The sequence below is a fragment of the Acidobacteriota bacterium genome (assembly GCA_009691245.1).
GTDB lineage: Bacteria > Acidobacteriota > Terriglobia > 2-12-FULL-54-10 > 2-12-FULL-54-10 > SHUM01.
The window spans coordinates 1-51,000 of the sequence record SHUM01000022.1 but is presented as its reverse complement, the minus strand read 5'-3'; the positions used below and the strand labels follow the sequence as shown (position 1 = coordinate 51,000).

The 51,000-nt window shown below is 59.2% G+C and carries 51 protein-coding genes and 2 pseudogenes; 32 read left to right on the top strand and 21 right to left on the bottom strand.

The genetic code is table 11. The features are described 5' to 3' along the window. The 3 genes from EXQ56_07350 to EXQ56_07340 all read left to right on the top strand — a co-directional run. Window positions 1-1,611, top strand: a 1,611-nt coding sequence (locus EXQ56_07350; GenBank protein MSO20270.1) for a hypothetical protein, incomplete at its 5' end; no start/stop codon positions are given. 106 nt (window positions 1,612-1,717) lie between these two features. Next, the gene (locus EXQ56_07345) at window positions 1,718-1,999 is read left to right on the top strand and encodes a hypothetical protein (protein ID MSO20269.1); all 282 of its coding nucleotides are present in this window, start codon (window positions 1,718-1,720) and stop codon (window positions 1,997-1,999) included. Window positions 2,000-2,071: 72 nt separating this feature from the next. Continuing rightward, window positions 2,072-2,857 (top strand): redoxin domain-containing protein, encoded by a 786-nt coding sequence (locus EXQ56_07340; GenBank protein MSO20268.1) that lies wholly within the window; start codon window positions 2,072-2,074, stop codon window positions 2,855-2,857. A gap of 81 nt (window positions 2,858-2,938) precedes the next feature. Here the strand turns inward: EXQ56_07340 and EXQ56_07335 are convergent, their stop codons facing one another. The 3 genes from EXQ56_07335 to EXQ56_07325 all read right to left on the bottom strand — a co-directional run bounded on the left by EXQ56_07335 (window position 2,939) and on the right by EXQ56_07325 (window position 5,490). Next, entirely contained in the window at window positions 2,939-3,970 is a 1,032-nt protein-coding gene (locus EXQ56_07335) for an ABC transporter substrate-binding protein (protein ID MSO20267.1), read from the bottom strand. Window positions 3,971-4,726: 756 nt separating this feature from the next. Then, window positions 4,727-4,987 carry a ferredoxin family protein gene (locus EXQ56_07330; protein MSO20266.1) on the bottom strand — a complete coding sequence of 87 codons (261 nt, stop codon included), beginning with the start codon at window positions 4,985-4,987 and terminating at the stop codon, window positions 4,727-4,729. Window positions 4,988-5,181: 194 nt separating this feature from the next. Beyond that, a complete protein-coding gene (locus EXQ56_07325) occupies window positions 5,182-5,490 on the bottom strand; it encodes a hypothetical protein (protein ID MSO20265.1) in 309 nt (102 codons plus the stop codon). Between the two features lie 302 nt (window positions 5,491-5,792). On the opposite strand from EXQ56_07325, the gene EXQ56_07320 reads away from it, so the two are divergent. The 5 genes and pseudogenes from EXQ56_07320 (at window position 5,793) to EXQ56_07300 (ending at window position 10,202) form a co-directional block, all read left to right on the top strand. Next, window positions 5,793-7,076 carry a serine--tRNA ligase gene (locus EXQ56_07320; GenBank protein MSO20264.1) on the top strand — a complete coding sequence of 428 codons (1,284 nt, stop codon included), beginning with the start codon at window positions 5,793-5,795 and terminating at the stop codon, window positions 7,074-7,076. A 288-nt stretch (window positions 7,077-7,364) separates the two neighbouring features. Next, window positions 7,365-7,823 carry a hypothetical protein gene (locus tag EXQ56_07315; GenBank protein ID MSO20263.1) on the top strand — a complete coding sequence of 153 codons (459 nt, stop codon included), beginning with the start codon at window positions 7,365-7,367 and terminating at the stop codon, window positions 7,821-7,823. Between the two features lie 226 nt (window positions 7,824-8,049). Further along, a pseudogene (locus EXQ56_07310) lies at window positions 8,050-8,245 on the top strand (addiction module toxin, HicA family). 1 nt (window position 8,246) lies between these two features. Further along, window positions 8,247-8,750 carry a type II toxin-antitoxin system HicB family antitoxin gene (locus EXQ56_07305; GenBank protein ID MSO20262.1) on the top strand — a complete coding sequence of 168 codons (504 nt, stop codon included), beginning with the start codon at window positions 8,247-8,249 and terminating at the stop codon, window positions 8,748-8,750. 396 nt (window positions 8,751-9,146) lie between these two features. Next, window positions 9,147-10,202, top strand: a complete 1,056-nt coding sequence (locus EXQ56_07300) for a hypothetical protein (GenBank protein ID MSO20261.1) — start codon at window positions 9,147-9,149, stop codon at window positions 10,200-10,202. An 88-nt stretch (window positions 10,203-10,290) separates the two neighbouring features. Here EXQ56_07300 and EXQ56_07295 read toward each other — a convergent pair whose 3' ends face one another. Continuing rightward, complete coding sequence (locus EXQ56_07295; protein MSO20260.1) at window positions 10,291-10,563, bottom strand: Txe/YoeB family addiction module toxin; 273 nt, start codon at window positions 10,561-10,563, stop codon at window positions 10,291-10,293. Continuing rightward, window positions 10,547-10,834: a type II toxin-antitoxin system prevent-host-death family antitoxin gene (locus EXQ56_07290; GenBank protein MSO20259.1), complete on the bottom strand. Its 288-nt coding sequence runs from the start codon at window positions 10,832-10,834 to the stop codon at window positions 10,547-10,549. Before EXQ56_07290 ends, EXQ56_07295 begins: the two co-directional genes overlap by 17 nt. A 354-nt stretch (window positions 10,835-11,188) precedes the next feature. On the opposite strand from EXQ56_07290, the gene EXQ56_07285 reads away from it, so the two are divergent. The 3 genes from EXQ56_07285 (at window position 11,189) to EXQ56_07275 (ending at window position 12,753) form a co-directional block, all read left to right on the top strand. Next, window positions 11,189-11,479: a type II toxin-antitoxin system Phd/YefM family antitoxin gene (locus EXQ56_07285; GenBank protein MSO20258.1), complete on the top strand. Its 291-nt coding sequence runs from the start codon at window positions 11,189-11,191 to the stop codon at window positions 11,477-11,479. Next, window positions 11,403-11,777 (top strand): type II toxin-antitoxin system RelE/ParE family toxin, encoded by a 375-nt coding sequence (locus EXQ56_07280; GenBank protein MSO20257.1) that lies wholly within the window; start codon window positions 11,403-11,405, stop codon window positions 11,775-11,777. The genes EXQ56_07285 and EXQ56_07280 overlap by 77 nt, the downstream gene beginning before the upstream one ends. Window positions 11,778-11,880: 103 nt before the next feature. After that, window positions 11,881-12,753 carry an MBL fold metallo-hydrolase gene (locus EXQ56_07275; GenBank protein MSO20256.1) on the top strand — a complete coding sequence of 291 codons (873 nt, stop codon included), beginning with the start codon at window positions 11,881-11,883 and terminating at the stop codon, window positions 12,751-12,753. 55 nt (window positions 12,754-12,808) lie between these two features. Here EXQ56_07275 and EXQ56_07270 read toward each other — a convergent pair whose 3' ends face one another. Next, on the bottom strand, window positions 12,809-13,858 hold the full coding sequence (locus EXQ56_07270; GenBank protein ID MSO20255.1) for a YncE family protein: 1,050 nt from the start codon (window positions 13,856-13,858) through the stop codon (window positions 12,809-12,811). A gap of 75 nt (window positions 13,859-13,933) precedes the next feature. Further along, entirely contained in the window at window positions 13,934-14,407 is a 474-nt protein-coding gene (locus EXQ56_07265) for a CoA-binding protein (GenBank protein ID MSO20254.1), read from the bottom strand. A gap of 191 nt (window positions 14,408-14,598) precedes the next feature. Between EXQ56_07265 and EXQ56_07260 the strand changes: the two genes are divergently transcribed. Beyond that, complete coding sequence (locus tag EXQ56_07260; GenBank protein ID MSO20253.1) at window positions 14,599-15,042, top strand: hypothetical protein; 444 nt, start codon at window positions 14,599-14,601, stop codon at window positions 15,040-15,042. Window positions 15,043-15,322: 280 nt separating this feature from the next. Here EXQ56_07260 and EXQ56_07255 read toward each other — a convergent pair whose 3' ends face one another. Further along, window positions 15,323-15,787: a hypothetical protein gene (locus EXQ56_07255; protein MSO20252.1), complete on the bottom strand. Its 465-nt coding sequence runs from the start codon at window positions 15,785-15,787 to the stop codon at window positions 15,323-15,325. 11 nt (window positions 15,788-15,798) lie between these two features. Here EXQ56_07255 and EXQ56_07250 point away from each other — a divergent pair, with 11 nt between their 5' ends. Continuing rightward, window positions 15,799-16,470: a hypothetical protein gene (locus EXQ56_07250; protein ID MSO20251.1), complete on the top strand. Its 672-nt coding sequence runs from the start codon at window positions 15,799-15,801 to the stop codon at window positions 16,468-16,470. 87 nt (window positions 16,471-16,557) lie between these two features. Here the strand turns inward: EXQ56_07250 and EXQ56_07245 are convergent, their stop codons facing one another. From EXQ56_07245 to EXQ56_07235, 3 genes are all read right to left on the bottom strand, one after another. Next, entirely contained in the window at window positions 16,558-17,880 is a 1,323-nt protein-coding gene (locus EXQ56_07245) for a homoserine dehydrogenase (protein ID MSO20250.1), read from the bottom strand. Between the two features lie 117 nt (window positions 17,881-17,997). Continuing rightward, window positions 17,998-18,417 carry a sulfurase gene (locus EXQ56_07240; GenBank protein ID MSO20249.1) on the bottom strand — a complete coding sequence of 140 codons (420 nt, stop codon included), beginning with the start codon at window positions 18,415-18,417 and terminating at the stop codon, window positions 17,998-18,000. Between the two features lie 436 nt (window positions 18,418-18,853). Further along, complete coding sequence (locus EXQ56_07235) at window positions 18,854-20,377, bottom strand: fumarate hydratase (protein MSO20248.1); 1,524 nt, start codon at window positions 20,375-20,377, stop codon at window positions 18,854-18,856. Between the two features lie 177 nt (window positions 20,378-20,554). On the opposite strand from EXQ56_07235, the gene EXQ56_07230 reads away from it, so the two are divergent. The 3 genes from EXQ56_07230 to EXQ56_07220 all read left to right on the top strand — a co-directional run bounded on the left by EXQ56_07230 (window position 20,555) and on the right by EXQ56_07220 (window position 25,535). Beyond that, a complete protein-coding gene (locus tag EXQ56_07230) occupies window positions 20,555-21,529 on the top strand; it encodes a VWA domain-containing protein (protein MSO20247.1) in 975 nt (324 codons plus the stop codon). 125 nt (window positions 21,530-21,654) lie between these two features. Beyond that, complete coding sequence (aceE, locus tag EXQ56_07225; protein MSO20246.1) at window positions 21,655-24,384, top strand: pyruvate dehydrogenase (acetyl-transferring), homodimeric type; 2,730 nt, start codon at window positions 21,655-21,657, stop codon at window positions 24,382-24,384. A 455-nt stretch (window positions 24,385-24,839) separates the two neighbouring features. Continuing rightward, on the top strand, window positions 24,840-25,535 hold the full coding sequence (locus tag EXQ56_07220; GenBank protein MSO20245.1) for a hypothetical protein: 696 nt from the start codon (window positions 24,840-24,842) through the stop codon (window positions 25,533-25,535). Window positions 25,536-25,546: 11 nt separating this feature from the next. Here EXQ56_07220 and EXQ56_07215 read toward each other — a convergent pair. The 6 genes and pseudogenes from EXQ56_07215 to EXQ56_07190 all read right to left on the bottom strand — a co-directional run bounded on the left by EXQ56_07215 (window position 25,547) and on the right by EXQ56_07190 (window position 31,524). After that, a pseudogene (locus EXQ56_07215) lies at window positions 25,547-25,981 on the bottom strand (VOC family protein). Between the two features lie 324 nt (window positions 25,982-26,305). Then, on the bottom strand, window positions 26,306-27,844 hold the full coding sequence (locus tag EXQ56_07210; protein MSO20244.1) for a pseudouridine synthase: 1,539 nt from the start codon (window positions 27,842-27,844) through the stop codon (window positions 26,306-26,308). Then, the gene (scpB, locus tag EXQ56_07205; GenBank protein MSO20243.1) at window positions 27,834-28,655 is read right to left on the bottom strand and encodes an SMC-Scp complex subunit ScpB; all 822 of its coding nucleotides are present in this window, start codon (window positions 28,653-28,655) and stop codon (window positions 27,834-27,836) included. Before scpB ends, EXQ56_07210 begins: the two co-directional genes overlap by 11 nt. Window positions 28,656-28,751: 96 nt before the next feature. Beyond that, window positions 28,752-29,534, bottom strand: a complete 783-nt coding sequence (locus EXQ56_07200) for a chromosome segregation protein ScpA (GenBank protein MSO20242.1) — start codon at window positions 29,532-29,534, stop codon at window positions 28,752-28,754. Window positions 29,535-29,699: 165 nt separating this feature from the next. Further along, window positions 29,700-30,731 (bottom strand): tryptophan--tRNA ligase, encoded by a 1,032-nt coding sequence (gene trpS / locus EXQ56_07195; GenBank protein MSO20241.1) that lies wholly within the window; start codon window positions 30,729-30,731, stop codon window positions 29,700-29,702. A 127-nt stretch (window positions 30,732-30,858) separates the two neighbouring features. Further along, window positions 30,859-31,524 (bottom strand): site-2 protease family protein, encoded by a 666-nt coding sequence (locus EXQ56_07190; GenBank protein ID MSO20240.1) that lies wholly within the window; start codon window positions 31,522-31,524, stop codon window positions 30,859-30,861. Window positions 31,525-31,765: 241 nt separating this feature from the next. On the opposite strand from EXQ56_07190, the gene tsaB reads away from it, so the two are divergent. The 7 genes from tsaB to holA all read left to right on the top strand — a co-directional run bounded on the left by tsaB (window position 31,766) and on the right by holA (window position 36,959). After that, window positions 31,766-32,536: a tRNA (adenosine(37)-N6)-threonylcarbamoyltransferase complex dimerization subunit type 1 TsaB gene (gene tsaB / locus EXQ56_07185; GenBank protein MSO20239.1), complete on the top strand. Its 771-nt coding sequence runs from the start codon at window positions 31,766-31,768 to the stop codon at window positions 32,534-32,536. A gap of 43 nt (window positions 32,537-32,579) precedes the next feature. Continuing rightward, window positions 32,580-33,035: a ribosomal-protein-alanine N-acetyltransferase gene (gene rimI, locus EXQ56_07180; protein MSO20238.1), complete on the top strand. Its 456-nt coding sequence runs from the start codon at window positions 32,580-32,582 to the stop codon at window positions 33,033-33,035. Window positions 33,036-33,209: 174 nt separating this feature from the next. After that, the gene (locus tag EXQ56_07175; GenBank protein MSO20237.1) at window positions 33,210-33,437 is read left to right on the top strand and encodes a DUF465 domain-containing protein; all 228 of its coding nucleotides are present in this window, start codon (window positions 33,210-33,212) and stop codon (window positions 33,435-33,437) included. Between the two features lie 237 nt (window positions 33,438-33,674). Then, on the top strand, window positions 33,675-34,292 hold the full coding sequence (locus tag EXQ56_07170; GenBank protein MSO20236.1) for a phosphatidylserine decarboxylase: 618 nt from the start codon (window positions 33,675-33,677) through the stop codon (window positions 34,290-34,292). 103 nt (window positions 34,293-34,395) lie between these two features. Next, a complete protein-coding gene (locus tag EXQ56_07165; GenBank protein MSO20235.1) occupies window positions 34,396-35,328 on the top strand; it encodes a phosphatidylcholine/phosphatidylserine synthase in 933 nt (310 codons plus the stop codon). Further along, complete coding sequence (locus tag EXQ56_07160; protein ID MSO20234.1) at window positions 35,312-35,866, top strand: hypothetical protein; 555 nt, start codon at window positions 35,312-35,314, stop codon at window positions 35,864-35,866. Before EXQ56_07165 ends, EXQ56_07160 begins: the two co-directional genes overlap by 17 nt. 4 nt (window positions 35,867-35,870) lie before the next feature. Next, window positions 35,871-36,959, top strand: a complete 1,089-nt coding sequence (gene holA, locus EXQ56_07155) for a DNA polymerase III subunit delta (protein ID MSO20233.1) — start codon at window positions 35,871-35,873, stop codon at window positions 36,957-36,959. 721 nt (window positions 36,960-37,680) lie between these two features. Here holA and EXQ56_07150 read toward each other — a convergent pair. From EXQ56_07150 to typA, 3 genes are all read right to left on the bottom strand, one after another. Then, window positions 37,681-38,274 carry a hypothetical protein gene (locus EXQ56_07150; GenBank protein MSO20232.1) on the bottom strand — a complete coding sequence of 198 codons (594 nt, stop codon included), beginning with the start codon at window positions 38,272-38,274 and terminating at the stop codon, window positions 37,681-37,683. Between the two features lie 703 nt (window positions 38,275-38,977). Continuing rightward, window positions 38,978-39,352 (bottom strand): 3'-5' exonuclease, encoded by a 375-nt coding sequence (locus EXQ56_07145; protein ID MSO20231.1) that lies wholly within the window; start codon window positions 39,350-39,352, stop codon window positions 38,978-38,980. Between the two features lie 933 nt (window positions 39,353-40,285). Continuing rightward, window positions 40,286-42,124, bottom strand: coding sequence for a translational GTPase TypA (typA, locus tag EXQ56_07140; GenBank protein ID MSO20230.1), 1,839 nt, complete (start codon window positions 42,122-42,124; stop codon window positions 40,286-40,288). A 279-nt stretch (window positions 42,125-42,403) separates the two neighbouring features. On the opposite strand from typA, the gene EXQ56_07135 reads away from it, so the two are divergent. The 4 genes from EXQ56_07135 (at window position 42,404) to aroF (ending at window position 46,547) form a co-directional block, all read left to right on the top strand. Continuing rightward, complete coding sequence (locus tag EXQ56_07135; GenBank protein ID MSO20229.1) at window positions 42,404-42,631, top strand: redoxin domain-containing protein; 228 nt, start codon at window positions 42,404-42,406, stop codon at window positions 42,629-42,631. Window positions 42,632-42,649: 18 nt separating this feature from the next. After that, window positions 42,650-43,033: a redoxin domain-containing protein gene (locus tag EXQ56_07130; GenBank protein ID MSO20228.1), complete on the top strand. Its 384-nt coding sequence runs from the start codon at window positions 42,650-42,652 to the stop codon at window positions 43,031-43,033. A gap of 208 nt (window positions 43,034-43,241) precedes the next feature. Continuing rightward, window positions 43,242-45,170, top strand: a complete 1,929-nt coding sequence (locus EXQ56_07125) for a hypothetical protein (protein ID MSO20227.1) — start codon at window positions 43,242-43,244, stop codon at window positions 45,168-45,170. 351 nt (window positions 45,171-45,521) lie between these two features. Beyond that, on the top strand, window positions 45,522-46,547 hold the full coding sequence (gene aroF / locus EXQ56_07120; protein MSO20226.1) for a 3-deoxy-7-phosphoheptulonate synthase: 1,026 nt from the start codon (window positions 45,522-45,524) through the stop codon (window positions 46,545-46,547). Window positions 46,548-46,696: 149 nt separating this feature from the next. Here the strand turns inward: aroF and EXQ56_07115 are convergent, their stop codons facing one another. Beyond that, window positions 46,697-46,903 carry a hypothetical protein gene (locus EXQ56_07115; GenBank protein ID MSO20225.1) on the bottom strand — a complete coding sequence of 69 codons (207 nt, stop codon included), beginning with the start codon at window positions 46,901-46,903 and terminating at the stop codon, window positions 46,697-46,699. 265 nt (window positions 46,904-47,168) lie between these two features. Here EXQ56_07115 and EXQ56_07110 point away from each other — a divergent pair, with 265 nt between their 5' ends. The 5 genes from EXQ56_07110 (at window position 47,169) to EXQ56_07090 (ending at window position 50,921) form a co-directional block, all read left to right on the top strand. Next, window positions 47,169-48,146: a cysteine synthase family protein gene (locus tag EXQ56_07110; GenBank protein ID MSO20224.1), complete on the top strand. Its 978-nt coding sequence runs from the start codon at window positions 47,169-47,171 to the stop codon at window positions 48,144-48,146. 21 nt (window positions 48,147-48,167) lie between these two features. Next, on the top strand, window positions 48,168-48,638 hold the full coding sequence (locus EXQ56_07105) for a M67 family peptidase (GenBank protein ID MSO20223.1): 471 nt from the start codon (window positions 48,168-48,170) through the stop codon (window positions 48,636-48,638). 65 nt (window positions 48,639-48,703) lie between these two features. Then, window positions 48,704-48,997 carry a MoaD/ThiS family protein gene (locus tag EXQ56_07100; GenBank protein ID MSO20222.1) on the top strand — a complete coding sequence of 98 codons (294 nt, stop codon included), beginning with the start codon at window positions 48,704-48,706 and terminating at the stop codon, window positions 48,995-48,997. A gap of 55 nt (window positions 48,998-49,052) precedes the next feature. After that, the gene (gene moeB / locus EXQ56_07095) at window positions 49,053-50,198 is read left to right on the top strand and encodes a molybdopterin-synthase adenylyltransferase MoeB (GenBank protein ID MSO20221.1); all 1,146 of its coding nucleotides are present in this window, start codon (window positions 49,053-49,055) and stop codon (window positions 50,196-50,198) included. Between the two features lie 51 nt (window positions 50,199-50,249). Further along, on the top strand, window positions 50,250-50,921 hold the full coding sequence (locus tag EXQ56_07090) for an ACT domain-containing protein (GenBank protein ID MSO20220.1): 672 nt from the start codon (window positions 50,250-50,252) through the stop codon (window positions 50,919-50,921). Window positions 50,922-51,000: the final 79 nt, after the last annotated feature.

The following is a 51,000-nucleotide window of genomic DNA, read 5'->3' as shown; positions in this document are numbered from 1 at the left end:
CGCGATGGTTTTATCAGCCGCTATGATCCCAGCGGCACGCTGGTATGGACGCGCAGGATTGCCTCGACTGTGGGTACTCCGAATAATGATCGCGCCAACGCGCTGGCCGTGGACGATACGGGCATCTACGTTGGCGGCGCAACCGCAGGAATTCTTCCCGGTCAGATACCCGTGGCAGGCTGGGATGGCTATCTGCGCAAGTATGACGCCGCCGGCACGCTGCTTTGGACGCGCCAATTCGGCACAAGTGGATTCGACAATGTAGTCGCGGTCGCCGCCAACGCCACGGGAATCTTCGTGCTCGGTGAAACTGATTTCGGATTTCCGGATCAGACCTTCGCCGGCGGCATCTACGATGTCTTCGTGCGCAAGTACGATGCCGCCGGCAACCTGCTCTGGGCACGGCAGTTTGGCACGGATGGAAATGAGTTTCCCGCTGCCGCCGCTGCCGATGCGACGGGCTTATACATCAGCGGAGCCACCAGTGGCCGTCTGCCGGAGCAGAATAGCGCGCCCGGCTACGACGCGTTTGCGCGCCGCTACGATAATGGCGGCAACGTAGTTTGGACGCGCCAGTTCAGCGCGACACGCGATGTGTTGGCCACCGGGCTAGCGCTCGATGCCTCCTCGATTTACATCGTCGGTAATGTGTTCGGCACGCTGCCGGGACAAGCGGGCGGTGGTGGCGCGAATGAAGATGCCTTTGCGCGTAAGTACGATCTGAACAGCAATGCGATTTGGACGCGCCAGTTCGGCAGCGACGGGACTGATGTGGCCTCGGGAGCGGCGCTGGGACTGGGTGGCCTAGGGGGATTGTTCATCGTTGGTGGCACGCCGCGAGTATTGCTCAGTCCAGAGCCTGCTGGCGGGTTTCGCGACGCGCTGCTTACGCGGATGACGGCAGGCTCGCCCACAACGCCGGTGCTGTTCTCCGGCACGGTGGTCAACGGCGCAAGCTTTCGCGGCGGCGCGCCGGTGGCTCCGGGCGGCATCGCCACCGTCTTCGGATTAAATCTTGCGGGCGGCAGCTCCGGTTCGTTGCTAGTGCAGGCGAACGGCATCACCGCCCCGGTGTATGCCGCCACCGCCACGCAAATCAACTTCCAGGTTCCCTGGGTGCTGGCCGGATTGTCGCAGGCGGAGTTGAAAGTAACCATTGCCGGTGTGGCCAGCAATGTAATTCCGGTGGCGCTCACCGCCGCGCAGCCGGGCATCTTCACGGCAAATTCGACCGGGGCGGGGCAGGCGGTGGCGGTCATCGCCAACACCACCTCGCTGGCCGCACCCTTGGGAGCATTCTCCGGGTCGCGTCCCGTTGGACGCGGTGAGTTCATTACCATCTATGCGACTGGGCTTGGTCCGGTCGGCAACCAGCCGCCGACGGGCATCGCGTCGCCGTCCAGCCCACTCTCGCCCATCACCACGTTGATTGCCGTGACCATCGGGGGCATTTCCGCGCCGGTAAGCTTCGCTGGACTCGCGCCTGGATTCTTCGGGCTGTATCAGATCAACGGGCAGGTTCCCTCGAGTGTGGCTCCGGCCGATGTGGTTCCGGTGGAAGTCCGCATAGGCGGCGCGCAATCGAACACCGTGTCCATTGCGGTGCGCTAAAGACGGATGAGTCCAGCGGTCGAACATTCAATGGCATCGTTGCATCTCTGCCGGTTGGATTGGAATCTAACCTCGCAGTGATTCTTGGTTACTACGGAGGAACGCAATGCGACACGGCTCTAAACGGCTTGTTCGATGGATATCCTTGCTGGCGGCGTTGTTAGCGCCGATCTCGCCGGGCATGGCGTTCGCACAGTCTTCCGCCGGACAGGCGATCCAGCCAAGCGATGCCTGGCGTGAAGCTCCCCCCGTCTCCACCGGCATCGCAGTGGGCAAGAAGATTCCCGCCTTTAGTGTGCCGGATCAGACGGGCAAGCCGCGCGACTTCAAATCCGTTGTAGGGCCGAACGGGGCCATGATCGTCTTCCAGCGCTCGGTCGATTGGTGACCGTACTGCAAGACGCAGCTGGTCGAGCTGCAAAAGTATTCAGATGAAGTTAAGAAGCGCGGACTGGGAATCGTGGTCTTTACTTATGACACGTTGCCCATTGTGCAGGACTTCGCGCGCCGTCAGAAGATCACGCTGCCCGTGCTGGCCGACGAGAAGTCGAGTGCCATCCGCGCTTTCGGCGTACTGAACACCGCCGTGCCAGCAGGGCACTTGTGGGCGGGCGTGCCGTATCCCGGCACGTTCATCGTGGACGCGAGCGGCACGGTGAAGTCGAAGTACTTCGAGGACCGCTATCAGGACCGCTACACGACGCCGACCATACTGTTAAAGGAATTCGGGTCGGTGGAAGGAACCAGGGAGACCGTGGTGAAGACGGATTATCTGGAAGTCCGCTACTATCCGACCACGGATGTCGTTCGACCCAATCTGCGCCTGACTCTGGTCGCCGACTTCGTGCTGCCGCCGAAAATGCATGTCTACACGCCGGAGGTGAAGAACTACATCCCCATCAAGTGGGAACTCGAAGCGTCTGCAAACTACGTCGCGAAAGACGTGAACTATCCCAAGGGCAAGCTGCTGCTGCTGCCGGCCATCAATGAGATCGTCCCGGTGTACGAAGCGAAGTTCCGCCTGACGCAGGACATCACGCTGGCGGCGGAGTCGATCCTGAAGCCCATTCTGGATGGCGATAAGACGCTGAAGGTCCGCGGCAAGCTGCGCTACCAGGCCTGCGACGATAAGATATGCTACCTGCCGCAAACCGCGCCCGTCGAGTTCACCTTCAAGCTGGAGCCGCTCGACCGCGACCGCGTCCCCGAACCAATCCAGCACCAGCCGCCGACACTTGCCAAGTAATTGTTCTGGCGGATGCGCATTCCTGGCGCAAAAAAAAATGGGCGGGAGCCGATCGGCCCCGCCCATTCGCTTTTAGGAATCCTACTTGTACAGGCTGTCGATAAAGCCGCTTTGGTCCAGCTCCTTCATGAAGCTGTCGTCGTAGAAGTCCTCGGCCTTGAAGCGGCGCATGGCGGCGCCGTCGTAGAGCTTCATGGCGTTCTTGATTCCCTCGACGGACGGATACGGTTTGCGCGGCATTTCCTTGGCGCCGTTGTAGATGACCTGCTGCTGCTCGCGGTCTTTGAAGTCGTAATATTTGGCGATGGCGCGGAAGGCCACTTCCTTGTCCTTCTTCATCATCGAGATGGCTTCGGTAACCGCCTTCAAATAGGCGATGACGGTGGCCTTGTTGGCGTGAGCCCATGACTTCGATGTCCAGATACCGTTGCAGGGAATCTTCTCATTCCACTTGCGCATGTCGAGGTCGAGCGGCTTATAGCCCGCCTTCATAGCCATGGCCAGGGGGACTTCGTAGGCGATCAGCGCATCGGTCCAGCGCTTCTGCAGCGGGGTGATGCTGTAGTTGCCTTCCAGGATGGCCATGTCCTGCACCGGATCCCAGCCCATGTGCTTGGCCACGACCAGCGCGACGGTGCCGGTGCAGGCCGACAGGCCGGAGATAGCGAAGCGCTTGCCCTTCAAGTCCTCAAGTCGTTTGAACTCCGGCTGCGCGACGATGTCCCAGTGGACGATGTCATCCGTGGTGCCGATGATCACGCGGTCGTTGGGCTCCGATGAAATTGCTTTGTCCCACATGCCGGGCGCGCCGCCGCCGATCGAGATGTTGGGACCGACGACTGCGTCGCGCACGCTCTTGGGCACGTTGTCCGGCACGCCGTGGACTCGCGCGGCGCTGGCGCTGAACGGAGTCATCACCACTTCCAGTCCGTACTTGGCATACAGCCCTTCGTTCTCGGCGACGATAAAGGGAATCTTGTTGATGGAAACGTCGCTGAGGCTGGCGGTGATGCGCACTTTCGCTGGTGTCTGCGCCCGCAGCGGCATTTGATAAATTGAAAACATGATCAATGCGAGGCGAACCATCCCTCGGAGAGAATACCGAATCTTCATTTCCTTCTCCTGTCCTGAATCAATATTAAATGATAGCGGGGAAAGTGGCCTTTCGCCTGCCCGTCCTCAATATTACGCTTGCTGCTCATTAAGCGCAATATGGAACTCCGCCAGTTCGTGATTCTCCAGAGCAGGGGCGCAACAAGTTATAGACGGGAGTAAGGGGGCCGATAGCAATCGAGTTGAGGCTCGCAACGGTTGATCGCGGGATGGATTACGGCAAATTCCGCTCCAGCACCACTGGCAATCAGGCAGCAGTTCGGATTTGGCTAGCCACTACGGCCTTGAGCGCAGCGAGCCGGCGCGGCAGTGGTTTCATCATTTCCCAGCTATAGGGAATCTCTCTGCCGCAGTCGAGGCACGCAATGTACGTGCGGTGCGCGGACCCGTTGACCGTCGCAGGCACTTTGCGCGCGTGATCAGGCAGAGTGATTGGAAACGTGGTGTTCTTGTGCGAACAATCAAACCAGAGGCGCATAATCATTTCCCTCCCATCATGCTTGCTAATTCGATTCTGGTTCAACTGAATTGATACAGGAATGGATCAAAGGACCTTATTTGTGAATAGGACGTACTAGCCGAGTTCGGCGGCGGGATGGTATGGGGAGGCTTTGGCGCGGAGTTGGTGCGGGCTGGCTTTAGGAAGGAATGGGAATGAGGCGGGAGCTTCGGATACGAAACTCCCGCCAATTACTAGACCAATTACTAGAGAGGAAACGCACAACCTATACGAGCAGGGAAGTAAACTTCGCCAACTTACTTTGCGAAGTACTGGGCGTTCAGCTCGGTGAAGTGCTTCCACTTCTCGGGCAGTTCGTCCAGCGCGAAGATGGCCGTCACCGGGCATACCGGGACGCATGCGCCGCAGTCAATGCACTCGGCCGGATCAATGTAGAGCTGAGTGGCCTCGGCATGGCCGGGCGCGTCCTTCTTCGGATGAATGCAGTCCACCGGACAGGCGTCCACACAGGCCGTGTCTTTAGTTCCAATACAAGGTTCAGCGATTACGTATGCCATATTCTCCCCTCGATGCTGCGGGCTTCTCGGCCCGATTTGTTTGAAGTGGTCTTGCGACTGCTCCAGTGTCTTTGGATCGTGGCAGACCGCGCCCCGTTCGCAACCACAGCTAATCAGGATACAAGATTTTCAGGGGAGGAAACAATATGATTGGTGGTAAAAAGTTACAGTGGATAAAAAAAACTGGGGGATGTCTATCCCCCAGAGGCCTTCTTTAGCGCTAGCACCATGCGCAGAATGCGCAGTTGCTCGGCGGGCGGAAAATCGCGGATGCGTTTCTTGCCTTCAAATACCAGTACGCCAAGCGAGCGTCCGAGCGCCGGGTAGCGGCGGATCAAATCCTCGACGCGCTCATCCACAGACACGGCCACGCCTTGGCTATGCAGCGACGCGGCAGGGACTTTGCTCTTGCGGCCATGACTGCGCGGGATGGCGGTTACCTTGCGGCCTCGTGCATCAGGTTTTCCCCGTGCTTCAGTTTTACTGCGTGCGGCAGTTCGCATTTTTGTGCATCCTTCCTCGAACCCTCCGGCGTCTTGCTTACTCGCCAATTCTGCCGGCGGGGCGGAGCGAACATTCTACAGTTCTGCTACTATGTAGTAGATGAGCCACAGCTTAACTCGGTTGCATGCAATGTGGCACTTCCTCAGCAACAGCAAAGTAGAAGAGTATACCATAAGTGTGGGATATTGTGGTTTGTTCCTTTGTTATGAATTAGTTGAAATGCTATCAAGGGTGCTTCCGGCCGAGTCTGGGGCCCATGCCCGTAAGCCCAAAAAGTCACCGTGCGCGGAGTGCGTAGCCCATGCTGGACCTGTCGTTTGTAAGGGATAATATCGAACTGGTTGAGCGCAAGCTGGCCGAACGCGGCTCGGCGCTGCGCCTCGACCGTTTTCGCGAGGTGGATTCCAGCCGCCGCCGCCTGCTCACCGAAGTCGAGTTGCTCAAGAGCCAGCGCAACAAGGCTGGCGATCAGATTGGCGCGCTCAAGAAGAAGGGCGAGGACGCCAGCGCCATCATCGCGGAGATGGGCGGTATCTCAGACCGCATCAAGCTGCTCGATGATCAGGTCAAGCAGGTGGACGAAGAGTTGCGCGAGATACTCACCACCTATCCCAATGTTCCTCACGAGACTGTCCCCGTGGGCCGCTCCGCAGCGGACAACGTGGAAGTTCGCCGCTGGGGCACGCCGCGTGAGTTCGCCTTCAAGCCCAAGGCGCACTGGGAACTCGGCGAGCAGCTCGGCATCCTGGACATGGAGCGCGGCGCGAAGATCGCCGGCGCTCGCTTCGGCGTCTATTGGGACGGCGGCGCGCGCCTGGAACGAGCTCTGGCCAACTTCTTCCTGGACACGCTCACCCGCGAGCACGGCTATCGCGAAGTCCTGCCGCCCGCCATCGTCAACTCGGCGGCGCTGTTCGGCACGGGACAACTGCCGAAGTTCGCCGATGACCTCTTCAAGCTGGAGGGCTCCGACTACTGGCTCATCCCTACCGCGGAAGTGCCAGTAACCAATCTTTACAGTGGTGAAACGCTCGACGCCGCCGAGCTTCCCATCAACCTCGCGGCCTACACGCCGTGCTTCCGCAGCGAGGCGGGCACCTATGGCAAGGACATGAAGGGCGTCTTCCGCAACCACCAGTTCCAGAAGGTGGAGATGGTGAAGTTCGCGCACCCCGACCACTCCTATGACGAGCTGGAGCGGCTGACCAGCAACGCCGAGGCGCTGCTCCAGAAGCTCGGCCTGCCCTACCGCGTGATGGCCCTGTGTACTGGCGACATGGGCTTCGGCAGCGCCAAGACCTATGACATTGAAGTGTGGCTGCCGGGCCTGAACGAGTATCGCGAGATCTCCTCCTGCAGCAACTTCGAGAGCTTCCAGGCGCGCCGCGCCGGCATCCGCTTCCGCACCGGGACGAAAGGCAAGTCGGAGCTGGTCCATACCCTGAACGGCAGCGGCCTGGCGACCGGGCGGTCCTGGATCGCCGTCGTCGAGAACTACCAGCAGGCGGACGGCAGCATCGAAATCCCCGAGGCGCTGCGCCCCTACTTCGGGGGAATCGACCACATTCCCGCACTCAAAAAATAGCCTGACATATTGTCGGTTTTTGCGGTTCTGCCCAAAGTGCACACTTTCACGGTGCTGGCCACTCTGACCAGATTGACAAACTGGGGATTGGGGATTCGGGGTTGAGGGTTCGGGGGGGTGGGGGGACTTCAGATCAGCTTTCCCGCCACTTCGCACCTGTCGGGTATGATGAATGGAAGTAATTATTTGGTAAATTTTGAATCTTCGGACGATTCGGAAAATTTGGATTCAGAAAATTTTGGTTCAAAACTATTCGATGACTCCGCCGATTTCGCATACGAGGTAAATATGGTTCGTCTGGAACCGCATAACGCGGAACTGTTGATCAAGATTTACGACCTGCGCCGCGAAGAGAAGCTGCGCAAGGGACGCGCCTGGCTGCTGGCCAGTTTTTGGGCGGAAGACCTGAAGGGCTTTCTGGAAATCTGTCCGCTGGGCAGCGAGACCAACGCGCACTACCGCCAGGTGATTACTTACTGGGACATGGTGGCGGCCATCGTCAATCGCGGCATGATCGACGAAGACCTCTACTTCGAGACCAATCTGGAAGGCATGCTCACCTGGATACGCGTGAAGAAAGTCGTCGCGGCATTTCGCGAGACGCGCAAGAATCCCCTGTACGTCCGCAACCTGGAACTGATGGCCGAGCGCCAGCAAATATGGTTTGAGCAGCGCGCACCCGGCGCACTGGAAGCCACGCTGAAGGGCATGGAAGCCGCCCGCGCCCACGCCGCCGAGAAGAAGTAAGTGGGGCAGGCATTCCTGCCTGCCTCCGGAGCACAGAGCCGCGCGCGTGAGCAAGCGGACACGTTCGGCTTCACCAGGGCGCCCGATTTGCGCACTCTTCACGCCCTCCTTTATTCGGAGACGTGAGACGGAATATCTGCTTGCGTATCTGTCCCTAGTGAATGCGTGCGATACGGACTGAGATTACGGCGGCAACATCGGCGCCGCCGGCTCGATATAATGAGCCATGAAAATTCGGGATGTGATGCGGCTGATTGAAAACGATGGCTGGTACTCCATCGGGCAGGAAGGCAGCCACCGGCACTACAAGCATCCCGTGAAGAAGGGCTGCGTTGATGGTCACGGGACATCCCGGCCAGGATCTGCACCCGAAGACTTTGAAGAGTATTCTGCGGCAGGCGGGATTGGAAGGAGAGCAGTAGCATGAAGAAATATGCCGTGCTGATTGAACAAGGGGAAAACAATTGCAGCGCCTATGTGCCGGACCTGCCCGGCTGCGTTGCGGCTGGAGACACGGTCGAGGAAACGGAACGGCTGATCCGGGAAGCCATTGAGATTCACATTCGCGGTATGCGTGAGGACGGATTGGAAGTTCCGCCGCCCTCCTCGCTTGCCCGTGAGATCGAAGTTGCCGCATGGATGCCTTCCGGGATGATTTCGTCTCGCGCCCCTCTCGCCGACTTAATCGCCGCCGCCGTGCGGCGCTCGCTGAACACGCCGCGCCTGCGCGTGGACGTGCGCCGCATCGCCTCTGCATCCTTCAAAGGCTGGCGCGTGCGCCTGCTCGAACGCCGCCGCACCTCGGACCCCATAGACCTCTACACCACCGCCATCGCGGTCATCAAAAAGATCGGCCTCATCCCGCCCGAGCGCCATGGCGACCTGCGCATCGCCCTCGCCGGCATCCGCGAAGATTGGTCTGGGTAGCCACGGCACGATTTGTTATGCCGTGGGATTTTGTTCCACGCAAAAGCAAAAAACCACTATTGGGGGACTGTATATTCGCCTACATGGTGCGTGAAACTCCGGTTGTCTTTTTAGGAGGGTGTCCAAGTTCGTTGGGGAACTATGGAGTATAGTGCTGAATAGAGGTTCAAGATGGATGCAATAAGAGATCAATAGCAACAACTCCTTGCGGCTTGGGAGAAAACGTGCGCGGAATTAGCGCCTAATCCCACAGCTTATCAGGCACAGTTGTCTGGTGTGAGTCTTGAACAACTCGACGAAGCGGTTAGGTCAATAGGTCATTGGCTTGACCGTTCGCGTGCCCGGAGCGGATTTGCGCCCAGGTTTCATCTTTCGCGCTCCTTGGCGGCCACATCATTGGCAGGGGCAACCGCCGCTGCTCAAGCACTTTCGAGAGGTGAGCTCGGACATTTCCCATCCTTTATCGCGGGGATCAACCAATGTATTTCTGCACTTCACACCAACTTGATATTCTCCGAAGCACAGCCTGATAGAGCATTCGTCGCCGATTTGGCTTCCCAACTTTCTGAAGCGCTGGCACTCTTAGGCACTGCTCAACGGGAACTAGCCACAAAATCGCAGCTACTTGAAGTGGTTGAGCAAAGGATTGCAAGCTTGGGAGAGGTCGAATCACAGATTGATGGCTGGAGCAAGGAAGCAGAGGAAGGGGCAACAGCTACAACGGGACACAAAGTGAAAGCCGCGGAAGCACTTTCCCAGACACAGGAATCCGCATCCCAGCTCGAGACTCTCAAATCAAGTGCAGCGGGGCTTCTAACCGGAACTGAGGAAACAGCGGGAGTAATAGCGAAGCAGAAAATTGAACTCGATGCCATCATTATCAAAGCTACGAAACAGGAACAACTCATTGCCGATCTCCTTCCCAAGGGAGCAAGCGCGGGACTTGCGTCTGCGTTTGCGGGGCGAGTACATCAATTGGAGATAGCCAAACGCGCATGGGCGGCCGTTTTCATTATAAGCATCGGGTCCCTAACATTTCTTTCCTATGAGTTGATTGAATTGCAAAAACTAAACCCAGTCCCAATGGCAGCGCCTTTGTGGCAACAGATTCTGCAAAAAGTGGCGCTTGGCGCCCCTTTGATTTGGCTTGGTTGGGTCTCCGCCATACAATACGTGAATACCCTTATGGTTCAAGAGGATTATGCCTTCAAAGAAGCGACATCGAAGGCCTTCGCTGGCTACCGAGACCACATGGCGTATCTCGCGAATGTTGACCTTGAAGATGGAAACACTGCAATGACGCTAATGGCACAACGGACTATAGAAATTCTCGCACGGGATCCGCTCCGCATATTTCAGGATATCGGAAAGGATTCCGCGCCAAGTCAGAGCTTTATCGATTTGTTTCGAGGAGGCAGTTCCAAACCAGAAGCCAACCCCCCGGCAAAGTAATTTGTCGCGACCATTCCAAGTTGAACAAGACGGCAGAAGCGTTAGGCGAGTGGACTTTCGACTGAAACAGGCGGGATCTCCATGCGGGTCAGTAGTGATAGCGGGCCTGGAGAAAATCGATTCGCTTTTCGCTGACGCGATAAACGAGACGGTGTTCCTGGGTAATCCGCCGCGACCAGCACCCTGCCAGAACGAACTTCAGTGGCTCCGGCTTGCCGATGCCGGCGAAGGGATCGCGCAGTACCGCTTCGACGAGTTCCAGGATTCGCAAGGCCGTACGCCTGTCTGTTTTCACCCAGTACTGCAGGTCCTCGCGGAACTCTTCGACGAACACAGCCTTGCGCTCAAGCGGTTTCGCCAAGCCCCAACTCCCGCCGCAGCTTGCCAAGCGTCTCTGGTTTGCGCTTTCTCTTTTCAGCTCGCGCCAGGGCTGTCAGCAATCGTTTGGCATTTCTTGGCGAACGCAGCAAATGCGCCGTCTCTGCGAGACTGGACAATTCATCCGCCGGTATCATCGCGACATCCTTTGCGCCACGGCGGTGAATGATCACAACTTCCTGCTGATCAATTACGCGGTCCAGGAAACCAGCCAGCCCTTCTCGCAAGTTTGTATAGGTGGTCTCGATCGGCATGGTGTTCCTCCTTGCTATCAAGCGTACAGTATTCCTGTACGTATGTCCAGCCAGTCTGGCTCCGCGTTCACGGATGCCGATTGCTTGGCTGCCCCGCTGGATATATTCTGTCTCTTCAGGCCGTAATCAGTTTCCTGACCGCTTGCTCAGAGTTTCTCAGGAGGCCTTCATGATTCCTGGCGATTATCAGATTGACATGGTAATGGACGGTCACTTCTGGCTCGACGCGGGATCGATCTTCGGCGTTGTCCCGCAGGAAGATTCGATTGCAGACTGCGTATCAGCACGCCATCTTTGGTTGCATAACCTATCAAGCACCTAAAAAGGTGCTATCATGTTAGCGCGGAGGCGGGAATGCTGAATCTGACCCAGGACATTCAATCGCTCACGACTTTCCGGCGGCGGTCGGGCGACTTCATGAAGCAACTCAAGAAGAGCAAGCGGCCCGTGGTCCTGACCGTCAAGGGCAAGGCGGCTGCCGTCGTGCAGGATGCCGAGGCTTATCAGCGCTTGCTCGATATCGCCGCGCGCGTCTCCCCGGAGGAGGGCATCCGTCAGGGTCTTGAGGATGCACGCAAGGGGAGATCGGTTCCGGCGCGGGAATTCTTTGCCGCGTTCGAGGCCAGCCGTGGCTTACGCGGTTAAACTTTCCAGGCGCGCCATGCGCGATCTCGCTTACTTATTCGATGAGATCAACGCAGGGCATTCAGCGGCGGCGCAGCGCTGGTATCTCGGCCTCAAGAGGGCCATCCTCACGTTGGAGGAGCGACCGAATCGCTGCCCGCGTGCGCCTGAGTCGACCCGCCTCCGCCAGTTGCTCTATGGACGCAAGCCGCATGTCTATCGCATCATCTTTCGCATGATCGAAAAGCAGAAGTCGGTCGGGATACTACACATCCGTCACGGCGCGCGCAAGCCAATCTTCCCAGTTGAAATTCTTTGATGCGACTGCTAATCCAATTGAATCGAGCATCGCTTCAGTTTGATAATGGTTCGGGCGGACTTCTGTCTCCTGACTTCTAACTCCTGACTTCTGGACTTGTCTCATGATTCTTGGCGATTATCAGATTGACATGGTAATGGACGGGCACTTCTGGCTGGACGCCGGATCGATCTTCGGCGTGGTCCCGCGCACGATTTGGGAGAAGCGTGTCGCTGTGGACGACCGCCACCGCATGAGGCTGGCGGTGCGCTGTCTGCTGGTGCGCGACGGCAAGCGCACCATCCTGATTGACAGCGGGCAGGGCAACAAGCAGTCAGACAAATTCCGCGACCGCTACAGCGTGGAGCAGCCGCTCACGCTGCTCGATAATCTGCGCGCAAAGGGCGTGAAGCCGGAGGACATCACTGACGTGGTCAACTGCCATCTGCATTTTGATCACGCCGGCTGGAACACCATTCGCGAGGGCGACGTGAATGGGAGCAGGCCTGATGGCGCGATCATCCCTACTTTTCCCAATGCGCGCTACTGGTCGCAGCGCAAGGAGTGGGAGCGCGCGCAGGTTTTTACCACGCAGCGCGATCAGGGGAGTTTTCTCCCGGAGGATTTCATTCCGCTGGAAGAGCCGCGCTGGGAGCTGACCGACGGCGAGAGACTCATCATCCCGGGCATTGAGTTACTCGTGTTGCCCGGCCACTCACTTGACACACAAGGCGTACTCATTCAAGCCGGTGATCAGAAAGTAGCGTTCCTCGGCGATCTCACTCCCACTCGTCATCACTTTAATTACGCATGGATCGCCGCCTACGATCTGCACCCGACTGAGGCGCTCAAGACCAAGCGGCGTATCTTGCCGCGCGCGGTGCGCGAGAAGTGGCTCTGCGTGATGGGCCACGACAACGAAGTCCCCGCCGGCCATCTCGTCGAAGAGGCCAATGGCCAGATCGGCATCATCCCCGCCGAAGAATTGAGCGAGTGATTCCGTTCGCTCAACATGGTAGCCGCTCCATCACTGTTGCGGCTCGGATGGCCGCTTAATTCTTATCGTACATGAGCACGCGGAAGGTGCCGGGGGCGACCACGCGCGCGGCTGGCTGCTCGCCGGGGGCAGGCGCGGGAGGCGTGGAGCGATCGGCAGTGGCGACGTAGATGCGGTGCGTCTTCAGATCGAGTGCCATGGTCTTGGCGCCCTCTTCGGTCTTCAGCGTTTCCACGATGGTGTACTTGTCCGGCGTTTCCTGATGAATGATGGTAACCGTGCCTTCGCCGTTGGAGATAAAGATAAGGCGCGTGTCGGGATCATACGTCGCGGCATCGGTACCCTGTCCGATGGGCAGGGTCGTCAGCACCTTTCCGGTCTCCGTGTTCATGACGATGAACTGCTTGCCGCGGCAGCCGACGAACAGGCGCGAGTTCTTGCGATCAATGGCCATGCTGGTGGGCTGCGTGCAGGCGGGCGCCACGGGCCAAGAGTCGGTAATCTCTAGTTTCTTCGAGTCAAATTTCACGATGCGATCCTGATCCTGAATCGTGATCAGCACATTGCCCTTGCCATCCGCCGCCGCCGCTTCCGGCACTCCGCCGAGATCGAGTATTCTCGCGACGGTCCCTTCCGCGCCATTCACCGCGCTGGCATTTTTGGAGGAGCGGCTGAAGGAAAACACACGGCGCGTAGCCGGATCGAAGAGAAAACCGTCCGGGCCAGGCGCGATGGGAACTTCCTGAATAATCTTCAAGGTCTTCAGGTCAAATATGGTCATGGTGGCGGCGCGACCGTTGGTGGTGAAGCCGCGGCCCAGCTCGGGCACTACGGCGGCGCCATGCACATTTTGCGCCACCGGCTTGCCGGCGGGATCAACCGTCGGCGCGGGAATGTTGCCGACGATGGCGCCCGTGTCTGCGTCGAGCACTTCCACCTGCACGCCGTGCGAGACATAGAGGCGCCGATTCACGCTGTCCACGCTGACATAGTCCCAGCCACCGTCGCCGGGTAGGGCGACCTTTTTGGTGAGATGGTATCCGCTCTGTGAATAAGCCAGCGGCGCGAACACGGACAGGACGACGAGCAGCGCAAATGTTTTCATGGGACCCTCTGATTTTGGCGAACAGATTAGCCGACAGGCTCGGCCTCATACAGGGACAAGCGTACGCCGGATCGCTTAACGTGACAACGCAATCTTCTCGCGTTTCCAGCGCATGTGGTCCTTCAATATGCAGCGGTCCATGGCCACGGCCAGACCGGCGGCGCGGGCGCGTTGCGCGGAGGCTTCATCGACTACGCTCTCCTGCATCCAGATGGCTTTGGCGCGCAGCGCAATGGCGGCGTCGACAAACGGCGCGACAAATTCCGAGCGGCGGAAGATGTCCACGATGCCGATGGGGAAGGGAATCGCTTCGAGCGTGGCGTAGGATTTCTCGCCCAGCACCGCGCGCTCATTTGGATTGACGGGGATAATGCGATAGCCCTGGCTCTGCATATACTCCGCAACGCCGTGGCTGGCGCGTCGTTCGTCGCTCGAGAGTCCCACCACGGCGATGGTCTTCGCCGCGAGTAGAATATCGCGCAGCCGCGACTCTTCATCGCCGCTTTGCAGCGGATCGAACTGCGGCAGTCTGCAAGACAGGTCGGACATGGTTCCTCGATTGATTTGATCCGAGCCGCGACAGTCATGGAGCGGCCACCATGCCACGCAACGCGATGTGCCGGTATCACGCGTACCGTCCCGCTGCGCCGGATCAGGCACCGGAGCAATCTCCATGCTATCATCGTCAATGAACGCGCGGATAATCTCACGCCTGAGCCGGAATCCCTGATCCTGAATCAATGAAGAAGAGCAAACAACTTCCCGCGAGCCTCCCCAGCAATTGGAAGGAACAATTGAAGGCCGCCGGCTTCGCTGTCGTCGAAGTTTCCGGTGCGACGGCTGTGAGCCGCAACGGCTGCTCAGCCACCGTCGAAGTCTCCGGCCAGGGTTCCGAAAGCCAGCCGCGCTTCCGCGTCAAGCCCGGTGTGGTGATCGGCACCCCGTCAGGTGAAGCCGTCGCGCATTTGCTGGATCGCGGCTACCAGAAATTCTGGAAGTCCGGTGAATGCACGGTCCCGGCGCGCGCGGTGGAGCTGACGGCACTACACGAATTTCAGCGCGACCTGCGCGCCGTGTTGGGCATGACGACTCTCTACAACGAAGCGATCGGCACAGTGTCGTCGTCCTATCACTACGACCGCGTGGAAGGCCGCGAACCCGGCAAGCGCCACGAATCATTCTAGATTTCCCGGATCTTCACCGCGCACCCCCTCCACATGCTCGCGCCCCATCCCCGCAGGGGATGCAGAGAATAGCCGGGGGCAACGCCTCCGGAATGCGTCCCCACAAAATGTGAAACGACGCTGAAAGGGTCGTACAGACGCGCGAGCCGATAGAGTTCTGATGAGGGTGCGACCCTTTCAGGGTCGGCGGACTTTTCTGTCGTATGTTCCGGGGGCGTTGCCCCCGGCTATTCTATGGCTCCCTTTCAGGGAGCTTGTGCGGAGATCGTGCGGGATTGTGTCATCCCCCACGCACCACGGTGATGCGCGAGAAGCCTTCTGTAATTGTTGGACGCACCAGCTTGAGCGCCATCTCGCGCATGGCTTTCTCTGGAACTTTTCTTGCGCGGCGGCGATTGCTCGCGAGGCACACCTCTATCGGCACGTCGAAGTAGAGCGCGCGCATCACGCAGCCGTAGCGCCGCGCGATCTGAATGTAGGGGCGGCGCTCGCGCGGAGTGAGCGATGTCGCGTCCACATACGTGCGGCGGCGACCGAGCTGCACACGTTGGCGGAGCAGTGCGCGCAGCGCGGCGAAGATAACGGCGGGGCTCGACTGATCCTTGGCGTCATCCAGCAGCAACAGGCGCAGCGTGTCGCTCGACAGCGGATGAATGTTCCGCCGCGCGAAGTAAGTCGATTTGCCGGAGCCGGGCAAGCCCACGGCGAGTATGATCTCCGGTGGACGGCTTGTATTCTTCATCACGGCTAATTAACATGCGATGGAAGCGCAAGTCAACCGGCATGAATTCGGTGGGAGGAAACATGAGAGAAGTGGTGCTCGATATTGAAACCGCGCCATGCGACAAAGCGCATTGGGCTGAGCTGGTGCGGCGCGTTCCGTCGCTTGAGAAAAACGGGATTGACGACACGCCGCTCGACTGGTCGTTCGGGCGCATCGTCTGCATCGGCCTATCCATAGGAAAACCGGCATCCGAGCGCGGCGCGGCGGCGGACTCCTCAGAAGATAAATGTCAGGAGCTAAATTGGGCGGGGCCGGATGAGTCGAGCATCCTTGAAAATTTCTGGAAGGCCATCCAGCCCGGCGATTACGCGATTGGCCACAACCTGATGGGCTTTGACCTGCCCTACATTATGGGCCGCAGCGTGATCTGTAAAGTGAAGCCGTCGCGGTCGTTCGATCTGCGGATGTACTCGACGGCGTATGTGTACGACACGCAGCAGGTGTGGTCGAACTGGGGGCGGCGCAAATTAGCCAAGCTCGACACGCTGGCGGCGATCATGGGCTTCGCCGGCAAAACGGGCAGCGGCGCGCAGGTGGCCGGCTGGAGCGCCGCGAACGAATGGGACAAAATTCGCGAGTATTGCATGGACGACGTGCGCCTCACCCGCGCCGTCTATCAGCGCATGCGCGCGTACGGCATGTGACAGTGCCGCGACCGTCAGGGAGCGGGGGTTGGTTTTGGCGATGGGCGACGAAACCCCAACCTCCGCTCCCTGACTGTCGCGGCTCTGTCACCCCGCAAGAATGTTTTCCATCGGCAGAGCCAGCGGCGGCTCGCGCAGGAAACTTAGTTTTTCCATGCGGGCCAGCGCCGCGCTGACAGCGGTCTCGGACGTGGGCTTCACTGAAATGACGAATGCCAGGTTGTCGGCATCCTGATTGGGCTCCTCGAAAACCGCGTCGATATTAATCTTCTCATCGGCGATGATGTTGGCGAGCTTGGCGATGATGCCCACTTCGTCCTTGACCAAAAAGCGCAGGAAATAGGGGCGCGTGCCGGCCTCGATTCCAACCTTGGCTATTTCCTGGGGAGCCCAATAGCCGAAGGCGGGGGCTCGTAGTGACGACCCGTGGCGCAGATCGCGCGCCGCGCTCATGATGTCGGAGACGACCGCCACGCCCGTCGGCTTGCCAGCGCCGCGCCCGTAGTAGAGGGTGTCTTCTCCGTACTTGCCCTTCACCCAAATCGCGTTATACGAACCCTGCACCTTGGCCAGCATCGCCGTCAGCGGCACCAGCACGGGGCGGACATACAATGACAAGTCGTCATTTCCTTGGGCGCCAGTGCGCGCGCCCGCCGCGATCAGGCGGATGGTGTAGCCGAGGCGATGCGCGTAGGCGAAGTCAGTCGGAGTGATTTTTGTAATGCCCTGGCGATAGATGGCGTCAGTGGGCACGCGCGCGCCGAAGCAGAAGTTGGCGACGATGGCCAGCTTCGAGCGTGCGTCGTATCCCTCCACGTCGGCTTCCGGCTTGGCCTCGGCGTAGCCGCGTTTCTGCGCCTCGGCAAGAATGGATGCAAACGGTGCGCCGGTCTTCTCAATCTCGGTGAGGATGAAGTTGCAAGTGCCGTTCAGGATTCCGTACACGGCTTCGATGCGGTCCGCCGCGATGCCCTCGCGCAGCGCGTTCAGGATGGGGATGCCGCCGCCGGCGCTGGCCTCCATGTGCAGCGAAGTCTTGTGATCGTAAGCAATCTGCGCCAGCTCCGCGCCGCGCTGCCCGAGCAACTCTTTGTTCGCCGAGACGACGGGCCGTCCGCGTTCGAGCGCAGCCTTCTGCACTTCGTATGCGATGCTGGTCCCGCCGACCACTTCGACGACGATGTCCACTTCTGGATGTTCGACGGCCTCGCGCCAGTCGCGCGTTAAGAGCCGCTTGCCGCCGGGCATGTCGATCTCCGCGCGCGCCTCGACTTCCAGACTCGCCGCCACGCGCAGATGCAGCTTGAAGCCCAGCTTGCGCTCCAGCTCCGCGGCGTTCTCATCCAGAATGTGGATGGTTGCTCCGCCCACCGTGCCCATTCCCACAATCGCAATATTCACCGGTTTCATTGGTCTCCCATCGGATCAGAGTCCCGACCGCAAGGGAGGGGGCACGGCTGAGTTCGGACAGCGGTTGAGCCTGCCCCCTCCCTTGCGGTCGGGACTCTGATCGCGCTGCGGATTTTTCTAAGTTTGCAACGCATCGCCTTGGGCGATTCGGCCGTCTTCCAGAATCTCCACACGCAGACCGCCGCTTTGCTCAAACGTTTCCTTGAAGGCGGATTTGCCCGAGAGCAGCGAAGGGCGTTCGCAGGGCACGCAAATTTCCACGGCCTTCATCAGCGCCGCGCCGAGGCGGAAGGCCTTGCCCACCAGCGCGTTGATGTCAGCGACCGAGATGCCCTCGATCACAATGTTGCGGCGCGTCTCGCTGGGATTGAATTCGCCGCCCGCGCGCCGCGCGGTCTCGATGGCATCGTAGGCGATCAGCGTGGCGTGGCGTCTCACGTTGCGCGACGAGGCCGAGTACGTGCCGGTGCCGAGCGCGTAGCGGTCGCCCTCCAAGCCCTTGCCCGCGAGTGCCATCACCTCAGAGACTTCCTGCATCGGCTGGTCGGCCGATGGGGCGATGAAGATTTGTCGGACAGTTGGGGTGAGCATGGAACACACCTCATAGCGTAGCGTCAATTGCACAGCCCCGGCAGGGGCGGCGAGAAAGTAGCCCACGGCGCAAGCCGTGGGGATCAATTGCGTAGGCGATACAAGCCCCGTAGGGGCGAAAGAATCTAGCCTAGGGCGTGAGCCCTGGGATTAGGTTGCGTTTGCGATATAAGCCCAGTAGGGGCGACAGAATATCATGCTCGCCGGCGTTCTGTCGCCCCTACCGGGGCTCACCCCTCGATTGCATCTGTACCCAGGGCTTACGCCCTGGGCTACTTTCTTGCCGCCCCTGCCGGGGCTAGCGCGGTCTGAATGCACTCATACGGAATCAATTCTAAGAGCAGGTCCTTCGCTGCGCTCAGGATGACGACGTAAAAAATAATTACTTAATTCCCGCGCCGACTTCCTTCAGCGCTTCGCCGGTGGACTTCTCCACTTCGGCGTGCAGGCTGTTGCCGTGCGAGTCCATGGTAACCAGCGCCATCAGGTCTTTCACGCGCAGGTGCCACATCGCCTCGGGGATGCCCAGTTCCATCAGCGAGACGCCCTCGACTTTTTGAATGGCATTGGCGTAATACTGCGCCGCGCCGCCGATGGCGTTCAGGTAGACCGCGCCGTTTTCCTTAAGCGCGGCCAGCGTCTTTGCGCCCATGCCGCCCTTGCCCATCACCGCGCGGATGCCGTTCTTCTTGATGATGTCGGCTTCGTAAGGCTCCTCGCGGGCGGAGGTGGTGGGGCCGGCGGCCTTGATCTTCCACGTCTCGCCTTCCTTGAGCGCCACCGGGCCGCAGTGGTAGAGCAGCGCGCCGTTCAGGTTCATGGGAGCGTCGTGCCTCATCATGTAATGATGCGCTTCGTCGCGGCCCGTGTAGATGAGGCCGCTGACCAGCACCACGTCGCCGACCTTCAGTGCGCGGACTTTCTCCTCCGTGAGCGGCGTTTCCAAAATGACCTCGCGTCCGGTGAGCGGGAAGCCGGACTCCTGCGCCAGCCGCTCGACGGGACGCGCCGGATCGCGGTAGAGCCATTGCTTGATTGCCCCGGACTGCGCGTCGAGCAGCAGCCCCAGGCGGCGGAAGGCCCAGCAATCGTATGCGACGGAGACGAAGAACGACGCGGGCAGGCGATTCTGCACGCCGATCTTGCAGCCGATCAGTGAGACCTGACCGCCGAAGCCCATCGTCCCAATGCCCAGGCGGTTGGCCTCGTCCAAAATTTCACTTTCAAGTTTGGCCAGCACGGGATCGGGGTTCACGTCATCGAGCGTGCGGAAGAGCTGCCGCTTGGCCTCTTCGTAACCCGAGGTCCGGTCGCCACCAACGCACACGCCGAGCGAGCCGGGCGCGCAGCCCTGTCCCTGCGCCTGCCACACGGCGTGGATGATGCACTTGTGGATGCCTTCCAGATCGCGGTCGGCGCGGCCCAGATGATCGAGGTTGCAGGGCACGGAGTATTGAATGTTCTTGTTCTCGCAGCCGCCGCCCTTCAGGATCAGCTTCACCTCGACGTCGTCCTTCTCCCATTGCTCAAAGTGGATGACCGGCGTGCCGGGTCCTATATTGTCAGCCGTGCCCTTGCCGGTGATGGGGTCCACCGAGTTGGGGCGCAACTTGCCGCGCTTGGTGGCCTCGGCGATGGCGTGTAAAATGTCGGCGCGAAATTTTATCTGATTGAAGCCCACCGGCGTATGGATAAAGAAGGTGGGCATGCCGGTGTCCTGGCAGATTGGACCTTCGTTCGACGCGGCCATATCAATATTGTTGGCGATCACGTTCAGCGCCAGCGAAGCCTGCGACGGTGACTTCTCCTTGCGCAATGAGGCGGCCATGGCCTGGCGCACGTCAGGCGGGAGGTTAGTGGAGGTCTCGGTGATCAGCTTCAATAAACTTTCCCTGGCGAATTGCATGGCGTGTCTCCTGTTGGTGAAAATTAATTGCGGTGCGGCAACTACCTATTATGCCCTGATTCCAGCGGGTGAAAAAGATGGCGTGACAGAGCCGCGACCTTGCGCCTAAATGGGCAATAGCAAACTTTGAAATGACTGACTGCGCGATCTCTTATTAAGCTGTAAAATAGTGAGGATATGGCGAACTCTAGGAATCTGCGGTGGCTCCGTGGCATTCTCTCCTTCATACCAGCCGCAATCTTAATCCTGGCAACGCGCGGGAGCTTGGCGCAGATGCCTCCGCCGCCCCCGCTGGACGACGATGCCGGCGGCGTGCTGTTCCGCGCCTCCATTGATCTGGTGACGCTGAACGTGGCCGTGTTCGACGGCAAGCGGCGGCTGGTCAGCGGGCTGGGGCGCGACAGCTTCCAGGTGTTTCAGGATGGCAAGCCGGTGCAGCTCTCCGAGTTCACCAATCGCGATGTCCCCGTGTCGCTCGGCCTGGTGATGGATTCCAGCGCCAGCATGATCGACAAACGCGTGCAGAGCGTGGCCGGTGCGGTCGAGCTGATGCGCGGCAGCAACGAACAGGACGAAGTATTTTACGTGGATTTCAAGGATACCGTCGATCTGGTGCAGGGTTTCACCAACGACTTTGCCAAGGTGGAAGGCGCGCTGAATCGCACGCGCCTGTTCGGCGGTACGGCGGTGATGGACGCGCTGCGCGTGGGCGTTGAGCAGATGAAGAAGGCGCACCGCGACAAGAAAGTGATTGTGCTGCTGACGGACGGCGAAGACGATTCCAGCGAAATTACGCTGCCGGTGCTACTGGCCCTGTTGCAAAAGTCCGATGTGACGGTTTACACCATTGGTTTGCTCAGCCAGGAGACCAACGCGCGCCGCCGCAACGCCGAGAAATTTCTGACCGAGGCGGCCAAGGTTACCGGCGGTGTCGCCTACTTTCCGCAGGGCGTGGAGCAGGTGCAGTTGCTCGGCCAGATGATCGCTCATGACATTCGCAATCAGTACGTGCTTGGTTTCCAGGTGCCGCCGGGCACGCCGCGCGGATTCCGCACGCTGAAGGTGACCGCGACATCGAAGCAGCGCGGCAAGTTAACCGTGCGCACGCGCACTGGATATTTCTACGATCCCAACGCGCCGCTTGGGCGCTAGGCCGGCCGCCGGTCAGGCAATCCGGCCAAGGCTGAGCACGCGGAATCGATTGGGATTACGTTCGCGAAACACACACCCCGGAGGTGGCTCGCTCCATGTCAGACGAACAATTGATCTCGGCCCGCATTTCAGAAGCGAAGTCGCAGTTGAGCCGGGAAGAGCTGCACGAGTGGGTCGAGTCACTCAAGGAAGTTCTTGATGATGAAGGTCCCGAGGCGGTGCAGCAGATTCTCTCCAGCCTGCTCGGTTTCTGGAGTCATCAGGGTTACTCGCGCCAGTTCGCCACCAACACGCCTTACGTCAACACCATCCGCCGCGACCATCAGCCGGCCTATCCAGGCAATCGCAAGCTGGAGCGCCGCATAAAAAGTTTGATCCGCTGGAACGCGCTGGCCATGGTGGTGCGCGCCAATAAAGAGGATGCCGGCATCGGCGGACACATCTCTACGTACGCGTCGCTGGCGACGTTACTCGAAGTCGGCTTCAACCATTTCTTTCATGCCTGCAATGAAGAGGGATGCGGTGATCTGGTTTACTTCCAGGGCCATGCCTCACCGGGCATTTATGCGCGCGCGTTTCTGGAAGGCCGCCTGGACGTTTCGCATCTGGAAAATTTTCGCCACGAGTTGCGTGCCACACCGGGGCTGAGTTCGTATCCGCATCCCTGGCTGATGCCCAACTTCTGGCAGTTCCCCACCGTGTCAATGGGCATCGGACCCATCGCGGCAATTTATCAGGCGCGCTTCAACCGCTATCTCGAAAATCGCGGACTGCACAGTTGCGGCGAGCGCAAGGTGTGGGCCTACCTCGGCGACGGCGAGACGGACGAGCCGGAGTCCATGGGCGCGCTCACGCTCGCCGCGCGCGAAAAACTCGACAATTTGATCTTCGTCGTCAACTGCAATTTGCAGCGGCTCGACGGTCCTGTGCGTGGCAACGGCAAGGTGATTCAGGAACTCGAGGCCGCTTTCCGCGGCGCCGGCTGGCATGTGATTAAAGTCGTGTGGGGTAATGACTGGGACCCGCTGCTCGCCGCCGATGCGAATGGCTTGCTGCAACAGCGCATGGAAGAGGCCGTGGACGGCGACTACCAAAATTACGCGGTGCGGCCGGGCAGCTATACGCGAGAGCATTTCTTCGGCAAAAATCCCGAGCTGGCCGAGATGGTGAAGTTCCTGAGCGATGAGCAGCTCAAGCGGCTGCGCCGCGGCGGCCACGATCCCGAAAAAGTTTACGCGGCGTACAAGAATGCCATCGAGCACACCGGTACGCCGACCGTGATTCTGGCCAAGACCATCAAGGGCTACGGCCTCGGCGAGGCTGGCGAAGGCCGCAACATCACCCATCAGCAAAAGAAGATGAATGAAGAGGAGTTGAAGGAGTTTCGTTCGCGCTTCGATATTCCCATCTCCGAGCAGCACATTGAGGACACGCCGTTCTATCGGCCTTCGGATGAGACCGAGGAGATCAAGTATCTGCACGAGCGACGCAAAGCGCTGGGCGGCTACCTGCCCGAGCGCAAGGTCCGCTCGACGCCCATCACCGCGCCCGCCGCCGAGACCTTCAAGGAATTCACGGAAGGCTCCGGTGGCCGTGAAGTTTCCACCACCATGGCCTTCGTGCGCGTGCTGACGCTGCTGCTGCGCGATCCCAACGTGGGTAAGCTCATCGTGCCCATCATCCCCGACGAGGCGCGCACCTTCGGCATGGATTCGCTGTTCCGCTCCGTGGGCATCTACGCCAGCCAGGGCCAGCTCTACGAGCCGGTCGATTCCGACGTTTATCTTTATTATCGCGAGGCCAAGAACGGGCAGATTCTCGAGGAGGGCATCACCGAGGCCGGGTCGATGGCCTCCTTCATCGCCGCCGGCACGGCCTACGCCACGCACGGCATCAACACCATTCCATTTTTCTCCTACTACTCGATGTTCGGATTTCAGCGCATCGGAGACTTAATTTGGGCTGCCGCCGATTCGCGCTGCAAGGGCTTCATGATGGGCGGCACGGCGGGCCGCACCACGCTCGCCGGCGAGGGCTTGCAGCATCAGGACGGCCACACGCCGGTGCTGGCCAGCGCCGTGCCGACGTGCCAAATCTACGATCCCGCGTTTGCCTACGAGACGGCGATCATCGTGGAAGACGGCATCCGGCGCATGTATGTCGATCAGGAAGACATCTTCTACTACATCACCATGTACAACGAGAACTACGCCATGCCGCCCATGCCGGCCGATCAGCCTGGCGGGCAGACGCGAGTGCGCGAAGGCATTCTGCGCGGGTTGTACATGTTCCGCGCGGCGCCATCTGCGGCTGGTGAAGCCGTGGCGAATAAAGACGCTGAGAGTAAGAAGGGAAGCCCGCTGCGCGTGCAACTGCTGGGCAGCGGCCCCATCCTGCGCGAAGCGCTGCGCGCGCAGCAGATTCTCGCTGAGAAGTACGGGGTGTCGGCGGACGTATGGAGCGCAACCAGCTTCAACCTACTGCGCCGCGACGCGCTCGACTGCGAGCACTGGAACCTTCTGCACCCGGCGGAATCGCCGCGCAAGCCCTACGTCAACACGCTGCTCGATTCGACCGAAGGCCCGGTAATCGCGGCCACCGATTACATGAAGATCGTCCCCGACCAGATCACGCCGTGGCTGGGCACGCGCCTGCACTCGCTCGGCACCGACGGCTTCGGGCGCAGCGACAACCGCCAGCACTTGCGCCGCCACTTCGAGGTGGACGCCGAGTCCATCACCCTCTCCGCCCTGCACGAGCTGTCGAAGTGCGGCCGCATCCCCGCCGAAACAGTAGCCAAAGCCGTAGGCGAGTTAGGCATCAACCCTGAAAAAGCCAACCCCATGATCGCGTAGTGGGATGATCGCATTGTGAATGCATTCCATACGTTGAATGGCCGCCGAATTCCAGGAAGAAGTTAAGCCTTTAAGTGCCAATTTGGAATCTTAAAGGGTTGATGGTAGCCACGGCACGATTCTTGTGCCGTGGGTTTTTTTCGTATGCTTGAAAATGGACCGATTGTTCCGCCGACTGCTTTTGCCTTCGTCAGGGCACGGTTTCAACCGTGCCTAAAATAAGCGGAAGATAATCCTTTCCTTACTGCCGTAGGCCCAAGCGCAGGCGAAGCCACAGCGGGACTTTGCACTACGCTCGGACTTAAGAGCAATTCATTCAAGTCGCTCCGCTGGCGCTGCGCTCCCGCCTTCGGCAGATCGGAAGCGTGATTACAGCCGCTCGTTACGGCACGACTGAAGTCGTGCCCTGACGTACCCCACTGAATTGTTCTTACTCCACTGCCTCTGGTCCTATAATGAGTATCGCCTTACTCGACAATCGTGGCGCGGCTGCTCGCCGCCTTGCGGATGCCTGTTACGACCGCGAGAGTTCGCAAGTGTGGAATGAAGTTGGATGCCTAGGGGCGAGGCAGAACTGCATTACGAGCTTCTATAACAAGAGCGGTGGTCGCGGCACATTTGGCTTCTACTTTTGCGGGGATCCCAAGGGAGCGTTAAATGTGTTTGCGAATGGTTATAGAAAAGCGGCAGAAACTCTCACAAGGTCACTACTGCGTAGGCGCGGATTTTCGAAGTTCGAGGCATATCCGGTCATCTTTCTCTATCGACACGCCTTTGAGCTTTCCCTCAAACATGCCATATACAAGGCCACGGAGAACCCGGAGATCGATGACGCCGACAATTTTAACAGCAGCCTAACTCGGCACAGACTGGTTCCCCTCGCGGAGAACATCGAGAACTTGCTTGCTCGCTTATTTCCCGGCGATGATGTGCTGCTCCAGAAACTGCTTCCGCAGATTGTAGCTACAGCTCATGAATTTGATGAGATTGATGAATCATCGTTCGTCTCTCGGTATCCCATCAACAAAAAGGGACAACCTGCTTCCAATAAGAGCGAATTCGTCAACTTGCGATCCTTCGCTCATCACATGTCCTCTCTACTGGAGGACATCGATACGCTAAACGTGCATCTTGGGAACGAATTCCTCTGAGGCCGCTAGGGCTACTTTGCTACGCAGTTGAACATCCATTGCACGCCGTATTTATCGGTGCAGGAGCCGAAGTAGGCTCCCCAAAACATTTCCTGCAGGGGCATCCCGATTTTTCCGTCGGCGGACAGGGCCTTGAATAGAGGTTCTGTTTCGGCACGAGTGTCTGGTTCCAGATTGATGTAGGTGTTGTTGCCGAACTTCAGCGCCGGGCCGATGGACTCGGGAGAGTCCGTTCCCATGATGACGTGGCCGCCCGTGATGGCCAGCTCGATGTGCATGATGAGCTTCTTGTCCGTGTCCGACATCGGCGGCGCGCCGGGCTGCGCGGGTATGTCGCCCCATCGCATGATCCCGCCAATGAATTCGCTGCCGAAAACGGACTTGTAGAAATTGAACGCGGCTTCGGTCTAGCGTGGGAAATTTAGATAAGTGCTGGTGCGTGCCATGATTTCTCTCCAGTTGGATTTTCGTTGGGGGCTGCCACCGACACGTGTATTTTACACGTGTCCCAGAATGGTGCAGTTAAAAAATCACGTTCATCGCGCAGTTAGTTCCCCGCAGGGGATATACAGGATAGCCGGGGGCACCGCCTCCGGTAAGATGCGTACCCAAAAAACGATTCGACCCTGAAAGGGTCGCACAAGGTTTTCAGGCGCCCGGTGCTTCAAGAGTGCGACTCTTTCAGGGTCGAATTGTTTTATGAAACAGGTTCCGGGGGCGGTGCCCCGGGCTATCCTGTATATCCCCTGCGGGGATGAAGATGAAATATTCTACGGACGGCGTCGCGGAGCGCCGGAACGGGATGGTGGACCGGAGCGGGATGGCGGGCGACCAGGTCCACCGGACGGGCGGCGCGGTGGCGCTGTCGGACGTGAGCCGGTTGGCCGAGCGCCAGATGCGCCGGATGAAACCAGACGTGGGTTGGTTGGGCGCGCCCCAAACGGACGCGCGCCGGTCGGGCGTGCTCCCGTTGGGCGTGATGCGAATGGGCGTGAGCTGGTTGGGTGATCACCAGTTGGACGTGATGCAGCCGGGCGGTCGTTGAATGGACGCGGGCTGGTCGGGCGTGCTCCCGTTGGGCGTGATGCGAACGGACGCGCGCCGGTTGGCCGAGCTCCCGTTGGACGAAATGAATCCGGGCGTGGGCTGAATGGACGCGTGCCGGTTGGCCGTGCTCCGGTGGGGCGCGATGCGAACGGGCGTGAACTGGCTGGGCGATCGCCCGTGGGACGTGATGGCGCCAGGCGATCGTTGAATGGGGGCGCGCTGGTTGGGCGATTTTCAGTTGGACGTGATGGCGCCGGGCGTGTGTTGAACGGACGTGCGCCGCTCATCGGGCGCTCACCCATGGGACGGGGTGTAAACGTGCGGGCGGCGGCTGGACGTCCGACGTAGGGGCGGGTGGCGGTCCTGGGCGGCGCGGATGGCCGCGGTGCCGCTGATGTTGCGCGAAGCGGGCGCGGAAATTTAGGCGCGCTGGCGGTGCGATTCTTTTCGCCCATCATGAGCTGGCGGACTTCGCCGGGCATCAGGTGGCGGACTTCGCCGGGCTTCAGCAGACCCAGGCTGAGGCGGCCGATGCGCACCCGGCGCAGCTTGCGCACGGGATGGCCCACCAGCTCGAACATGCGGCGGATTTGGTTTTGCCGCCCTTCCTGCAGGATCACTTCATACCACGGGTTGCCGTCGTCCTTCTCGGACTTCTCTGCTGCTGCGCGCGGATTTCGACGCGCATCCTTCTCGGCATACAGTTTCTTGTTTGGCTCGCGCCAGTCTTCGCCGCGACTTTGCGCCGGGAGCGCGCTAATCTCGGAGGGCAGAGTGCGGCGGCCGTCCATCATTATGCCCTTGCGCAGGTTGGCGAGCGCCTCGGGCGAAGGCGTGCCGTGAACCTTGGCCATGTAAGTTTTGTTGATGCCGTAGCCGGTGGCCAGGATGCGGTTGGCGAACTCGCCGTCGTTGGTGAACAGCAGCAGGCCTTCGCTGTGGAAGTCGAGACGACCGACTGGATAGAGCCGCTCTTTGATGCGCGAGACGAACTGCATTACCGTGGGTCGTCCCTCAGGGTCATCCGTGGTGGTTACGCAGCCGCGCGGCTTGTTCATCATCAAGTAGACGGGCGGGGCGGCGCGGCGCAGCGGCTTGCCGTCCACTATAATTTCCGAGACGGCCGGGTCAGCCTTCGCGCCCAGCTCGTTGACGATATCGCCGTCCACGCGGACGCGGCCCGCGGTGATGAGTTCCTCGGCGGCGCGGCGGGAGCACACACCGGCGGCGGCGATGATTTTTTGCAAACGTTCAAGAGGCATGGGAGTCGCTATCTGCTGAATCGTTCTGGTCTTCCGGATTTGTATCGGAATCGGAATCGTCGGTATCGGCCCGCGCGGAAGTGGCTTCGCCGCGCGTGAATCCGCCGTCAACATTTTCTTCAAGAGGCAGTGTGGGCTCGCCGACGTCACCAAACGACGCCTTCAGCACGGCCTCGAACTCCTCCATGCTGGGCAGGTCAGAGACGCTGCCCAGTCCGAACTGGACGAGGAACTCTTTGGTTGTCTTATAGAGGATCGGTTTGCCGATGACGTTCTTGCGTCCGGCGGTGTGGATCAGTTTGCGGTCGAGCAGCGTTTTCAGCACGCCGGTGCCCTGCACGCCGCGCACGGCTTGAATTTCCGGCGCGGTGAGCGGCTGGCGATAGGCGATGGTGGCCAGTGTTTCCAGAGCCGCCATCGACAGGCGCAGCGGTGGCGTGAGACCTTTCACGAAGCGGCGCACCGTGTCATGATGCTCGGGCTTGGTGAACATCTTATAGCCGCCGGCGATCTCGCGGATCTCGATGCCGCGGGCGTCAATCTGATACTCCTGCTGAAGCTGCGCGATGGCCCGGATGACGGCAGTCCGCGCGGCGGCTCGCGCTTTCTCGATGTCGCCCGCGTCCGACGTGTTATCGACGGCCTTGGCGATCTGCTCGACCGAGACGGGTTCGCTCGCGACGTAGATGATGGCCTCAATCGCGGACTTCAGGCTGCGGTCGGCGGAGGAAGCGTCCGCTTCGCTCTGCGTCTGCTCCGGCACATTCTGTTGGCTATCCGGCATCAATTCTTCCATAGTCATCTCACTCATGCTGTATTGCGGTCTCCACCAATTCCTGATTTAAAGTTAGGTCAACGTGTGCCGACCGTTACCGCTCCATAACTGTCGCGGCTCGGACGAACAACATCAGCGATAATCGCCGCCACTGCCTTCCTGCAAACTGGCGACGGCATTGGAAAACTGGCGGTGTTTGCGCAACTCGATCTCGCCGAATAGTTCGCTCTGGCGTACCGCGATGGCTTGCAGTCGCACCAGTTCGAGCAGAGCGAGGAAGGTGGCCACAGCCGCATCGCGCGAGCGCAGTCCATCCAAAACTTCCTTCAACGGCACCGGCGTGGCGCGCGCGGCGAGCAGGTCGCAGAGCGTGCGCATCATCTCGGCCACGCTGACCTGCTCTTCCGGTATATCGAGCAGTGGGCGAACCTTGGCGCGATCAATCACCGCCTGAAAGGCCTTCACCAGATCGTGCAGTGAGACAGCAAGGTCGGGCTCGTCGCCGGGTCCATCCTCTGAGGAGAGGAACTCGCGCAACCCCGGTGATGACCAGCTTGCCGCCTGCACAATCTGCTTCTGCTGCAACATCGCCGCCGCCTGCTTGAACTTTTCGTGCTCCAGGAGTTGATAGACCAGTTCCTTGCGCGGATCGTCATCCTCGTCGCCCTCATTGGGGTCGGGAGGCAGCAGCATCTTCGACTTGATCTGAATCAGCGTGGCGGCCATCACCAGAAAATCCCCCGCGACTTCCGTATCCAGCTTCTCGATGTTGGTGTGAACATATTCGAGATACTGCCCGGTGATGGTGGCGATGGGAATGTCGTAGATGTTGATCTCCTGCTTGCGGATCAAGTCCAGCAGTAGGTCCAGCGGCCCGGCGTAAGCCTCAATATTAATGTTCAGCGATGAATCCATGATTATTCTTCGATCGAGTTTTGCTTCTTGTTCTCGCTCACCTAATAGTCGTCATCCCAAATTAGTCGTCATCCCGAGCGCAGCGAGGGAACTGCTGTTCTTCGTCGCGCCGGAACAGCAGGTCCCTCGCTGCGCTCGGGATGACGACGGTTGGGGGACTCGGTGTTACTTTGCGTCGAGCGCCGGTTGCTTCAGGTTCATGGCTGCACGAACTTCTTCCATGGTTTGCGCGGCGGTCTCTCTCGCGCGCTGCGATCCCCGCTCCAGCACGTCCCAGACCTGGTCGGGCTGCTGCACGATCTTGTTGCGGCGCTCGGTGAAGGGCGCGATCCACTGCGCCAGATTCCCGGCCATCTGCTTCTTGCAATCCACGCAGCCGATGCCGGCGCGGCGGCATTCGGTGTTGACCGTGTCTATGGTCTCCTGGGGCGAGCAAAGTTTGTGGAGTCCGAAGACGGGGCAGACGTCCGGGTTGCCGGGATCAGTGCGCCTCTGGCGCGCCGGGTCGGTCAGCATGTTGGAAACCTTGGCGCGAATCTCCGTTTCCGTGTCGCTGAGGAAGATGGCGTTGCCGTAGCTCTTTGACATCTTGCGGCCATCGGTTCCCAGCAGGCGTGGCGTGGGCGTCAGCAGAGGCTGCGGCTCGGGGAAAATCGGCCCGTAGAAATTGGCGAAGCGGCGGCAGATTTCACGCGTCAGTTCGATGTGCGCCACCTGATCCGCGCCTACCGGGACGAACCCGGCTTTGTAAATCAATATGTCCGCCGATTGCAGCACAGGGTAGCCGAGGAAGCCGTAGGTGCCGAGGTCCTTGTCCTGAATATTCTCGCGCTGCTCCTTGTAGGTGGGCGTGCGTTCCAGCCAGCCGAGCGGCGTGATGAGAGAGAGCAGCAGGTGCAGTTCGGCGTGCTCGGGCACGCGCGATTGCTGGAATATCACGGCCTTTGCAGGGTCCACTCCGACGGCGAGATAGTCCGTTACCGAGTCCAGAATGAATTGCTGCAGCCCACTGGTGTCGGCGTAGTGCGTGGTGAGCGCGTGCCAGTCGGCGACGAAGAAATAGCAGTTGTATTTCTTTTGCAGCTCAATCCAGTTGGCAAGCGCGCCGACCAGGTGGCCGATGTGAATTTTGCCAGTGGGGCGCAGTCCGCTCAAGACACGAGCGTCGGCCGGGACAGCAGGCGTCGTCGGTGGCACGGCTAGGGGTGTGGCTGGCGGCACGGCTAAAGGTCTCTCCCGAGATAGCTAAAAATCTGATTCCTGCATGGCGTTGCGGGTACCCATACATTGTAACCATACATTATAACGATGAATAGAGTCGCGGCTAAAGCGCGAACTGGGAATTGCCAGCCAGCAGCAGAAAATAAAAGAAGCCCAGGATGGGACGATAGACGACGGAGAGGTCCGCATACATGAGGACTGCGATTAGAATGAGGAAGCTGAATTGTTGCAGCGACGCATAGGCATCCTTTAGTGAATCCGGCAGCAGGCCCTCCAGAATATGGCTGCCATCGAGCGGCGGGATGGGCAGGAAGTTAAAGACGGCCAGGATCACGTTCACCGTCAAGGCCATATCCAGCAGGAGCAGCAGCGGATAGAGCAGCGAATCTTCCGCGATGTTTCCTCCCGTGGCCAGCAGCAAAGTTTTATAGACGATGACCACGGCGATGGCCACCATGAAATTGCTGATCGGACCGGCGGCGGCCACCAGCATGTTGTCGCGCACGCGGTGGCGCAGGCGCAATGGGTTCACCGGAGTGGGCTTGGCCCAGCCCAGCAGCGGGACGCCGGTGACCGCGGCCATCACCGGCATCAACACCGTGCCGATGGGGTCGATGTGGCGGATGGGGTTGAGCGAGATACGCCCCAGCAGCCGCGCCGTGTCGTCTCCGAAGTAGCTCGCCGACCAGGCGTGCGCTGATTCATGAACACTGATGGCGAACAGAAAAGCGATGATCTGAAAAATGATTTCGACGACTTGGCGGTCCACTCATTCTCCTAGCGTACAACCCTTGGGTGTAACCGGAATGGTAGCACACCCATTTCCATCCGGAGTATATTGAACAATTGCGTGGTAGTGGGTCGGTTTGGAAAATGTCCTCCTGAGGAGCGTAGCGACGAAGTATCTGCTTTTGCTCCAGCGAAGAATGCAAAGCATATACTTCGCTGTCCTCAGGCGCCGCGCTCAGGACGACAGCTCCCCATTACGCGGCGTGTGTGGAAGAAGTTAAATGACAAGCGTACACGATCAATATCTACTGGCGGTCGAAACCAGTTCAGGACACGGCAGCATCGCGCTCGTATGTTATCGAGAGAAGGATGGGGCGGGTGTCAATGAGCTGCTGGAGCAAGCCGGCCTATCGTCCGAGCGGACGGGCACGGCGCTGCACGATGAGATTGCCAGCTTGCTCGGACGCCATCATCTGACTACGGCGGATATGGCAGGCTACGCTGTCTCGATTGGCCCCGGCTCCTTTACGGCCATACGCGTGGGCGCGGCGGCGGTGAAGGGCTTTGCCGAAGTGCATGGCAAACCGGTGGTGGCCGTCTCCACGCTGGAGCTGATCGCCCGTGCGGCTGAAGAGGTGGCCGATTCTGTTGATTCAGCCGCGGCCACGCCGGTGGTTTGGGTGCCCATCCTCGACGCTCGCCGGGCGCAAGTGTTCGGCGCGATCTACGAGAGAGCCGGAGAGCAAATGAAATTGGTGGGTGCGGAAACAGTCGGTTCGCTGCGTGACCTGTTGGACCGTTGCGGGAGCTTGCCCGCGGCATCCATTAACAATATGCCGCGAATCTGCTCACCAGAGATTGGCCTTTGGGCTGACACCATCACTGCCGCGGGATTCCCTGGTTCCTCGCTGGTGGCCACGCCTAATTGCATGGCGGATACTCTGGCGCGTTTGGGGATCGACCGATTGCGCCGGGGCGGTGGAGTGGACGCCGCGGCGGTGGACGCCAACTATGTCCGTGCTTCGGACGCCGAATTGTTCAGGAATATATAGAAGGTCTGGAAGGCCCGTAAAGGAAATGATGCCATTGCGCGCCATGTCCGTTGCCGATGCCGTCACGGCCGCTGAATTGACGGCGGCTTCTCCGGGCGCGGCGCATTGGAGTGCGCAAGCCTACGCCGATTTGTTGAGCAGGCAGGGCTCAGCGCAAGTGACTGGTTTTGGGTGGGTGGCAACCGCCGATGCGCCGGGCGGGGAACTGCTGGGATTCATCTGCGCGCGTGTGGTGGCGGGCGAAGCGGAAATACTGAATCTGGCGGTGAGTGGCGCGGCGCGCCGCGGCGGTATCGGCGGAGCGCTGGTGGCTGCGGCAGTAGAAAGAGCGTTTGCGCTGGGCGCTGAGCGAGCGTTTCTGGAAGTCCGGCAAAGCAACGCGGCGGCGCGGGGTCTTTACCAAAAATTGGGCTTTTCCGCTCAAGGAATACGGCGAGGCTACTACAGCAACCCGGTTGAGGACGCCCTGATTCTGGCGCTGAAGAAGCCGCCAGCTTGACTGGCAGATCGAGTGGCTGGACGCGCCGGGGATCAGTCAGTTAGAAAGAACGCCTGCCCCCTCCTCCCCCCGCAAAATATTGCATGGCGATGTTCTTGAATTTGGAATGGTTCGGTGGTAGTTTGGAGACGTCGAGCCTCATCCCACCTGGCATGAAGGAGGAATCGAGCATCAATGCAAATCAACGAACAAGAAGTTAAAGAGCAGTTGTTAGCGCAGGACGCAGAATACGCCCGCCTATTCCACGAACATTCTAGATGTAAATCCATGTTGCAAGAACTAATGGACCGCCCCCATCTGACGGAAGCCGAACAAGTCGAAGAAATCAGAATCAAGAAATTGAAGCTCTCCCTGAAGGACCGCATGGAAGATATTCTCCACCGGCGCTTGCAGACCGCATAGGCAAGGGATCGCCTACGCCGAGCCGCGACCCGCAAGGGGCGAATCCGTTCAACGGTCATTGGTACTCGTTGAACGGGTCCGCCCCTTGGGGTCGCGCTCTGCTTGGACCCCCGTTTCAGTCCATTGACGCACGGCAGCATTTCGGGTGATAGACTAGCTGAGTAGGATGAAGCATAGATTCGCCCCCGCGCGCAATGCAATCGCGGATGGCCCGGAAAGCGGAAGCGGCAGCTCAGCATGGTTCGAGACGGAATTTATTACGCGATAGCACTGCTGGGATTGAGCGGATTCGCGGTTTACTGGGGCGGCTGGATGTGGGGAGTCCCGGAGTGGCTCCTGACGGCGTTCGTGCTGAATTTCTTTCGCGATCCGGAGCGACCCATACCTCCAGGAAATGGCGTGGTTTCACCTGCGGACGGCAAGGTGGTGGATGTGCGGCAGTTTGACAGCCCGACGGGCCGCCGCTGGAAGATCAGCATTTTCCTGAATGTGTTTGACGTTCACGTCAACCGCGCACCGGTAGCCGGACGCATCACCGAGCAGGTCTACCGCCGCGGAAAGTTTCTGGTGGCCAGCGTTCCGGAGGCTTCCACGGAGAACGAGCAGAACGCCATTACGATTGATGCCTCAGACACCGCGCCGCAGGGCCATGTGGTCATGAAGCAGATCGCCGGACTGGTGGCGCGCCGCATTGTCCCGTACAAGAAAGTCGGCGATACGGTGGCGCGCGGCGAGCGCATCGGGCTGATCAAGTTTGGCTCCCGCGTGGACCTGGAATTGCCCGCATCCTATAAGCTCCTGATAAAGGTCGGAGATCGTGTGCGGGCCGCGGCGAGTTTGATCGCGGAGCCCTAGTCGCGCCGATCCAAGTTGCTCAACCTGTTGTGTAACGGTTGTGTAGCGGTTATGTAACGGGCAGCCAGCGAACGAATTCACCGAGTCCGCATTGGAGGGAGCTATGTCGCGCAGTTCTCACCGAAGTTCCCACGCAGATGCTGGCGGCCATCCCCAGCGGCGTCGGCCCATCCGCCGTGGGGCATACATTATTCCCAGCTTGTTCACCATGGCCAACATCTTCTGCGGATACTACGCGCTGACGGAGGTCTCCAAGGCCGGCCTGTTTTTGATGAATGATCTGGGCTTGGCCGCCGCCCATTTCGACAATGCCGCCAAGGCCATCGGCTTCGCCGTTCTTTTCGACGGCCTCGACGGGCGCATCGCCCGCCTGATGGGCACCACCAGCCCCTTTGGTCAGGAGTTGGACTCGCTGGCCGACACCATTACGTTCGGCATCGCTCCGGCATTCCTCGCCTTCTCCTGGGGGATTCACGCTGTTGGCGGAGTTACCAGCGCCACCGAGCCACCGTTGCTGGAATCGGCTGGGTGGGTGGTTACGTTCCTGTTTGTCGTTTGCAGCGCGGCGCGCCTGGCCCGGTTCAATACCCATAGCATTCAGCAGGCGGCGCGTCCGGAAAAGCCGGAGCACAGTAAGTTTATTGGCATGCCCACGCCCGCGTCGGCTGGCATCGTGGCTGCCATCGTCCACTTCAACTCCGGCATACCGATGAGCACTCCGATGTGGGTGCCGTTCTGGCTGGTGCTGCTGAGCGCCACCTCCGCTCTGATGGTCTCCACATGGCGGTATCACAGCTTCAAGGGGCTCGATTTCCGTCGCCGTCGCGGCTTCGTCATGGTCATTCTAATTGGCACATTGTTCGGGATGATCTGGTTCTACTCGCATGTAGTGCTGCTGCTCATCGCTTCGTCTTATTGGTTAAGCGGGATTATTGCTAGACTGCTTCAAGCGCGGCGGCGCAAGCTGGGTATCGCGGATTCGTCAACGTCCGATCTGCCGCAACCTGAGCATTCTCCGCGTGAGCACAATGCCTGATCGCCGTATGTTTCCCCGCTTCTGCGCTATTTTTCTCGTGACGATCGTCGCGGTCTTCACCGGCTGCGGATACCGCGTCTCGAACGGCGTTCCGCGCGGGCTTCCCGCCAACGTCCAGTCGCTGGCTATCCTTCCTTTGGAGAACGAAACACTCGGGTTCCGCATTGAGCAGAGCCTGACCTCCGCCGTGCATCAGGCTTTTCTGACGCGCTCGCCCTATCGCGTACAATCGGAGGCGGCGGGTAGCGACGCCGTGCTGCGCGGTGCGGTGACCGCATTCTACACTTCGCCCGTGGCGTTCGATCCGCGCAGCGGACGCACCACCGAAGTGCTGCTTACCGTCGGCATGCGTCTTGCGCTGACCGATGCCCGGTCGGGTGCGACGCTGTTCGAAACCAGCGACTGGATTTTTCGCGAGCCTTACGAAGTCAGCCAGGACCCCGCCGTGTACTTCGGCGAGAATCAGCCGGCCATGTATCGCCTCAGTCGCCGCATGGCCTCCAGCTTGGTAACCATGATTATGGAAGGCGTGGAATAATTCCATGATTCCCGCATCACGGGTTCTCGAAAATATCCGCAAAGGGAAACTCTCTCCCGGCTACGCGCTGATCGGGCGACAGGTTTATTGGCGCGACCGGATATGGGCTGCGTTGCGCGAAGCGATGGGGCTGGCCGCGGATGGCAATGGATTAATCGAGCTGGACCTGAAGCAGACTTCGCTCGATGCAGTCATCGGGCAGGCGCAATCACGCAGCTTGTGGGCGCCGCGTCAGTTGCTTCTGGTGCGCAATGTCGGCGCGCCGGGCGGGGCCAAGGCCAAGGAGTTGCTCGGCGAATATTTCAAGAGTCCCAACCCAGATGCCGTGCTGGTCTTCGAGATGCTCGATGTCGATCCCGATAGCGGCGACTGGCGCGAGAAGGAAAAGGCCAAGTCGCGCATCGAGACCTGGGACGGGCTCTGCGATGCTGTGTTGCTGGTCGCGCCCGACGTGGATGACGCAGTGCGCTTCGTCATCGAGCAGGCCACCGAGCGCGGCGTCAAGATCAACGCGCAGGTCGCCGAGCGAATCGTCACGCTGCTCGAGCGCAACATGGGCCGAATGGCCGCGGCGGTCGAGTCGCTGGCGCTTTACGCCGATGGCCAGCCCGAGATCAGTGAAGCCGATGTCGCGCTGATGCTGGGCTCGGGCGCGGGTCCCACGGGCGGATCGCTGGCCGCCGCCGTGGGATCAGCGAGCGCGCGCCGCGCTGTTGAGACGATTGCCGAACTGCATCAGCAGTCCGAGTACGCGCCGCTGGTGGCCGCAGAGGTGGTGCGCTATCTGCGTCAGTTGATGCTGTTGAAGGAGGCCCAAGTGCGCGACCCGCGCCAGGCCTCGCGCGTGTTGTGGACGGGCAAGGTTCCCGCGCCGCCGGATCAGATGGGCGAGCTGCTGCGCCAGGCGCGCGGCTTCTCCGCCAAGCATCTGGCGCGGGCCATGCGCTTGGCCTATCGCACCGACATCGCGCTGCGCTCCAGTCCGCCCGACGAGCGCGCGCTGCTGGAGCGTCTGATCCTCAGCATCATGCGCCCCCTGCTGAGTCCCTTGTCGCGTCCCCTCTCGCAAGACGGCGCCCGCGCCCGAAGTTGAGCATCTCAGGTCGCGGCATCTAGGGTCCTCGCATCCGGGTAGCCACGGTGAGCGCGGTTCGCGCCGTGGGATTTTTCGCGGACGCGATAGGCCCGCAAGACCCAATTCCGAACTCCTTTTTAGCCGGACAAGTTTGCGGAATCGTCGGCTCTGCCCAAAGTACACACGTTTACGGTTTTGACCACTCTGACCAAATATGCGGTGGCCTTTAGTACCAAAATTCCGCGTCGCACCGCGACAAATTAGCGGAATTATCCAAAGATTCCAGCGCGCCAAAATTTTCTAGATAATTTCCGCGTATCGCCGAATCTTTTTTGGCCCGCGCCGCATCCGTGCGATCCACAATTCCCATTGTTTGTCATTCCGAGCGCAGCGAGGAATCTGCTTTTTAGGTTGGCAAGGTTGGACGCAAAACAGATTCCTCGCTGCGCTCGGAATGACAAACCAAACAGACCGTAACCGTAGGTTCACACCCGGGGCTATTCATGTGTCGCCCCTCCGGTGCTCCGCGTGGTAGCGGAAATATCCTAGGTAGGGACAAGCCTCCGGCCTGTCCCCCTTCAATCAATCAAAGACGGCAGGCAGGAATGCCTGCCCCACCAGGCAACCCGCCGCGCCACATGATGCGGTCCGTCAACGGCGATCACGCGAGCAATCCGCGCCAGGCATACACAGCGCCAGAACCAGATTGCTGTCCAATCCGAGAAATACATCCCGCCTTTCAACAGTTTCCCGTTTGCCGTTTCTGTCGAAGGAATTCTTGCCAGAAGGAAAGTTCTTCGAGGAGCAATAACTCAATATATTTCTTGTCGCGTTCGATGACAATGTGAACATCCGGTCGTCCTGGTAGGTAACACCAAAAATCAATTGTGGAAAGTCCAGTCACGGCAAGAATGTGCTGCAGTTGTCCATAGTAGTGTTCGGGTACCTGGCGGCTTAGGGCTGTTTCCTCATATACGCGAATGCCACACTTAATTTCTACGATTGATTGTTCATCGTTACTAAGCCCATCGACACTTGCCCGCAGCCAATCAAGGTCAGTGTTCTGGAGACATGCGGGACGAACTTTTCTGCCTGTTTTGCGTTCATAGAATTTCCTGGCTTCTGGTTCCAATGCAGTGCCTCGCGCCATGGCAGCATTCGGGCTTTGACGATGATCATTCAATTTTTCAGTCAGAAGCTGTTGGCGAGTTTTCCACGGGTTCTCGCGCATAATGGTAGGAGCATCTGAAGCACCAATACCTTGGCTCCTCCACGCATGCCATTCAGAAGTACCTTGAGCGATGGAGACAATTTTATATGGAGGTTGATTCATTTATGACTCCGCTGTCTTTTGAGAATGCTCTGATGAATTCATCGCGTGCTTAACCACTATTGCCCAAGCGGTGCATGATCCCACGCCACCCGGTTGCGGGTTCGAGAGAGTCTCCAGGAGCCCACCCAATCTCTCGAAACGCGCCTGAAAGACGATGCAGCATATGCGCCTCAGCAGTCGTCACGCGTTTGTCTACGCAGGCGTTCGTAAGAATTCCAGCATAAGCTCTAGCATGGAGCCACATCAGTTCTTCATTCGTGAGCTGCAGAGAGTGCCTCTTGGTCTTGAGATGCTGAACTTCGTCGTTGGTCATTTCAAGATCGGATAACACAACCGTGAGTGTATCCCAATACTCCTGTATCAATTCCTGCCTGGAACTGAGCGCAGATGCAGTTGTGCTGGGCGCAATCGATGTGCCCCGAGGTTTCAAACGAGTCGATAGCGGAATACGCTCCCATAAAGGAAGCATCGAGAAACTTCTCATTGAAACTAGCTGTAAACTTATATGGCTTGCGGGCTGCCAGTTGACTGAAGGTGGTAATCCCCAAGCTCTCAAGGCTTTTTTTATATATCGGCCAAAGCTTGGCACTCGCAAGCGCATCATCAGCAGCCCGGTGGGCAACCCGATACTCCAACCCGTGATTAACGCAGGCATCTGTCAATGAACACTTCGATCCTAAACCAAGCATGGGTCTCAAATACATTAGACAAAGGTAAGGGGGGGGAATCGGTTCACTCCAGCCGCAGCAAGTTCACTCTGTGCGAACTTTGCGTCGAAGTAGACATTGTATGATGCGAACACGCAACCGCCGATTGCTGCTAGGAAATTGCCAGCTATATCTCGGAAACTTGGTGCATCGACTACATCTGCATCGGTAATTCCATGGATTTCCGTTGCCGCAACTTGTCGGTTGGGATTGACGAGGGTATTTAGAACGAGCTCAGGTTCTTTGTTAGGCTCAACACGGACGATAGCGATTTCGATAATCCGGTCTCCGGCGGTGCTTAGACCAGTTGTTTCCAAGTCGACCACAGCGATTGGTGTTTCCAGTATGGGTCTATCTGGTAAGCCCACCATGATTCACTCCTTGTACTGTATATGGTTCGCGCCTTACGAGCCATCAACACTTGGCACCGGTGCCGAGCGGCACAAGTATTGGAAGGGCTCAAGATACAACCGGATACTACGGCCCTAACTGGCGCTTAATATACCACAGAGGCAGCATGCGGAGAACGGAGGATCAGGGAGAAGTTCAAACACAAAACACGGGGACAAGCGGGACGGTTCCCATCATAATTTTACTGCGGGAAATCTTTTACTTAGTTTCTACTTCGTCAGCCATCGCGCCGCCGATGCGTTTTTTGTTTTCCCGGCGACCTATTGCACCGCTATTGATGAGCTGCTTGACGATGGAGTAGACCGCGGCGAGTTGCTCGCCGAGTTCCGCGGCTCGGATACACCATTCCGCAATTCAGTCTTGGCCGTGTGATTTTCGCATTACGGCTGCGCCACTTTTTGTGGATGTACGACGGTAATGTCGGGATAGCGGGTAAAATCCTGTTTCGTTGAGCGTAAGCAGGTGAGTGACGCCGTGGACATGCATGGCGGAGACCAGGCGGGCATCGTGTACCTGTACGCCCATTACGCCATAGGATACCACCAGGCGCCGCCGTGCGCGATGTACCTGCTCGTTGTCGGGCAGCAGGGTAAGTTTACTTTCGATCAGTCGTGCTTCGCTATCAGCCTGGGAAACCGACAGGCCAAAACCGTTGCGGTCCTTCGGGCGCGTGGCGACGTTCCAAATTTCGCAGGGTTCTGCGACGTATAGCAGAATGATACGCCACGCCGCTTCCGGTTTGGCATATCCGGCTTGCCAGCCGCAAGCGCGGGGTTTTGGGCGGGTTGAGCGGAATGTCCTGCGGTAGGGTATCGCTGTGTTGCAAGCCCCGAAGGGAAAACCCGCGCCAAGAAATGCGCTTGACGTGGCTACCCGCGCAAAATCAAAATGCCCTAGCGCTGGTTGGCTTGCAGGATTTTCTTGCGCAGGCGGATGGACTTTGGAGTCACCTCGACCAGCTCGTCTTCGCGGATGAACTCGATGGCGCGCTCCAGGTTCATGATCTTCGGCGGGACCAGGCGGATGGCTTCGTCGGATGTCGAGGCGCGCATGTTGGTGAGTTTCTTTTCCTTGATGATGTTGACGTCCATGTCCTTGTCGCGGGCGTTCTCGCCGACGAGCTGGCCTTGATAAACCTCCAGGCCCGGCGTGACGAAAATTTCGCCGCGCTCCTGCAGATTGTAGATGGCGTAGCTGGTGGTCCTGCCGGCGCGGTCGGCGATCATCGAGCCGGTGGGGCGCGTCGGGATGTCGCCCTGCCATTCGATATAGCCGTTGAACAGTGAGTTCAGGATGGCCGTGCCGCGCGTGTCGGTGAGAATCTCATTGCGGAAGCCGAACAGTCCGCGCGAGGGGATCAGGAAGTCGAGGCGCACGCGGCCGGAGCCGTGGTTGATCATCTTCTCCATCTTGCCTTTGCGCACGCCCATCTTCTCCATCACCACGCCGAGGTAGGCTTCGGGGCAGTCGATCTCCAGAATCTCCTGCGGCTCGTGCAGTTTTCCGCCGATGGTCTTGGTGAGAATCTCCGGCTTACCCACGGCCAGCTCGAATCCTTCGCGGCGCATCATCTCGATCAGGATGGCCAGTTGCAGCTCGCCGCGTCCCTTCACTTTGTAAGACTCGGGGCCGCCGGCCTCCTCGACTTTGATGGAGACGTTGGTGAGCAGTTCCTTGTCGAGGCGGTCGCGCAGGTGGCGCGATGTTACAAACTGACCTTCGCGTCCCGAGAAGGGCGAAGTGTTCACGGTGAAGGTCATGGCGATGGTCGGTTCATCAATGGTGATCAGCGGCAGCGGCTTCGGCGTATCGGCATGAGTGATGGTCTCGCCGATGGTGATGCCTTCAATTCCGGCTACGGCCAGAATGTCGCCGGGGCCCATCATGGTCTCTTCAACGCGGTTTAGCCCTTCAAAGGAATATAGTTTGGTGATCTTGTTTTTTTGCAGCGACCCATCGAGCTTCACGATGCCCACGGTGTCGCCGAGGCGCAGCGTGCCGTCGAAGACGCGGCCAATGGCCAGACGGCCCAGGTAGTCGCTGTAATCGAGATTGGCGACCAGGATTTGCAGAATATTTTCCGGGACGCCCTTGGGCACCGGGATGTTCTTCACGATGGCCTCGAACAGCGGTTGCAGATTCTCCGAGCCATCGTCCAGTTTGTCGTGGGCCACGCCGGCCTTGGCGTTGGAGTAGATGATGGGGAAATCGAGCTGCTCCTCGGTGGCGTCCAGATCAATGAAAAGATCGTAGAGTTCGTTCAGCACTTCCGGGATGCGGGCGTCGGGGCGGTCGATCTTGTTGATGACCACGATCTGCGGGAGCTTGGCCTCGAGCGCCTTGGTCAGCACGTAGCGCGTCTGCGGCAGAGGGCCTTCGCTGGCGTCAACCAGGAGCATGACGCCGTCCACCATCTTCAGGGCGCGCTCGACTTCGCCGCCGAAGTCGCTGTGGCCGGGCGTGTCGACAATGTTGATTTTGGTTCCGTGATAGCGGATGCCGGTGGTCTTGGCCAGAATGGTGATGCCGCGTTCGCGTTCGAGGTCGTTCGAGTCCATCACGCGGTCTTGCAGTTCCTCATTGGCGCGGAAGATGCCGCTCTGCCGGAGCATGGCGTCGACCAGCGTGGTCTTGCCGTGATCGACGTGCGCGATGATGGCGATGTTGCGAATCGTCTCGTTGCGGGCCGGGTGGATTTCGGCTGCGGGAGCAGTCGAGGGTGTTGTTGCCATAATATTTTGCTATCCTTTGGAATCGGTTCGGAGCGGCGTCATCAGTCGAAGGGGTCTGCCATGCTGCCGTTAATAATAAGAATACCACGCCTTGGGCGCGCGGATGGCAGATGCGCAGTGGAAAGTTGGAAATCGTGAGTGACTCGCATCGCGTGATTTATGGGTTGCATTCATTCTAGCGCTGCCTATAATGACTGCGAGTGCTTTGCTTGTGCCTGATTAACGCATCCTGCTTGAGGAGGGGAATCCATGTTTCTGCGAAGATTGCTGCTGGCACTAATGCTGGCGCCGCTGCTCGCTGCCGAAAAGGCGACGGCACAGGCCGCGCTGGGGCCGGTCGAGGGTCCGGCGGATAGCTACTTCTTGTCGCCCTTTGACTTGAGGCGCGTGGTGGCGGGCGATACGGCTCCCGATTTCCATCTGCAGGATGAGAATGGCAAGGTTCACCAGCTTTCAGCGTACCGCGGTAAGAATGTGGTGCTGGTGATGTATCGCGGCCATTGGTGAGGCGCATGCACCACGCAGCTGGGCCAGCTGAAAAATTTGTTTGATGGGAATAGCGAGTTGAATCAGTCCACGGTTATATTGGCGCTGAGTCCCGATGATGTGGAGGGCGCGGCCAAGATGGTGGCGCGTCAGGCGAAGGAGCAGGGCGGGCCGCCGAACTTCACGCTGCTTGCCGATCCCGATCATCGCGTGATCGCGCGCTACGGGCAGTTGAATCCCGAGCTGTTCAAGAACGAGTCCAACCCGGAAGGCTACATTGTTCCGCACCCGGCGACATTCGTGATCGACTCGCTCGGTCGCGTGGCCTGGAAATTCACGGATGTGGATGCCCGCGTCCGGCCCACTAATGAGCAGATTATCGAGGCCCTCAACGAGGCCGCCAAGGCACTTGGTCCCCAGTAGTTTCGCCGGGCGGGCGGGTGATTGTGAATCACGATTGACAATTCACAGGGGCTGGATAGAATAGGTCATCTGTTAGATAGCTATCATCAATGGCTATTGGGGCGGGCTGCCCAACTCAGCGGGGAACATTTTGAGTATTTTCTGGAGTTGCGCGCGGCAGCGGGCGAACCAGCGCGTCAACGAATTTAACGATCGAACTTTGGAGGACATGAACGCAATGAAACGAATTACCGGATTACTGGGAACGGCTCTGTCCCTGCTGATCATTACTGCGGCGGGCTTGCAGGCGCAGCAGATGCTGAATAATGTTCCCGCCTCAATTGTTTCCTATCCCGACATGATCGTCCACAACGCGAAGATTTACAGCATGGACGATCACTCCCTCAACGCCTCTTCCGGCCGCACGCATCAGGCCATGGCCGTGCGCGGCGACACCATTTTTGCGCTCGGAACCAACGCCGAAATTCTGGTGATGGCGGGTCCGAGCACGCGCAAGCTGGACGTGAAGGGCCGCGCGGTCCTGCCCGGTTTCATTGACGCCCACAACCATCTGCATGACGGCGCGGTCGGTCGCTGGGCACGCGAAAATCCGGCCATCATCGACAAGGTCGCCAAGAATTTTCAGGTTTCCGGCAAGAACTACAGCGACTACACCAAGGGCATCGAGCTGGTTATCAAGGAGCAGATGGCGCGTCCCGAGCCCGGCCAATGGGCGGTCATCGGCATCTCGCAGCCTGGCGCGGCCGCTGGTGGGAACGCCGTCTCGTACCTGAACGAAAAGCAGTTGACGCGCCCGCAGCTTGATGGCTGGGCGCCCACCATGCCCGTGCTGGTCAATGCCGGTCCCGGCGCATGGCTGCTGAACACCGCGGCGCGCGACGACTTTTTGAAGATGTATGAAGTCGAGCCGACCGACCAGAATGAAAAAGACGCCATCACCATGTCCACGGTGTTTGGCCGCTCGTTGATCGCCGACAAGTATTTCGACAACCACCTGGGCGAACTGGCCAACGTGATCGCCGACACCTTGACGCATCAGGCCGCCGGCGGATTCACCACCTACAGCTCGCACATTGTGGGACTGTCCAAGATGCCTGCCTTCATGAAGCTGGTCCGCGAAAACCGCATGCCGATTCGTCTGGGATTCTCGCACCGCTACTGCAATCAGGTGGAGCCGGACGCGCCGGGCTGCTTCCTGCGCTTGGGCGATTGGGCCGGACTGGGCTCGAAGTATTTCTGGAACGTGGGCATGACGCTGGGCGGCATTGACGCCGGCCCGCCGTCTATCTGCACCACCATGGAAGCGCCGCCGCAATACAAGTCGCAGGAGTACTGCATCATTCAGGAAGGCAACGGCTACTACAAAGCGGTGTACGCCGCCATGCGCACACGCTATCGCTACGTGGTCAACCACCTTTACGGCGACAAGGGCCTCGACCTGGTGATGGATATTCAGGAGCGCGTGATGAAGGAGAATCCCGACATCACGCTCGACTTCGTCCGTTCGCAGCGTCTGTCGTCGGATCACTGCGGCATGTATCCGCGTCAGGATCAGATTCCCCGCATGAAGAACCTCGGGATCACCCTGAGCTGCAATCCGAACTTCATCAACCGCTCGACGCCGTGGCTGGCCGTTTACGGCCTCGACAAGGCCAACCGCATCTCGCCGTTCGGCTCGCTCATCAAGGGCGGCGTGATTCCCGTTACCGAGTTTGAAGGCCTGGGCTTTGGCGGCGGCGAAGGCGTTACGCCACTGACGTTCCTGTATAAGGAAATTTCCCGGCTGAACGACAAGGGCGACGCCATCGCCAAGAGCGAAGCCATTGACCGTGTCAGCGCGCTGAAGACCACCACCATCTGGGCGTCTTACTACGTGCTGCGCGAGAAGGAGATCGGTTCGCTCGAACCCGGCAAGTTCGCTGACTTCGTGGTCTTCAACAAGGACTACATGACCATTCCCGAGGCGGAGATTCCCACCGCCTATGCCCTGATGACCGTGCTCGGCGGCAAGACCGTTTCCCTGCGCGAGGAGTATGCCAAGGAACTCGGAACACCGGCGATCGGCCCGCAGATCAAGTTTTCCTACAAGACTAACGTCAACCTGGACCTCAGCGTGGAGGTCGGCGCCACGGAGTAATTTCCGAGGCCGGACTTAGCAACTCTTAACCAATGAGCCTGTTCCATTGCATCAACTGGAACAGGCTCATTTTTTCTCCTAGACAAGCCCAATTTCCGGGCGGTAAAATGCTAATTCAGCCCCATTTAGGGCATAGCGCGAAGTTGCTTGCGCCCGGAGTCAGTTACAATGATGAATACCCGTCGATTTTACTTTTACCGGGGGTGGCTGGGCCGCTAACTGCGTATCCGCGCGTTAGAATCCCGGCCCACTCGAAAGCGAGTGGGCTTTTTCATTTTCAACACTGTTGCCACAAACTTGAATGCGGGCCGGCCGGAATGGTTATTTCGCCGAGGCCCGCGGAGGAACAAAATGATTATCTCGATGAAACTCGGAGCCAGCAAGCAGGAGATTGATCACGTCTGCGAGCGGTTACAGGAGCTGGGCTACAAGTCTCATCCGATTGTTGGCACCGAGCGCACCGTCATTGGGGGTATCGGCGGCGGAGGCAACAAGGAGGCCGTTATGGAGTCCATCGCAGCGGCGCCCGGTGTTGAGTCGGTCGTGCCGATCAGCCAGCCATTCAAGTTTGTCAGCAAGGAGTCGCAGCCCGGCAAGACAGAGATCAAGCTGGGCAAGCACGGCCTTGGCGGCAAAGAGTTTATTATTTTCGCGGGACCATGCTCGGTGGAGAGTGAGGAGCAGGTTCTCGAGACGGCTATTGCCGTGAAGAAGGCTGGCGCGCAGATTCTGCGCGGGGGCGCTTTCAAGCCGCGCACCTCGCCCTATGATTTCCAGGGCCTCGAGGAAGTTGGGTTGAAGTTGCTGGCCAACGCGCGCGAGAAGACCGGCATGGCCGTCTGCACCGAAGTGATGTCCACCGAGGACGTGAGCCTGGTCGCCGAGTACTCCGACATTTTGCAGATCGGCGCGCGCAACATGCAGAACTTCAACCTGCTGAAGCGCGTCGGCAAGATCAACCGCCCGGTGATGCTGAAGCGCGGCCTCAGCTCGACGATCAAGGAATTTCTGCTCTCCGCCGAGTACATCGTAACCAGCGGCAACCCCAACGTGTTTCTGTGCGAGCGCGGCATCCGCACCTTCGAGACTTACACGCGCAACACGCTGGACATCTCCGCCGTGCCCGTGTTGCAGGAGTTGACGCACCTGCCCGTCATCGTCGATCCCAGCCATGCCACCGGCAAGCGGTCATTGATTCCGTCCATGTGCAAGGCGTCGATCGCGGCGGGCGCCGACGGATTGATGGTGGAGGTCCACCCCAATCCCGAGAAGGCTTTCAGCGACGGACCGCAGTCGCTCCGTCTGCCGGACTTCGCACAGCTCATGCAGGATTTGCAGCCGTATCTAAAGTTGTGGAGTTCGGAGCGCGGCAGCTAGCAATCCTCTGATAAGCAGGCCTGCTGAATCGTCCTTCCGTTGTCATTCCGAGCGCAGCGAGGAATCTGCTTTGACTTCCGCCGCTCGGGACAAAAGCAGATTCCTCGCCGCGCTCGGAATGACAACGAAAATAGTTTTTCAGCGAGGAATTACGGCTGGGACGACTGCTTGGGGAACTTGCTTTTCAACCATGTCAGTAGACGGCGGGCCCAATGAAATTCGGTGCTGAGCAAGATCAGGCCAGGGATGAAGAATGCCCAGCCGGGAATAATCGGCAGCAGCCACCCGGCGATGCCCGCCAGGAGCATTGCCATGCCAGCGATAATCTTTGCCCACCGCTTCAAAGTTGCCTTCAAACGTTCCTCCCGCGCTAGTTTCAGTATAGATGATTTTCAAAGTCCTAAAATGGATCACCGTTCCATCGCACCGTAATCGAGTAGGGACAGAGCAGAATCGCGGGAGTCAGGCTGGTAGCGTTGACAGTGCTTCCAGCCGGACGCTACAATCATCTCTTTTCAAAGCAAGAGCAGAATTGCTCCTGTTGGTGTATCGCGGACCCGACCCCGTATCGACCTTAATTTAGGGCTGGTGGGTGTCGATCTGAAAGTAGATAACCTGTTCATGACCAGCAAGATAGATGGACATATTAAAGTAGTGCGACCAGGCGAGCAAACCTCCCTGCTACGCCTGATTGGCAATACGCCCCTGATCAAACTGGAGCGCATCGCTCAACGCTTCGCTCCCATCGAGATATCCGTCAAGGCCGAGTGGTTCAACCCCGGTGGGTCGGTTAAGGATCGCGCCGCGTGGAGCATGATCCGCGATGGCGAGCTGAGCGGAGCGCTGCAGCCGGGGAAAGTGATCCTGGACGCCACCAGCGGAAATACCGGCATCGCCTACGCCATGATCGGCGCGAATCGTGGCTACAAGGTCTGCCTCTGCCTGCCGGCCAACGCCAGTCCCGAGCGCAAAAAAATCTTAAAAGCCTACGGCGTGGAGATGGTGCTGACCGATCCCGATCTATCCACCGACGGCTCGCAGCAGATGGCCAAGCAGATGTACGCCGCCGATCCAGAAAAATATTTCTACCCGGATCAGTACAACAATCCCGCCAACTGGCGCGCGCATTACGAGACAACGGGACCGGAAATTATCCGCCAGACCGACGGCAAGATCACTCATTTTGTCGCGGGACTCGGAACGACTGGAACGTTTATCGGCACCAGCCGCCGCCTGCGTGAGTTCAATCCGGCGATCCAGCTCATCTCGGTGCAGCCCGATTCGGCTATTCACGGTCTGGAAGGCATGAAGCACCTCGAAACAGCGATGGTGCCGGGAATATACGACGCGACAGTGGCCGATGAGGACATGGCCATCGACACCGAGAGGGCGTATCACTGGGTTAAGATGTTGGCGCGCGAGGAAGGCCTGCTGGCGGGCATCTCATGCGGCGCGGTGCTGGATGCCTGCTTTCAGATTGCCGCACGGCTGGAAAAGGAACCGCTTGCCGTTCGACAACAAACGAAAATTGTTACCATCTTTCCCGACGCCGCTGATAAATATCTCAGTGAGCGATTCTGGGACGAACCAAATGAATGATCGGTGGGCTACCAACTTTCTATGTCGTTAAGCATCCCGCGCAGTCAATATGAAAAAATCGCCCAGCACGCCATCGCTGCCTATCCGCGCGAAGGGCAGGGCCTGCTGATTGGCAAGGAGTCCGACGGATGTATGCTGGTGGCGGACTTTGCGCCCATGCCCAACGTGTGGGAAAGCTACGAGGACAATCCTTACGAAACCAGCCCGCAGGATTCCGCGCGCAATCGCACGCTGGTGGACCCACAGGATTTCATCCGCGTTGACCGCGAAGCCCGCAGCCGCGGGCTCGACATTATCTGCTATTTCCATTCCCACCCCGATCACCCCGCACGCCCCTCTGAGTTCGACCGCCGCCACGCCCATCCCTTCCTCATCTATGCTATTCTAGCTGTTGCGAATGGTGAGCCGCGCGAGCTGACCGCCTGGCAACTGAACGAAGATATGTCGCAGTTTCTGCCTGTTGAATTGAACATTGTGGACGATCCGGCATAGTTGTTTAATGATAGTTGCGGGTTGGCAGTCGCGGCCTGAAGTTTCGGAGGAGTTCTGGAATGGGTGTGAAGATCATCATCCCGACGCCGTTGCGGCAGTATACGGCGAAAAACGACACTGTGATCGTTGAGGGCGCGACCGTCGAGGAAGCCTTTAAGAATCTTGCCGCGCAGTATGGCGATCTGCGCAAGCAATTATTTACTGAAGAGGGGAAACTTCGCAGCTTCGTGAACATCTATAAGAATGACGAAGACATCCGCTACCTCAGCAAGGAGCAGACGCCGGTGAAAGACAACGACGTATTGAGCATTATTCCTTCCATCGCCGGCGGCGCGTCCCCTGTGCCCGCCTGTCGCTAGTTATCTGAAGAGCCGCGCCTTTTTGAACCCCCTAAAGAATTGAAGGAAATTGAACATGTCACTTTCAAAGGACGAAGTCTTACGCTATAGCCGCCATCTGATCATGCCCGAGGTGGGCATGGAAGGGCAGTTGAAGCTCAAAAGCGCCAAGGTCCTGTGCATCGGCGCAGGGGGCCTCGGCTCGCCCCTTGGATTGTATCTGGCCGCCGCGGGAGTGGGCACGTTGGGTCTGGTCGATTTTGATGTGGTCGATTTCAGCAACCTGCAGCGCCAGATTCTGCATAGCACCGCCGACGTGGGCCGCACCAAACTGGCCAGCGCCAAGGATCGCCTGCATGGCATGAATCCGCATATCGAATTGCAGACGCATGAGGTCGCGCTGTCCTCCGCGAATGCGCTGAATATTTTTAAGGACTACGACATCATCGCCGATGGCACCGATAACTTCCCCACGCGCTATCTAACCAATGACGCCTGCGTGCTCTCCGGCAAGCCCAACGTTTACGCGAGCATCTTCCGCTTCGATGGCCAGGCCTCCGTATTCGCCACCAAGGACGGCCCGTGCTATCGCTGCCTCTATCCCGAGCCGCCGCCGCCGGGGCTGGTTCCGAGTTGCGCTGAGGGCGGAGTGCTGGGCATTCTCCCTGGATTGCTTGGAGTGATTCAGGCGACGGAGGTGGTGAAGCTCATTATCGGCAAGGGTAATTCGCTGGTGGGCCGTCTGCTGCTGGTTGATGCGTTGGAGATGAAGTTCCGCGAGTTGAAGTTGCGCAAGGCGCCCGATTGCCCGATCTGCGGGACCAACCCAACCATTCATGCGTTGATTGACTACGATCAGTTCTGCGGCATCCATCCCGAGCCGCCTCCGGCCCCGGAGGCGAGCGAGTGGGAACTTACGCCCGTGGAATTGAAAAGTAGAATGGATCGCAAGGAATCGTTTGTGTTGCTCGATGTCCGCGAACAGCACGAGGTGGATATCTGCACGATTCCCGGTTCACGATTGATTCCGCTCGGGCAGTTGCAGGCGCGCGTGAATGAGTTGAACCCCGCCGATGATCTGGTCGTGCATTGCAAGAGCGGCATGCGCAGCGGCAAGGCCGTGGACTTCCTGAAGACCGTGGGCTTCCAACGCATCAAGAATCTGAAGGGCGGCATCCTGGCCTGGAGCGATCAGGTTGATCCGTCGGTGCCGAAGTACTAAAGCGTTTTGTGGTTTGTGTATCCGAGCCGCGCCAGTTATGGCGCGTCCACGATGATCGGATGCGCGACCAAGTCCCGCGCCCAGGAGCATTCAGGTTTTCGTGCATCGGGGACGTGCCATAACTGGCGCGGCTCGGATACGTCATCAGGAAATTTGCTAAGGGGAAATTTAATGACTCCCAATTCCTACGAACGTGAACATCTGGTTGTAACCGCGGTCGGTCCGGACCGTGTCGGACTGGTCGAGCAGATCAGCCAGTTCCTGTTGAAGGAAGGTTGCAACATTGAGGACAGCAAGATGGCCGTCTTCTGCGGTGAGTTCACCATCATCCTGCTGGTAACCGGCAAGGAAGACGCGTTGCAACGCGTAGCCGCTTCGTTCCCGTCGCTGACGGCGCAGGCCGGGCTGGCCTTCACCAGCAAACACCCGGCGTCGCGCTCGGCGTCGGAGTCCGCGCTTCCCTGTCGATTGCTGGCGTCGTGTATGGATCATCCCGGCGTGGTTCATCAACTGAGTTCCGTGCTGAGCCGGCTGGGCGTCAACATCGAATCGCTGGAAACCAAAACGGAAGAGGCCGCCATGAGCGGCACCCCCATCTTCCGCATGGAGGCGCGGCTCTCCGTGCCCGCCCGTGTCAACCTGCACAATCTTCGCCAGGAACTCGACGCCATCGGACAACGCGAGAACATCGACATCGAGTTCTCGCTGCTCCAGCGCGCCTAGTATTTGCAGATGCCCCATCAGAGCCCCGACCGCGAGGGAGTGGGCACGCTCGACGGTCGCTGAAATTGCCGATCGTGCC

Bases quoted from the DNA above. Each gene is read 5' to 3' on its own strand.
- EXQ56_07345 (MSO20269.1), top strand. From the start codon at position 1,718: ATGCGACACGGCTCTAAACGGCTTGTTCGATGGATATCCTTGCTGGCG.
- EXQ56_07335 (MSO20267.1), bottom strand. From the start codon at position 3,970: ATGAAGATTCGGTATTCTCTCCGAGGGATGGTTCGCCTCGCATTGATC.
- EXQ56_07330 (MSO20266.1), bottom strand. From the start codon at position 4,987: ATGGCATACGTAATCGCTGAACCTTGTATTGGAACTAAAGACACGGCC.
- EXQ56_07325 (MSO20265.1), bottom strand. From the start codon at position 5,490: ATGCGAACTGCCGCACGCAGTAAAACTGAAGCACGGGGAAAACCTGAT.
- EXQ56_07320 (MSO20264.1), top strand. From the start codon at position 5,793: ATGCTGGACCTGTCGTTTGTAAGGGATAATATCGAACTGGTTGAGCGC.
- EXQ56_07315 (MSO20263.1), top strand. From the start codon at position 7,365: ATGGTTCGTCTGGAACCGCATAACGCGGAACTGTTGATCAAGATTTAC.
- EXQ56_07305 (MSO20262.1), top strand. From the start codon at position 8,247: ATGAAGAAATATGCCGTGCTGATTGAACAAGGGGAAAACAATTGCAGC.
- EXQ56_07290 (MSO20259.1), bottom strand. From the start codon at position 10,834: ATGCCGATCGAGACCACCTATACAAACTTGCGAGAAGGGCTGGCTGGT.
- EXQ56_07285 (MSO20258.1), top strand. From the start codon at position 11,189: ATGCTGAATCTGACCCAGGACATTCAATCGCTCACGACTTTCCGGCGG.
- EXQ56_07280 (MSO20257.1), top strand. From the start codon at position 11,403: ATGCACGCAAGGGGAGATCGGTTCCGGCGCGGGAATTCTTTGCCGCGT.
- EXQ56_07275 (MSO20256.1), top strand. From the start codon at position 11,881: ATGATTCTTGGCGATTATCAGATTGACATGGTAATGGACGGGCACTTC.
- EXQ56_07270 (MSO20255.1), bottom strand. From the start codon at position 13,858: ATGAAAACATTTGCGCTGCTCGTCGTCCTGTCCGTGTTCGCGCCGCTG.
- EXQ56_07265 (MSO20254.1), bottom strand. From the start codon at position 14,407: ATGTCCGACCTGTCTTGCAGACTGCCGCAGTTCGATCCGCTGCAAAGC.
- EXQ56_07260 (MSO20253.1), top strand. From the start codon at position 14,599: ATGAAGAAGAGCAAACAACTTCCCGCGAGCCTCCCCAGCAATTGGAAG.
- EXQ56_07250 (MSO20251.1), top strand. From the start codon at position 15,799: ATGCGATGGAAGCGCAAGTCAACCGGCATGAATTCGGTGGGAGGAAAC.
- EXQ56_07245 (MSO20250.1), bottom strand. From the start codon at position 17,880: ATGAAACCGGTGAATATTGCGATTGTGGGAATGGGCACGGTGGGCGGA.
- EXQ56_07240 (MSO20249.1), bottom strand. From the start codon at position 18,417: ATGCAGGAAGTCTCTGAGGTGATGGCACTCGCGGGCAAGGGCTTGGAG.
- EXQ56_07235 (MSO20248.1), bottom strand. From the start codon at position 20,377: ATGCAATTCGCCAGGGAAAGTTTATTGAAGCTGATCACCGAGACCTCC.
- EXQ56_07230 (MSO20247.1), top strand. From the start codon at position 20,555: ATGGCGAACTCTAGGAATCTGCGGTGGCTCCGTGGCATTCTCTCCTTC.
- EXQ56_07220 (MSO20245.1), top strand. From the start codon at position 24,840: ATGAGTATCGCCTTACTCGACAATCGTGGCGCGGCTGCTCGCCGCCTT.
- EXQ56_07210 (MSO20244.1), bottom strand. From the start codon at position 27,844: ATGCCTCTTGAACGTTTGCAAAAAATCATCGCCGCCGCCGGTGTGTGC.
- scpB (MSO20243.1), bottom strand. From the start codon at position 28,655: ATGAGTGAGATGACTATGGAAGAATTGATGCCGGATAGCCAACAGAAT.
- EXQ56_07200 (MSO20242.1), bottom strand. From the start codon at position 29,534: ATGGATTCATCGCTGAACATTAATATTGAGGCTTACGCCGGGCCGCTG.
- tsaB (MSO20239.1), top strand. From the start codon at position 31,766: ATGACAAGCGTACACGATCAATATCTACTGGCGGTCGAAACCAGTTCA.
- rimI (MSO20238.1), top strand. From the start codon at position 32,580: ATGTCCGTTGCCGATGCCGTCACGGCCGCTGAATTGACGGCGGCTTCT.
- EXQ56_07175 (MSO20237.1), top strand. From the start codon at position 33,210: ATGCAAATCAACGAACAAGAAGTTAAAGAGCAGTTGTTAGCGCAGGAC.
- EXQ56_07170 (MSO20236.1), top strand. From the start codon at position 33,675: ATGGTTCGAGACGGAATTTATTACGCGATAGCACTGCTGGGATTGAGC.
- EXQ56_07165 (MSO20235.1), top strand. From the start codon at position 34,396: ATGTCGCGCAGTTCTCACCGAAGTTCCCACGCAGATGCTGGCGGCCAT.
- holA (MSO20233.1), top strand. From the start codon at position 35,871: ATGATTCCCGCATCACGGGTTCTCGAAAATATCCGCAAAGGGAAACTC.
- EXQ56_07150 (MSO20232.1), bottom strand. From the start codon at position 38,274: ATGAATCAACCTCCATATAAAATTGTCTCCATCGCTCAAGGTACTTCT.
- EXQ56_07145 (MSO20231.1), bottom strand. From the start codon at position 39,352: ATGGTGGGCTTACCAGATAGACCCATACTGGAAACACCAATCGCTGTG.
- typA (MSO20230.1), bottom strand. From the start codon at position 42,124: ATGGCAACAACACCCTCGACTGCTCCCGCAGCCGAAATCCACCCGGCC.
- EXQ56_07135 (MSO20229.1), top strand. From the start codon at position 42,404: ATGCTGGCGCCGCTGCTCGCTGCCGAAAAGGCGACGGCACAGGCCGCG.
- EXQ56_07125 (MSO20227.1), top strand. From the start codon at position 43,242: ATGAACGCAATGAAACGAATTACCGGATTACTGGGAACGGCTCTGTCC.
- aroF (MSO20226.1), top strand. From the start codon at position 45,522: ATGATTATCTCGATGAAACTCGGAGCCAGCAAGCAGGAGATTGATCAC.
- EXQ56_07110 (MSO20224.1), top strand. From the start codon at position 47,169: ATGACCAGCAAGATAGATGGACATATTAAAGTAGTGCGACCAGGCGAG.
- EXQ56_07105 (MSO20223.1), top strand. From the start codon at position 48,168: ATGTCGTTAAGCATCCCGCGCAGTCAATATGAAAAAATCGCCCAGCAC.
- moeB (MSO20221.1), top strand. From the start codon at position 49,053: ATGTCACTTTCAAAGGACGAAGTCTTACGCTATAGCCGCCATCTGATC.
- EXQ56_07090 (MSO20220.1), top strand. From the start codon at position 50,250: ATGATCGGATGCGCGACCAAGTCCCGCGCCCAGGAGCATTCAGGTTTT.